Origin of the sequence: Mucilaginibacter lacusdianchii (genome assembly GCF_009770985.1) — a bacterium.
Lineage (GTDB): Bacteria > Bacteroidota > Bacteroidia > Sphingobacteriales > Sphingobacteriaceae > Mucilaginibacter > Mucilaginibacter lacusdianchii.
This window is the reverse complement of record NZ_WSRW01000005.1, coordinates 57672-114002: the sequence shown is the minus strand read 5'-3', so window position 1 is coordinate 114002 and position 56331 is coordinate 57672. Positions and strand designations below refer to the sequence as shown.

The 56331-nt window shown below is 51.6% G+C and carries 59 protein-coding genes and 2 pseudogenes; 22 read left to right on the top strand and 39 right to left on the bottom strand.

What is annotated here, in order from left to right; genetic code table 11:
* Window positions 1-601: 601 nt before the first annotated feature.
* From GPM24_RS20145 to GPM24_RS20135, 3 genes are all read right to left on the bottom strand, one after another.
* A complete protein-coding gene (locus GPM24_RS20145) occupies window positions 602-1489 on the bottom strand; it encodes an NAD(P)H-binding protein (RefSeq protein WP_158829174.1) in 888 nt (295 codons plus the stop codon).
* A 29-nt stretch (window positions 1490-1518) separates the two neighbouring features.
* Window positions 1519-2583 carry an alkene reductase gene (locus tag GPM24_RS20140; protein WP_158829172.1) on the bottom strand — a complete coding sequence of 355 codons (1065 nt, stop codon included), beginning with the start codon at window positions 2581-2583 and terminating at the stop codon, window positions 1519-1521.
* A gap of 79 nt (window positions 2584-2662) precedes the next feature.
* A complete protein-coding gene (locus tag GPM24_RS20135) occupies window positions 2663-3607 on the bottom strand; it encodes a helix-turn-helix transcriptional regulator (protein ID WP_233268914.1) in 945 nt (314 codons plus the stop codon).
* 357 nt (window positions 3608-3964) lie between these two features.
* Here GPM24_RS20135 and GPM24_RS20130 point away from each other — a divergent pair, with 357 nt between their 5' ends.
* From GPM24_RS20130 to GPM24_RS20120, 3 genes are all read left to right on the top strand, one after another.
* Window positions 3965-5986, top strand: coding sequence for a sensor histidine kinase (locus GPM24_RS20130; RefSeq protein ID WP_158829167.1), 2022 nt, complete (start codon window positions 3965-3967; stop codon window positions 5984-5986).
* Window positions 5987-6101: 115 nt separating this feature from the next.
* A complete protein-coding gene (locus GPM24_RS20125; RefSeq protein WP_158829165.1) occupies window positions 6102-7256 on the top strand; it encodes an acyl-CoA dehydrogenase family protein in 1155 nt (384 codons plus the stop codon).
* Between the two features lie 53 nt (window positions 7257-7309).
* Complete coding sequence (locus GPM24_RS20120) at window positions 7310-8770, top strand: sensor histidine kinase (protein ID WP_158829163.1); 1461 nt, start codon at window positions 7310-7312, stop codon at window positions 8768-8770.
* Window positions 8771-8868: 98 nt separating this feature from the next.
* Here GPM24_RS20120 and GPM24_RS20115 read toward each other — a convergent pair whose 3' ends face one another.
* The 3 genes from GPM24_RS20115 to GPM24_RS20105 are packed head-to-tail and all read right to left on the bottom strand — an operon-like array spanning window position 8869 to window position 11603.
* Window positions 8869-10065, bottom strand: coding sequence for a GAF domain-containing sensor histidine kinase (locus GPM24_RS20115; RefSeq protein ID WP_158829161.1), 1197 nt, complete (start codon window positions 10063-10065; stop codon window positions 8869-8871).
* Window positions 10066-10121: 56 nt separating this feature from the next.
* Entirely contained in the window at window positions 10122-10367 is a 246-nt protein-coding gene (locus tag GPM24_RS20110) for a sensor histidine kinase (RefSeq protein ID WP_158829159.1), read from the bottom strand.
* Between the two features lie 9 nt (window positions 10368-10376).
* Window positions 10377-11603, bottom strand: a complete 1227-nt coding sequence (locus GPM24_RS20105; RefSeq protein WP_158829157.1) for a PAS domain S-box protein — start codon at window positions 11601-11603, stop codon at window positions 10377-10379.
* A 283-nt stretch (window positions 11604-11886) separates the two neighbouring features.
* Here GPM24_RS20105 and GPM24_RS20100 point away from each other — a divergent pair, with 283 nt between their 5' ends.
* The 7 genes and pseudogenes from GPM24_RS20100 to GPM24_RS22245 all read left to right on the top strand — a co-directional run bounded on the left by GPM24_RS20100 (window position 11887) and on the right by GPM24_RS22245 (window position 16904).
* Window positions 11887-12135: a hypothetical protein gene (locus GPM24_RS20100; protein ID WP_158829155.1), complete on the top strand. Its 249-nt coding sequence runs from the start codon at window positions 11887-11889 to the stop codon at window positions 12133-12135.
* A gap of 267 nt (window positions 12136-12402) precedes the next feature.
* Window positions 12403-13722: a TonB-dependent receptor family protein gene (locus tag GPM24_RS20095; protein ID WP_158829153.1), complete on the top strand. Its 1320-nt coding sequence runs from the start codon at window positions 12403-12405 to the stop codon at window positions 13720-13722.
* Complete coding sequence (locus tag GPM24_RS20090; RefSeq protein WP_158829151.1) at window positions 13706-13930, top strand: hypothetical protein; 225 nt, start codon at window positions 13706-13708, stop codon at window positions 13928-13930. The genes GPM24_RS20095 and GPM24_RS20090 overlap by 17 nt, the downstream gene beginning before the upstream one ends.
* Before the next feature lie 56 nt (window positions 13931-13986).
* Window positions 13987-14226: pseudogene (locus tag GPM24_RS20085) on the top strand (sensor histidine kinase); the annotation flags it as partial.
* 422 nt (window positions 14227-14648) lie between these two features.
* Entirely contained in the window at window positions 14649-15773 is a 1125-nt protein-coding gene (locus tag GPM24_RS20080; protein WP_158829149.1) for a sensor histidine kinase, read from the top strand.
* Between the two features lie 306 nt (window positions 15774-16079).
* Window positions 16080-16346, top strand: coding sequence for an ATP-binding protein (locus GPM24_RS20075; protein WP_158829148.1), 267 nt, complete (start codon window positions 16080-16082; stop codon window positions 16344-16346).
* Window positions 16347-16547: 201 nt separating this feature from the next.
* Window positions 16548-16904 (top strand): annotated as a pseudogene (locus GPM24_RS22245) (BLUF domain-containing protein).
* A 228-nt stretch (window positions 16905-17132) separates the two neighbouring features.
* Here GPM24_RS22245 and GPM24_RS20060 read toward each other — a convergent pair.
* Entirely contained in the window at window positions 17133-17828 is a 696-nt protein-coding gene (locus tag GPM24_RS20060) for a sensor histidine kinase (RefSeq protein ID WP_369409715.1), read from the bottom strand.
* A gap of 24 nt (window positions 17829-17852) precedes the next feature.
* On the opposite strand from GPM24_RS20060, the gene GPM24_RS20055 reads away from it, so the two are divergent.
* The 6 genes from GPM24_RS20055 to GPM24_RS20030 all read left to right on the top strand — a co-directional run bounded on the left by GPM24_RS20055 (window position 17853) and on the right by GPM24_RS20030 (window position 24830).
* Window positions 17853-18077 (top strand): hypothetical protein, encoded by a 225-nt coding sequence (locus tag GPM24_RS20055; protein ID WP_158829140.1) that lies wholly within the window; start codon window positions 17853-17855, stop codon window positions 18075-18077.
* 76 nt (window positions 18078-18153) lie between these two features.
* Entirely contained in the window at window positions 18154-18498 is a 345-nt protein-coding gene (locus GPM24_RS20050) for an RNA recognition motif domain-containing protein (RefSeq protein ID WP_158829138.1), read from the top strand.
* 57 nt (window positions 18499-18555) lie between these two features.
* Window positions 18556-18978 (top strand): Imm63 family immunity protein, encoded by a 423-nt coding sequence (locus tag GPM24_RS20045; protein WP_158829135.1) that lies wholly within the window; start codon window positions 18556-18558, stop codon window positions 18976-18978.
* Window positions 18979-19385: 407 nt separating this feature from the next.
* Complete coding sequence (locus GPM24_RS20040) at window positions 19386-20117, top strand: ImuA family protein (protein WP_158829133.1); 732 nt, start codon at window positions 19386-19388, stop codon at window positions 20115-20117.
* A 19-nt stretch (window positions 20118-20136) separates the two neighbouring features.
* Window positions 20137-21621 (top strand): Y-family DNA polymerase, encoded by a 1485-nt coding sequence (locus GPM24_RS20035; RefSeq protein WP_233268913.1) that lies wholly within the window; start codon window positions 20137-20139, stop codon window positions 21619-21621.
* Window positions 21622-21626: 5 nt separating this feature from the next.
* Complete coding sequence (locus GPM24_RS20030; protein WP_158829129.1) at window positions 21627-24830, top strand: error-prone DNA polymerase; 3204 nt, start codon at window positions 21627-21629, stop codon at window positions 24828-24830.
* Between the two features lie 4 nt (window positions 24831-24834).
* On the opposite strand, the gene GPM24_RS20025 is transcribed toward GPM24_RS20030, so the two are convergent.
* Both GPM24_RS20025 and GPM24_RS20020 read right to left on the bottom strand, forming a co-directional pair.
* Window positions 24835-25242: a VOC family protein gene (locus tag GPM24_RS20025; protein ID WP_158829127.1), complete on the bottom strand. Its 408-nt coding sequence runs from the start codon at window positions 25240-25242 to the stop codon at window positions 24835-24837.
* 139 nt (window positions 25243-25381) lie between these two features.
* Window positions 25382-26083, bottom strand: coding sequence for an SOS response-associated peptidase (locus tag GPM24_RS20020; protein WP_158829125.1), 702 nt, complete (start codon window positions 26081-26083; stop codon window positions 25382-25384).
* A gap of 85 nt (window positions 26084-26168) precedes the next feature.
* On the opposite strand from GPM24_RS20020, the gene GPM24_RS20015 reads away from it, so the two are divergent.
* The 3 genes from GPM24_RS20015 to GPM24_RS20005 are packed head-to-tail and all read left to right on the top strand — an operon-like array spanning window position 26169 to window position 27723.
* Entirely contained in the window at window positions 26169-27272 is a 1104-nt protein-coding gene (locus tag GPM24_RS20015) for a S1/P1 nuclease (RefSeq protein WP_158829123.1), read from the top strand.
* Window positions 27272-27505: a hypothetical protein gene (locus GPM24_RS20010; RefSeq protein ID WP_158829121.1), complete on the top strand. Its 234-nt coding sequence runs from the start codon at window positions 27272-27274 to the stop codon at window positions 27503-27505. Before GPM24_RS20015 ends, GPM24_RS20010 begins: the two co-directional genes overlap by 1 nt.
* Window positions 27502-27723 (top strand): hypothetical protein, encoded by a 222-nt coding sequence (locus GPM24_RS20005; protein ID WP_158829119.1) that lies wholly within the window; start codon window positions 27502-27504, stop codon window positions 27721-27723. The genes GPM24_RS20010 and GPM24_RS20005 overlap by 4 nt, the downstream gene beginning before the upstream one ends.
* Window positions 27724-28152: 429 nt before the next feature.
* On the opposite strand, the gene GPM24_RS20000 is transcribed toward GPM24_RS20005, so the two are convergent.
* Entirely contained in the window at window positions 28153-28392 is a 240-nt protein-coding gene (locus tag GPM24_RS20000; protein ID WP_158829117.1) for a hypothetical protein, read from the bottom strand.
* 219 nt (window positions 28393-28611) lie between these two features.
* On the opposite strand from GPM24_RS20000, the gene GPM24_RS19995 reads away from it, so the two are divergent.
* Window positions 28612-29913, top strand: coding sequence for an AAA family ATPase (locus GPM24_RS19995; protein ID WP_158829115.1), 1302 nt, complete (start codon window positions 28612-28614; stop codon window positions 29911-29913).
* Window positions 29897-30553: an HNH endonuclease family protein gene (locus GPM24_RS19990; RefSeq protein ID WP_158829113.1), complete on the top strand. Its 657-nt coding sequence runs from the start codon at window positions 29897-29899 to the stop codon at window positions 30551-30553. The genes GPM24_RS19995 and GPM24_RS19990 overlap by 17 nt, the downstream gene beginning before the upstream one ends.
* Window positions 30554-30620: 67 nt before the next feature.
* On the opposite strand, the gene GPM24_RS19985 is transcribed toward GPM24_RS19990, so the two are convergent.
* The 29 genes from GPM24_RS19985 to GPM24_RS19845 all read right to left on the bottom strand — a co-directional run bounded on the left by GPM24_RS19985 (window position 30621) and on the right by GPM24_RS19845 (window position 56070).
* Window positions 30621-30959 carry a hypothetical protein gene (locus GPM24_RS19985; RefSeq protein WP_158829111.1) on the bottom strand — a complete coding sequence of 113 codons (339 nt, stop codon included), beginning with the start codon at window positions 30957-30959 and terminating at the stop codon, window positions 30621-30623.
* Window positions 30956-31225 carry a helix-turn-helix domain-containing protein gene (locus GPM24_RS19980; protein WP_158829109.1) on the bottom strand — a complete coding sequence of 90 codons (270 nt, stop codon included), beginning with the start codon at window positions 31223-31225 and terminating at the stop codon, window positions 30956-30958. The genes GPM24_RS19985 and GPM24_RS19980 overlap by 4 nt, the downstream gene beginning before the upstream one ends.
* A 264-nt stretch (window positions 31226-31489) precedes the next feature.
* Complete coding sequence (locus tag GPM24_RS19975; RefSeq protein WP_158829107.1) at window positions 31490-31723, bottom strand: hypothetical protein; 234 nt, start codon at window positions 31721-31723, stop codon at window positions 31490-31492.
* 182 nt (window positions 31724-31905) lie between these two features.
* Window positions 31906-32523 carry a hypothetical protein gene (locus tag GPM24_RS19970; protein ID WP_158829105.1) on the bottom strand — a complete coding sequence of 206 codons (618 nt, stop codon included), beginning with the start codon at window positions 32521-32523 and terminating at the stop codon, window positions 31906-31908.
* Window positions 32523-33299 (bottom strand): DUF4099 domain-containing protein, encoded by a 777-nt coding sequence (locus GPM24_RS19965; RefSeq protein ID WP_158829103.1) that lies wholly within the window; start codon window positions 33297-33299, stop codon window positions 32523-32525. Before GPM24_RS19965 ends, GPM24_RS19970 begins: the two co-directional genes overlap by 1 nt.
* 1 nt (window position 33300) lies before the next feature.
* Window positions 33301-34470, bottom strand: coding sequence for a zincin-like metallopeptidase domain-containing protein (locus tag GPM24_RS19960; protein ID WP_158829101.1), 1170 nt, complete (start codon window positions 34468-34470; stop codon window positions 33301-33303).
* A gap of 37 nt (window positions 34471-34507) precedes the next feature.
* Window positions 34508-34921, bottom strand: a complete 414-nt coding sequence (locus GPM24_RS19955; RefSeq protein ID WP_158829099.1) for a M23 family metallopeptidase — start codon at window positions 34919-34921, stop codon at window positions 34508-34510.
* Window positions 34918-35328 carry a hypothetical protein gene (locus tag GPM24_RS19950; RefSeq protein ID WP_158829097.1) on the bottom strand — a complete coding sequence of 137 codons (411 nt, stop codon included), beginning with the start codon at window positions 35326-35328 and terminating at the stop codon, window positions 34918-34920. Before GPM24_RS19950 ends, GPM24_RS19955 begins: the two co-directional genes overlap by 4 nt.
* A 19-nt stretch (window positions 35329-35347) precedes the next feature.
* Window positions 35348-35758, bottom strand: a complete 411-nt coding sequence (locus GPM24_RS19945) for a hypothetical protein (RefSeq protein ID WP_158829095.1) — start codon at window positions 35756-35758, stop codon at window positions 35348-35350.
* Between the two features lie 11 nt (window positions 35759-35769).
* On the bottom strand, window positions 35770-37773 hold the full coding sequence (locus GPM24_RS19940; protein WP_158829092.1) for a type IV secretion system DNA-binding domain-containing protein: 2004 nt from the start codon (window positions 37771-37773) through the stop codon (window positions 35770-35772).
* Window positions 37774-37783: 10 nt separating this feature from the next.
* A complete protein-coding gene (locus GPM24_RS19935; protein ID WP_158829090.1) occupies window positions 37784-43204 on the bottom strand; it encodes a helicase-like domain-containing protein in 5421 nt (1806 codons plus the stop codon).
* Complete coding sequence (locus GPM24_RS19930; protein WP_158829088.1) at window positions 43205-43420, bottom strand: hypothetical protein; 216 nt, start codon at window positions 43418-43420, stop codon at window positions 43205-43207.
* 9 nt (window positions 43421-43429) lie between these two features.
* The gene (locus GPM24_RS19925; protein WP_158829086.1) at window positions 43430-44221 is read right to left on the bottom strand and encodes a DUF4138 domain-containing protein; all 792 of its coding nucleotides are present in this window, start codon (window positions 44219-44221) and stop codon (window positions 43430-43432) included.
* A gap of 1 nt (window position 44222) precedes the next feature.
* On the bottom strand, window positions 44223-45380 hold the full coding sequence (locus GPM24_RS19920; protein WP_158829084.1) for a conjugative transposon protein TraM: 1158 nt from the start codon (window positions 45378-45380) through the stop codon (window positions 44223-44225).
* Complete coding sequence (locus tag GPM24_RS19915) at window positions 45370-45798, bottom strand: hypothetical protein (protein WP_158829082.1); 429 nt, start codon at window positions 45796-45798, stop codon at window positions 45370-45372. The genes GPM24_RS19920 and GPM24_RS19915 overlap by 11 nt, the downstream gene beginning before the upstream one ends.
* On the bottom strand, window positions 45776-46435 hold the full coding sequence (traK, locus tag GPM24_RS19910) for a conjugative transposon protein TraK (protein ID WP_439650798.1): 660 nt from the start codon (window positions 46433-46435) through the stop codon (window positions 45776-45778). Before traK ends, GPM24_RS19915 begins: the two co-directional genes overlap by 23 nt.
* A gap of 23 nt (window positions 46436-46458) precedes the next feature.
* Entirely contained in the window at window positions 46459-47610 is a 1152-nt protein-coding gene (locus GPM24_RS19905; RefSeq protein WP_158829080.1) for a TraJ family protein, read from the bottom strand.
* Window positions 47607-48386 carry a hypothetical protein gene (locus tag GPM24_RS19900; RefSeq protein WP_158829078.1) on the bottom strand — a complete coding sequence of 260 codons (780 nt, stop codon included), beginning with the start codon at window positions 48384-48386 and terminating at the stop codon, window positions 47607-47609. Before GPM24_RS19900 ends, GPM24_RS19905 begins: the two co-directional genes overlap by 4 nt.
* A complete protein-coding gene (locus GPM24_RS19895; RefSeq protein ID WP_158829076.1) occupies window positions 48383-49045 on the bottom strand; it encodes a hypothetical protein in 663 nt (220 codons plus the stop codon). Before GPM24_RS19895 ends, GPM24_RS19900 begins: the two co-directional genes overlap by 4 nt.
* The gene (locus tag GPM24_RS19890) at window positions 49042-49704 is read right to left on the bottom strand and encodes a hypothetical protein (protein WP_233268912.1); all 663 of its coding nucleotides are present in this window, start codon (window positions 49702-49704) and stop codon (window positions 49042-49044) included. Before GPM24_RS19890 ends, GPM24_RS19895 begins: the two co-directional genes overlap by 4 nt.
* Window positions 49701-50375, bottom strand: a complete 675-nt coding sequence (locus GPM24_RS19885; protein ID WP_158829072.1) for a hypothetical protein — start codon at window positions 50373-50375, stop codon at window positions 49701-49703. The genes GPM24_RS19890 and GPM24_RS19885 overlap by 4 nt, the downstream gene beginning before the upstream one ends.
* Window positions 50359-52791: a TraG family conjugative transposon ATPase gene (locus tag GPM24_RS19880; RefSeq protein ID WP_158829070.1), complete on the bottom strand. Its 2433-nt coding sequence runs from the start codon at window positions 52789-52791 to the stop codon at window positions 50359-50361. Before GPM24_RS19880 ends, GPM24_RS19885 begins: the two co-directional genes overlap by 17 nt.
* Window positions 52769-53056: a plasmid transfer protein gene (locus GPM24_RS19875; protein WP_158829068.1), complete on the bottom strand. Its 288-nt coding sequence runs from the start codon at window positions 53054-53056 to the stop codon at window positions 52769-52771. Before GPM24_RS19875 ends, GPM24_RS19880 begins: the two co-directional genes overlap by 23 nt.
* 1 nt (window position 53057) lies before the next feature.
* Window positions 53058-53363: a DUF4134 domain-containing protein gene (locus GPM24_RS19870; RefSeq protein ID WP_158829066.1), complete on the bottom strand. Its 306-nt coding sequence runs from the start codon at window positions 53361-53363 to the stop codon at window positions 53058-53060.
* A gap of 167 nt (window positions 53364-53530) precedes the next feature.
* The gene (locus GPM24_RS19865) at window positions 53531-53824 is read right to left on the bottom strand and encodes a DUF4134 family protein (RefSeq protein ID WP_158829064.1); all 294 of its coding nucleotides are present in this window, start codon (window positions 53822-53824) and stop codon (window positions 53531-53533) included.
* A 1-nt stretch (window position 53825) separates the two neighbouring features.
* Window positions 53826-54116 (bottom strand): hypothetical protein, encoded by a 291-nt coding sequence (locus GPM24_RS19860; protein WP_158829062.1) that lies wholly within the window; start codon window positions 54114-54116, stop codon window positions 53826-53828.
* Window positions 54113-54460 (bottom strand): hypothetical protein, encoded by a 348-nt coding sequence (locus GPM24_RS19855; RefSeq protein ID WP_158829060.1) that lies wholly within the window; start codon window positions 54458-54460, stop codon window positions 54113-54115. The genes GPM24_RS19860 and GPM24_RS19855 overlap by 4 nt, the downstream gene beginning before the upstream one ends.
* The gene (locus GPM24_RS19850) at window positions 54448-55071 is read right to left on the bottom strand and encodes a ParA family protein (protein WP_158829058.1); all 624 of its coding nucleotides are present in this window, start codon (window positions 55069-55071) and stop codon (window positions 54448-54450) included. Before GPM24_RS19850 ends, GPM24_RS19855 begins: the two co-directional genes overlap by 13 nt.
* Window positions 55072-55083: 12 nt before the next feature.
* Window positions 55084-56070 carry a relaxase/mobilization nuclease domain-containing protein gene (locus tag GPM24_RS19845; protein WP_158829056.1) on the bottom strand — a complete coding sequence of 329 codons (987 nt, stop codon included), beginning with the start codon at window positions 56068-56070 and terminating at the stop codon, window positions 55084-55086.
* 82 nt (window positions 56071-56152) lie between these two features.
* Between GPM24_RS19845 and GPM24_RS19840 the strand changes: the two genes are divergently transcribed.
* Window positions 56153-56308 carry a hypothetical protein gene (locus GPM24_RS19840; protein ID WP_158829054.1) on the top strand — a complete coding sequence of 52 codons (156 nt, stop codon included), beginning with the start codon at window positions 56153-56155 and terminating at the stop codon, window positions 56306-56308.
* Window positions 56309-56331: the final 23 nt, after the last annotated feature.

Genomic DNA, 56331 nt, shown 5'->3' with positions numbered 1-56331 from the left:
ATCAACAGTATGAGTGTCACCATCCGGACCATAACACCAGTATTAAAGTAAGTCGTTGATAAGGGAAAGGTTTTATTTTGAGCTCTGTAACTGATCTGGTTAGACCTTAACTGTTTGACGTATTTAATAAGAACGGATGGAAATTGATGGCCGGCTTGATTGTTTTTATCGTTAGCTTCTTTTTGCTTAAAGCATGCAGCCCTTGATTTAAGTGGTCAACATAAAGGGCGGTTAACTATCTATTCGGCGACGTATATTTTCTTTTTAGGAATATCGATAGCCAAAACTTTACCAACCAATCTATACTGGTTTTGTCTTCATAAATTAATCCATCAACAAATGCAACATCAATCCCTGCCAGTTGACGTAGGTTGTTCAACGTCTTTAATTTGGGTAGCTTACCGATATAATAGTTGTTTTGTCGGAGGTTTTCAAGAGGCGGCGGAAACGAGTATTTTTAATGTATAGCCATCAAGTTTATAGCGACGCTGCCTGAATGATAAGAATAACTATTATCAACACATCCTGCCATTTATTAAGCAGCAACTCTGTAAAAGCTTAATCTCAACACTTTTTTTAAGTTGCTGCCGGTAAAATGATATTAAACTTGTATGTACATGTTCTTGAACTCCTCCGCAAACTGTTCCAACTTAACCTTTCCGGTCACATTGCCGTCTGCGCTGAAGAAGTCGTTCATGATAAGGCCATTTTGCACACCTTGTCCCATTTCCACAATGAGGCCGACTAACTCCGCAGACATGCCTGCCGACAACATGCCTTGCTTCAACTGCTCATCTGGTATCGCTGTCCAGATCAATTCCGGTTTGCCTATAGCTGTGCCGAACAACGCGGCAAGCTGATCACCGGTTGCCACATCGCTCACTAAATATTTTACTTCAAAACCATCTCCTTTAGCCTGCAATTCTTCAGCTATTGCTAAAGCCAGATCATTTGGGTGCGTTAACGCCAGCCTGATATCTCCGCTGTAATTATTACCGAAGATGTTCCGGCTTTTGATCTGCATAATGTCCCTTAGAAAATTCACATAAAAAAATCCAGAGCGGATGACGGTTATATTAACACCATTAAGCTGGCGGTAGATATTTTCAACCCGGTGAACACCTTGTATCGGGCCGCTGCCCGACTCGGCATCTGCACCCACACTGCTTAGCAACACTACCCGGTTGATACCTGCTGCTTGGATGGCATCAGCATAAGCCTGACCGGCATCCGCTATATTTTGTATAAAGTTGCTGGTACCGATGGATGGCGGCATCATGGTGTAAACGGCATCAGCACCGCTGAATGCCCGGGTAAGAAACGCTGCGTCGCTGATGGAACCTACGGCAGCTTTAGCCCCTAATGCCTCAATGTCCCTCACTTTGTCATCTTTGGTGGTGATGACGGTAACATCATGACCGGCTGCGATCAGTTGTTTCACTAATGGCTGGGCTACATTTCCTAATGAGCCTGTGGTGGTAATTTTCATGGTTTTGTATGTTTTAAAAAGTTGAATGATTAATTGAGTTCCGGGTAATCGGTGTAGCCCTGTTCGCCGGGCGTATATAAAGTGTTATAGTCTGGGTCGTTTAAGGGCTCGTTTTTTTCTATCCTCCTCATGAAGTCCGGGTTAGACAAAAAACTTCTCCCGAAGGCCACCAGGTCGGCCGGTCCGTCATGCAACATTGCCTCAGCTGTTTCTGCGGTAAAGCCGTTACAATAAATAATGGTATTGGTAAAAGCTTCGCGAATAGCGTGGTGTGTCTTTTGCGGGATACCGGGGTTGTTAGAGATGTGCAGGTAAGCAATACCCAGTCGGTTCAGTTCCTGAGCCAAATAAACATAAGTGTCGTGAACTTCGTTTTCTTCATAGGCGAGCATACCATTAGTTGTTAGGTATGGCGACAGGCGAATAGCAACCTTATCAGCACCGATCATTTGCGAGGTCTTTTGCGCTATCTCCAGCATTAAACGGCTGCGGTTTTCTATAGAACCCCCATAGTTGTCCGTCCGGTTATTCACGTGTGGGTTCAGTGATTGCTCCAGCAGGTAACCATGGGCACCATGCAGTTCCACGCCGTCAAAACCGGCGGCAATGGCATTTTCTGCAGCGCGCACATGATCGTCAATGATGCGTTGTATACCATTAGCATCTAACGCTGTGGGCGCCGAATATTCAAACATACCCGTTTCGGTGTAGATCTCACCGGCACCTTGGATGTCCGACATACCAACCACCTCGTAACCTTCAGGCAAGTTGCTGCTGTGTGCCACACGACCAGTGTGCATCAGTTGCACAAATATTTTAGAACCACCCTCGTGTACGGCATTGGTCACCAGCTTCCAGCCTTCTATCTGTGCATCAGTGAAAATACCGGGAATACGCGGATAACCTAAGCCTTCCGGACTTGGCGAGGTACCTTCGGTAACAATAAGCCCTGCACCCGACCGCTGCTTATAGTAAGTGGCCATTAATGGATTGGGGATGTTATTGATGGCGCGGCTGCGGGTCATTGGTGCCATCACCACATGATTCTTTAATTGTAAGGTGCCTTTGTTATACGGCTGAAATAACTTTTTCATTTTGCAGTGTTTTTGATTACACTACAAAGTTGCCGCTAACTACCGCCTGATAATAGCAGTAAAAGACGGAAAAACAGTCCTATCCGGCAGACCCGTATTTTTTGGGCTTCAGGCCGTAATGCCTCTCAAACAAGCGGCTGAAGTGGCTAAGATTGGTGAAGCCTAACTCATAACCAACCTCGGCAACTGAGCGCTTGCCTTGTTTAAGCATAAAAGCCGCTTCTTCCATACGTGCCTGTTGAAAATAGTTATAGATGGTATCGCCAAAGGCTTGCTTAAAAAGTTGTTTCAGTTTGGTTTCGCTCATGGCGGCTATCCGGGCTAACTCATAAAGCACAGGTGGTGTGCTCAGGTCGCTCAAAACCTCGTCACGGATATGCAGCAACCTGGCCGCATCGGCGCTGTTGATATTTTGGTGTGGTATGCTTTCGCGTTTCGATAATTTTTCAAACAGCAGGTAGAGCAGCTCCTGAACCTTAAAGTGCATATAAAAACGGCTTAAGCCATTATTCATATCTACTGCCCCCAAGTTCCTTTGCAGCAGGCGTATCTCTGCCGTCATCTTTTCCAGGAAAAGAAACGAATTTCCAGTGCCGGTAATGGTTTCGATAGTAGTGTTCGGTTCATCTAAAGCGAGCAAACTTTTCAGGAATGTTGGAGAGATAGCGATGACCATGTAATGGATCATGTAACCTGCCGGGAAGCGGATGGTAGAATTCAGATCGTTGGAGGTCACCTGAATCGCCGATTCGTCCCGCTCGGAGAACTGGATATGCGGATCGGTACCGTAAGTAATTCCCAGCGGCTGTTCGTTGCTGTAAAAGAAAATAGTGATCAATTCATTTCCCTGGCCGGAGGCATTACGCTTGATGATCAGGTCTTCTTTCAGCACATAATGGTGCAGGGTTATCTTAAACTCCGGTCCAAACGAAAGCTTGCGGATAGATCCATTCCCTAATTGCTCTGGGATAAGCATCGAATCATTCGCTACTGTTACGCCGATGTGCCGCGCGAAGTAGGTCATGAAGTCGAAATCCGGTGTGGCGTCGAAGCTAAAGATCAATTCGGGTATAGTTTGCCTTAAAAATACAAAATATAACAGCTGTGCTCATCACTGTAAGCCTGGCTACGCTGTCAAAAGTGGAGTATACGGTAGCATTAACCACTTGGCTCGAAAAGTAGTGACCACCTATTACGAAACATTTTGACCATCTTAAGTACTTGGATATGATGCTTAAGTTAAACTCCACTGCACAAAATTAACGGCTTAAATGAGCCCGGAGCGATATAGTCAATGGCTTCTTATTATCCTCCCGCAAAACAAGTTGGTTAATAACTGTTATACTTAAACAAATCTCTTGCTTAGTCCTCATCGTTTACTATGCCTGATACCGCCACCTATCAAATCTTCACCGCCTGGAGGATTTCTCTTGTGTTTGCCTTAGTTTCATCGGTGATTGGTCTCACCGGTTTAAGTGGCTGGCTGTTTGGTAACGAATTTCTGAAAAGCTTTTTATCAGACGGCGCTACCATGAAGATCAACACTGCGCTGCTCATGATCATGGGCGGAGTAGGTCTTATTTCCTATATCAAAGGATACTTTGGACTAGCCCGTGTACTGTCAGTTCTGGTCATGCTTTTAAGCATAGCTGTTCTTATTGAACAACTTACCGGTTTCAATCTGCATATTGATGAATTCTGGATGAAAGATTTGGCAACAAATGCCAGGCTGGAAGCGCCCGGCAGGACCTCGCTGCTGACGGCGCTGAATGCCCTGCTGGCGGGATTGAGCTTGATGATGCTGACCGCAAAGCGCTACCAAACCGCACAGCTTTTTGCTACCTGTGTGTTCATCCTGGTTTACTTCTCTTTGATGGGCCACTTATTTCATATCAGCGGCTTTTACCGGTTGGGCAGGTTTTCAGGCATAGCCTTTCATACTGCGCTGGCATTGCTATTTCTTGCAGCCGGGCTGCTGATAGCTGAACCGCGCAGGGGATGGATAAGCACCATCTACGAGCGGCTTATCAGCCAGAACTTGCTGGTTTACGTGTTGAGCTATTTTTTAGGTGCTGCGCCGTTACTCGCAGCTTTGTATTTATTTGTTATCCAAAAAGGCGACCTATCCCCGGCATCGGGTATCGTGGTACTAATCACACTTTCGGCTATCGCCATTTTACCGGTCGCCTATTTCTTGCTCCGCCTTATTGACCGGATGGGAGGCGATCTGAGGGTGGCCAATCAGGAATTGGCTGCTGCCAATGAAGAACTGGCCGCCAGCATTGAAGAACTCCGGGTAACTAATGAAGACCTGGTAGAAACTAATGAGAAGCTCGTAGCCTCTCGGCAGGAAGCCCTGCAGTCGGAACAAATACTAAGAATCGCGATGGAAGCCGCAGATTTCGGCACCTGGCATATCGACACGCAAACCCGGGAGCTGATAGCCAATGCCCGTCTTAAAGAACTGTTTGGATTTTATCCCCAGGAGAATGTAACAGTTGCCGGCTGCATTGCACAGATCACCGATGATTATCGTGAAGCCGTCAGCACAGCTATTGAGCATGCCATTCAAGACGGCGGTAATTATGATATTACCTATACCATTGTGGGCTTCCATGATGGGCATACCCGGTGGGTACGGGCGATTGGAAATTTAAAGGTGGATCAGACTGGTGCTTACAGCGCCTTTACCGGTATCATGATGGACATTACCGAGCAGAAAGCAGATGAACTGCGTAAGAATGACTTCATCGGTATGGTCAGCCACGAGTTGAAAACACCGCTCACTTCCCTTACTTCGTTAGTGCAGGTACTACAAATGAAACTTAAAGCCTTCCCCGATAATTTTATCCCGGGCGCCATTCAGAAAGCAGATATTCAGGTCAGGAAGATGCGAACGATGATCAACGGCTTTTTGAACGTCTCACGTTTGGAATCAGGCAAAATCCTGATTGATAAACGCAGTTTTGACCTGGATCAATTGCTTGGCGAACTTAGTAAAGAAGCGGAATTAATTTCTCCTGGCAGTATAATTCGGTATTCACCCTGCGGCCCGATTATGCTCAAGGCGGACCGGGACAAAATGGAATCTGTCATCTCGAATCTGTTAAGTAACGCGATCAAATATTCACCCAAAGGGAGTCTGGTAGACGTGGAATGCCATGCAGGTGAACACGATGTCAAGGTAAGCATCCGGGATCAGGGAGTCGGGATTAGAATAGAAGACCAGGAACGGATTTTCAAACGTTATTTCCGGGTAGAAAGCAACGCGGCACATGTATCAGGGTTTGGCATTGGCCTTTACCTCAGCGCCGAGATCATTTACCGGCATCAGGGCAAGATTGGTGTCGACAGCGAAATCGGTAAAGGCAGCACCTTTTATTTCAGCTTGCCAATTCTATGACTTTTGCGCTGAGCTACCTAATCATAAAATCATATTTGGTACTTCAATCATTCAGGATGCTCCGGTAAATAATCCGATGGTGCTTTAATGAACTATAATTCAGATATTAGCGGCTATGGAAATGGAAAAGCTGGTGCGCCAGGCAGCCGTGATCGGCAGGGAAGTGGCAGCTGAAGAGGCGGTGCTGGCCGATAAGCAGGGTACCTGGGTGGAACAAACCATGAAGGCCCTGCAATTGTCAAAACTGACGGGCTTAGTTGTGCCGGAGATGTATGGCGGCTTGGGCCAGGGTTTACTGGCCCTGGTCAAAGTATCTGAGGAGTTGGGCAAATCGTATTCCTCGGCAGGCCTTTGTTTTGGCATGCACTGTGTCGGCACGGCGGTGATAGCTGCTAAGGCTACCCCCTTTCAGCAGGAACAATACCTGGTGCCTATTGCTGAAGGCAGTCATATCACTACGCTTGCCCTGAGTGAATCCGGTACGGGCGCGCACTTCTACTTTCCCCAAACGCCATTGATTGCTGTAACCGATGATGAGTTTCTGGTGACGGGCGACAAAAGCTTTGTGACCAACGGCGCCCACGCAGACTCGTATGTGGTATCCACGCTGGGTGCCAGCGCGGAGGCAGAGGCCGACCAGTTTTCCTGCATTTTGGTAGATGGCGGTACTTCCGGCCTTTCCTGGGGACAACAATGGGACGGTTTGGGTATGCGCGGCAACTCGTCAAGAACCATGCACCTGGAAAATGTCCATTTATCCGGCAGGCAGATCCTGGGTGAAAAAGGCGATCAACTCTGGTATGTCTTCAATGTGGTCGCGCCTTATTTCCTGATGGCGATGGCAGGCACTTATCTGGGCATTGCCGAGGCTGCCCTGCAGGAAGCCAGAACAGCGTTGAGCAAGCGCCACTACACTCATAACGGTGCCTCGCTGGCTGGGGTATCCTTGTTACAGCACCGGCTGGGCACACTCTGGTCTGAGGTGGAACGCACACGCCAGCTGGTTTACCATGCGGCTATGGCGGGTGACCGGAATGCGGCTGATGCCATGCTTTGTATCCTGAGCGCCAAAGCAGAAGTCGGCCATTGCGTCATCAATGTTGTGAACGAGGCCATGACCTTAACCGGAGGGCAAGGTTATCAAAACAATTCGCATCTTGGAATGCTGTTAAGAGATGCAAGAGCAGCGCACGTTATGTCACCTACCACCGATCTATTATATACCTGGATCGGCAGGGTATTGCTTGATCAGCCTTTGTTTTCTGACTAAATCCAAATATCGTAAAGCCGGTGCCTAAGATACTCTACATAGGATTTGGAGAGATGATGAAAAGCCTGCAAAGCAAGCTGACCTCCGATACCACCCTGGAATTTAAAGAGATCATGCAATTGGGTACAGAGGTGCAAAGCAAAGCCCTCAACGAGGCGGATACGTTTTTGATCGGCCCGTATACGCTCGAGCCTGTAACGCAGGTACAGCGCGCCTTCCAGCAGGACCCGATGGTCTCTATCGTGCTGCTTGTCTATCCTGACCGGTATCAGCAAATCAAGCAGCGGATTCAGTTCGCCTATAATGTAGGCAAGCACGTGGTTTTTGTGCCTTACACCGCCGGTAAAGATATCACCAGCGTGCTGGACAACGCCGTACTGCGAACGCAGCAGCGTAAAAGTTTTGCCCGGCTGCAACAGCAGCAAACCTATCCGGCTCCTTTAGCCCGCGAAACTACTTTTCAGAACCTGGGAGTGTTTCTGGAAAATGCCCCCATTGGTGCTATTGTATTTGATGAAAACAAAAAGGTCCTGTCCGCAAACTTCCGGGCCAAACAACAATTCCCCCTCATCGGTAGTCAACGTCACCGGGAAATCACCTGGGCAGATTTATTTCCGGAAGATACACAGCTACCCGACGTCCGGCTGAGCGAAGCGCAAACCGGCGAACCGCTGCATGACATTGTCAAGGTCAATAATCACTTCCTGGAAATCAATATTTCGCCGCTTCGGCTGGAGAAGGAAAAGCCACATTACTTACTGCTGATTAATGATGTGACCGATAAGATCAACGTCGAAAATCAGCTGAAAAGCAAAATAGATCAACTGGAGTTTCTAAACCAGGAACTGGACGAATTTGTCAACGTGGTGTCCCATGATTTTAAAACCCCGCTTACCTCGATCAGCCTTCTGGCAGAGATGGCCTTAAAAGAGAAATCGCCGGAAAAGCAGCTTCACTTTGTAAGCCAGATCAAGCAGTCTTCCACCAAACTGAGAGAACTGCTGAAAGGCCTGGCCACCCTGGTGGATACCAAAAAGGAACGGGCTGAAAAAATGGAGTATGTAAGTTTTAGTGAACGGCTGGATATGGTTCTGTCTGAATACCGGGCCTTACTGCAGGAAACAGGAGGTGAGTTTCACGCTGATTTTTCTCATGCTGCCGGAATGGTATACTTCAAGGCGCATATAGACAGTTTTTTAAGCAATCTGGTGACCAATGCCATCAAATACCGCAGACCAGATGTACCGCTTCGTATTGAGGTTAGCAGCCGGAAAGAAAAAGAATATCTGATCCTTAGCGTAAAAGATAATGGTACGGGCATTGACCTGACTAAAAACATGAACAAGCTCTTTCAGCCGTTCAAGCGGCTGACCAACCAGGGAACAGGCTCGGGCTTGGGCTTAAGCATCGTCAAACGGATGATTGAGAAAGATCAGGGGTACCTGGAAGTTTTCTCTGAACCCGGTCAAGGCACGGAGTTCAAGGCGTACCTGAAAGAGCAAGTGAAGTCGTAAACGCCCCGTTGGCTCCTCTTTCCACTTCAACTTAGGAGATAGAAGTGAGTATCAAAATGCGCCCAATTACTTTCTTTTTAGGGCACAGCCAGGCGGCCCTATCCTATTGTTTTCGGCAGGCGCAGGGTAAAACAAGTTGCCGTTTGATTACTGGTTACTTCAAGCGTTCCACCATGGGCACGCGCAATTTCAGCAGCGATGTACAGCCCCAAGCCCAAACCCTGCTGTCCCGGCTTAACCTCACCACGTGAGAACGGACGAAAAAGCCGTTCTCTGATCGTTTCCGGGATGGGTTCACCTTCGTTACTGACAGACAATAAAAATTCTTCTGCAGCGTGTCCCGCCCGGACCTGAACAGGCGCTTCCGGACTGCCATGTGAAAGTGCGTTACCTAACAGGTTAGAAAGCAACTGCGCAAGCCGGCTGCTGTCGCAATGGACGCAGCCTTGCAGGTTAAACGCCGTTTCGATGGCACGGTCTGGCCAGATGACTTCCAGTTCCGTAACCACATGGCTCAGCACCTCTTCCAGGTTCTCCTGCGCCTTGACGTCAAGCGTAATCCCTTCACCCAATCGTCCACGGGCAAAGTCCAGCAGGTTTTCAATAAGTCCGGTGATGCGGTAAGCTGCATCCTGAATTATCACCACAAATCGCTCGGCCTGCGGCGGGAGCTGCATGCGTTGCAGCACCCGGGCACTGTTGGCCACAGCGCCCACCGGGTTACGCAGGTCGTGCCCCAGGATGGCGATAAACTGCTCTCGCAGCGCTGCAATCTCCTGTTCCTCGGCTAAGCGGTCCTTTACGCTGTCGAGCTCCTGCAGATTATGCAGATGCTGGGCAATCAGGTTAGCATAGAGCTCAAACATACCCACGACCTCGGGCGAGTTCAGCCGGTTCGGCCTTGGGTCGATGGCGCACAGCGTGCCAAAGAAGCTGCCGTTGTTTAAAAAGATGGGGACAGATATATAGCTTTGAAACCCGTACATGGCCGGCGTATGATGGTTGCAGTAGGTCGTATCCTCGGCCACATGATCAATCACGACTGTTTCATGATGCTGCCTGATCTCATTGCAGATCGTGGACTCCAGCTTTAACTCCCCTCCCGGCTGCAGTCCGAAACCAATCTCGTCCTGAACCGCGCAGGCTATCCACTGTGAATCGGTTACCCGGGCAACGGCGGCAAAGCCCATGCCCGTTGAACGGCAGATTACCTTCAAAATAGAAGGAACAACCTCAATACGACTGATCAGGTTGATATCCCCGGACAGGGTATGATGTGTTAAGTTGGATGCCATCGTCGTGCTATAAGGTGACTAATATAGCAAAATGCGCTATAATCTTCCTGATTCGATTATGCCACCGGTAGGGTAAACCAGAAGATACTTCCCTTGCCAGGCTCGCTTTCGACGCCGATCTGTCCGTTATGCCGGCTGATAATCTCTTTACAGATATACAGGCCGATACCAAAGCCTGCGATGGACTGGGTTTGCTGTCCTTCTACGCGGTAGAACCGGTCAAACAATTTTGCCTGATCCTGGAGCGGTACGCCCATCCCTTCATCTCTCACGCTCACCATGGCGTATTTATCCTTTGTCACACAAGCGACCTATATTGTTGTAGAATGGGGTGAATCTTTAATCGCGTTACTGATAAAGTTGTTAACCACCTGCTCGATTTTGTCTTTATCCGCATGTACCCAGGTTTCCTCGACCGGCGCAAAAATAATTTGATGGGACCCGGCTTCTGCGATCAAACCCTCTTCTACATCTTTCACCAGTCCGGCCAGGTCAAACGGCCGTTTGTCAATGTGAATCTGCCCGGCTTCTAATCGTGACACGTTTAAAAACCCGTTGATCAGGGTCGTCATCTTCCCCAGTTGCTTACCCGCCCGCTCCAGCATGCTGGCCGTAATCGGATCTCCACAGGCCGCCAGTTTCTTCTGGGAAATCTGCACATAGCTGATGGTCGAAGTGAGCGGCGTTTTGAGCTCGTGACTGACCATCGAGATAAAATCATTTTTACGCTGTTCATTACGCTTTTGCTCGGTAATATCAGCTAAAGTGCCCGAGAAAATGGGCGTTTCGCCTTTTCGGGCAGCAAAGCGCATTCCCGTAGCACTGACCCACCTGAGTTTACCGTCATGAAACCCGATCACAGGATACTGAATCCTGTAGCTTTCCCCATACGCAATCGTTCTATTGATTGCCTCGAGCACCTTCAGGCGGTACTCGTCCGTAACCTGAGCCAAAGCATCATCCAAAGACATCTCTTCCTCCGGATAGTAACCGAACAACTCTTTCGACCGGGGGGAAGTTCGCAGCGCTCTTGTTTCGGTATCCAAAAACCAGGTGCCCAGCTCAGCCGATTCAATAGCCAGTTGCAGCTGCTCTTCACTCGCCTTTAATATCTCGTTTACCGCCTGGACGCTTTCGGCAGCCTCCTGTGCCCGCTTTTCCTGTATGATTTTTTCCGTATTGTCGATGGCTGTAATCAAGACGCCGATGATGTCATCTTCGGCACTTTTAAAGGGATTGAGCCAGTAATCAAAGTGAACTGGCTGCAATATGCCCTCTCGCAAGAGCATGGTTGTGATGGCTTTGGGACCATGGAAAGGCTGGCCGGTCCGGTAAATATCGCTAATCAGAACAGAAAAATCCTGATGTTGTACTTCGGATAGGACATCGTGAAAGTTTTTGCCGACAACAGCACCAGTCGTATGCCATATGGACAGCATCGCGGCATTAACTGCTTTAACCGTATGCTCAGGGCCGGAGATAATAGCTGCTCCGACAGGCAGGGCATCGACCAGACTTTGTTCGTAACTGTACGGCATGTTTTCTTATCTATGAAACCACAATGCTTTTTGTGATCAGGCTATTTAAGCGGAACAAAAATGTTGCCACCAGCCAATAGTTGAATTTGCTTCCGTTCATTTTATACGTTTAAGATTTGCATTCTCTGGTAATTGATTCATTAACACAAAAGGCAAGATTTTAAATTACTAATTTAATTAAACGGCCAATTGAAGTTTTTAGACTTGATATTTCCATGGTGGCAGAAGTTTACTCTATATTGGAATACATTTTGTGCTTGTCTTTACACTAACTTAAAATTACTTGACCACTGCTGAAATTCACGATAAAGTTACCCGGCTGAAAGCGCAATCCGAAGCCTACAAAAAGAACCTGCTGCAATTGCAGCGCAACTTGCATGCGCTCCATAAGGGTTTGGCAAGCTTTAAACAGGATATTGCGCATACAGAAAACAATTTCCTGGCTCTGGTTGAAGGAAATACCAATACGATGGCGCATGCCCCATCGCTTATGCACCTGCTCCCGGAAGATGCCCGGCTGCTTGCCGTTTAATACAACACTACATATGTAAACACCCCGTGAGCATTGCGTAGTTAATACGACACAGCCATTATTGACCAATTTGCCCGGTCGGATTCCCTGTACTTCATCGTTGCACATTTAAAACCGCCGTGTAGGACCTTGCTCTCCGGCGTTAATCAGTTCTCCATTCGTTTGATCATATCTGATAGGGGAATAAGCTACAAAGGATAGAAAATGATAAAAAACAAATAACGCACTTATAATTCCAAATTGCCTATCTTCCTGTTTTGGAACTCAATGAAGAATGCACTGTTAGTTATAACCTGCCTGCTGATTACCTATGACACACAAGCTCAAAAGCATCAATTAACCGATACGCTGCAACTGGACACTGTTCCTGTTCGGGATGCCCGGTTAAAACATCTGCCTGATGTAAACGGCACTTATCTGTTTGCAGGTAAACGTACATTTTTGGTAACGCCAAATTCAGGAAGCGCAAATTTAGCTGCCAATAATGCCCGGACCATATTTGCCCAGGTACCGGGCGTTAATGTATGGGACATGGATGGAGCCGGTTTGCAAATCAACATCAGTACCCGCGGAACGGATGCCCATCGTTCTATTGAAACCAACATGCGGCAAAATGGCTATCATATCAACTCTGATATGTTTGGCTATCCTGAGGCGCATTATACACCGGCATTTCAGGCCATTGAAGCGATCCAGCTGGTAAGAGGTTCAGCCGCCTTGCAGTTTGGTAGTCAGTTTGGCGGGATGGTAAATTATAAAATGAAAGATGCTGATACCAGTAAGCTTATCAGTATAGAAAGTGAACAAACAACAGGCTCTAATAAATTTTTCAATTCGTTTAATGCTATTGGCGGACGAAAGGGTAAGATCAGTTATTACGCTTATTTCGACAGCCGAACCGGTGATGGCTGGCGACCTAATGCGGCTTTTAGTTATCAATCTATGTATGCTAATCTCAAATACCAGTTCAATAGCAAGGGCAGTTTAGCACTACAGTTTTCAAGAATGAATTACAGGCAACAAATAGCAGGTGGGTTGACAGATGCGCAATTTGAGGCTAATAACCGGCAAGCGACACGTGCCCGTAATTTTTTCAATCCCGAGATTAACATTCCGGCCTTGCTGTTTAATTACAACTTTAGCAATCATACCAAATTAGAGGTTACCTCTCACCTACTTATTGGTCAGCGTAATAGTGTTCAGTACATCAACAACGCTAATGTGCCCGATACTGTTAACAGAACGTTAAACACTTATAACCCACGTCAGGTTGACCGTGATTATTACCATGGCTTTACAACCGAAGCCCGTTTATTGCACCGTTACCAAGCGGGTAGTTTAATCAGTACCTTTTCTGCAGGTGTCAGGCTTTTTGAAGAACATACCCAAAGGAAGCAAAAAGGGACGGGTACTGTCGGATCCGATTTCGACTTGTCTTTGGTTAAGCCCTATGGTATTGACCTAAGCTTGCATACCACCAACTATGCAGCCTTTGCAGAGAATATCTTTCAAATCACACCGCAGTTTTCCATCAAACCAAGGCTTCCGGTACGAAATCATACACACCCGGATGAATGGTGTCATTAACAATGCAAGTTTTCCGATTTCCTACAAAGGCAACCGCAACTTCCCCTTATTTGGCACCGGCTTGCAATATCAGCTAACGCACTACACACAATTGTATGGCAATGTATCACAAGCATACCGGCCTTATTTATATGCTAACGTAACGCCCGCCGATCAATTGGGTGTAATTGACCCTAATTTAAAAGATATCCGGGGCTACTCAGCCTAGCAAACGCACTTTCTCATGGCAGCCCGGAAGCGCCTGTTCAGGTCTGGGCGGGACACGCTGCAGAAGAATTTTTATTGTCTGTCAGTAACGAAGGTGAACCCATCCCGGAAACGATCAGAGAACGGCTTTTTCGTCCGTTCTCACGTGGTGAGGTTAAGCCGGGACAGCAGGGTTTGGGCTTGGGGCTGTACATCGCTGCTGAAATTGCGCGTGCCCATGGTGGAACGCTGGAGGTAACCAGCGATCAAAAGGAGACCTGTTTTACCCTGCGGCTACCTACTGTCGACATGTCGTAACTGATTCTCAATAATGCTAAGAGCGCCTTGGACAGGCGGGATAAGTCAGCTCGTTTCAGGGCGTATGTAAAGCATATCTGTAAACCGACTTAAAATACTTCTTTACCGTGAATGGGCAAATCCGTTAATTTTAGCTTTCACGGCATGTGTTTGAGTAAGTTCCAGTTAAATCATCAGCCCATGAAAACAGCTACCGAAACGATTGAATGACGGAAAATATCGAATTCTTATGAAAAGCCATAAAAGGATTTGGCGGCCATTTGGCCAAGAGAGCCAGTACACCGATCAAGCTAGCAGCTTCATCTACCAGGTATCACTTGTTTTTTTTTTAGTATAGAAATTAACAAGGACCGCCAATCAGTGCGCTTTTCTGTAATTATGAACAGTTACCGCAATTATTTGTAGTTCATTAAATTACTGATTTGGATCCGAACTTTACGCCAGACTTAGCAGCAGAAAATGAAAAATTGCGCCGGCAGCTTACTGAACTGCAAGCGGCTTACCAGCGCCAGAAGCGCTTTGAAACAATTTTCAATGACTCACAGGTAGCGCACAAAGTGATCAACAGCGACCTGAAAATTCTGGAAATCAACCAGGCTGTAAGTGCTCTGCTGGGTTATGCGCCCGAGGAAATTTTAGGTACGGTCATTATGGACTATACCCATCCTGATTTCAAACCGCACTGGCAAACCTTACAACATGCGCTGTGGCAACGGAAAATCCCCGTTTTTGATCTGGAAACCTGTCTCATCAGAAAAGACGGCTCACAGGTGTGGTGCATGATTCACACTTTTCTCTTTGAGAACATGGGCGAAACTTTCGGGTGTACGCTACTGGAAGATATTACCGGGCGTAAGCAACTGGAGCGGCACAAGGATGATTTTATCAGCACCGTAAGCCATGAACTCAAAACCCCCATGACCTCGCTTAAAAGTCAGAGCCAGCTGCTGCACCGGCGCTTAAAGCAAAAGGGAGATGAACAATCGGGCAGGTTGATTTCCGGTATGGAAAAACAGATCAACCGGCTGACACGCCTGATTCATAACCTCGTGCTGGTATCAAAAATTGAAAGCGGTCACTTGCAACCAACCGTACAAGATTATGATATAGCCGAACTGGTTAGGGAGTTGGCAGATGAATTCCAACTGACCATGCCTGACCGGCAGATTGATCTGGACCTGCCTGATACGTTGATGGTGAAGGGCGACCGCGATAAAGTGCACCAGGTACTGTATAACCTGATGACCAATGCAGTCACTTTTTCTGCGAAAGGCGCACGGATAGATCTATGCCTGCAACAAAAAGACAACCGGGCGGTGGTTTGTATACAGGATTATGGCAGAGGCATACCCAAAGAAGACCTGCAACTCATTTTTGAGCGTTTTTACAAGGTGAAAACGCCAACCAGCATGGTAGAAGCCGGCATGGGGCTGGGTCTGTACATCTCGGCAGATATTATCCGGTACCAGGAAGGTGAGCTTTGGGTAGAAAGCACACCTGGCAAGGGGTCAAAATTTTGTTTTAACCTGCCCCTGTCAAATCTTTAACACGCGCCATGCAGATGAGCGGATGTATGGGAAAGACAGGGCTGTAAATCCACATCATAGCGAATCCTGCCCCAGTGGTATCTCAATGTAAAAAGTGCTGCCTTTCTTGACTTTGCTACCAAACCAGATGCGCCCGCCATGTGCTTCGGTAAGTGCTTAAAATAACCACATACCGAAATCTACCGATTCTTCGCCTATGAGTGGCGGATACGGTAGCTTTGACCACGTAGCCCGCATGCATTCCGAAACACTTCGACCAATTTAAATCCTTGGATATGATGCTTAAGCTTAACCTGCCTTCACACAATGAGCTGCTCAAAAGAGCCCGGAACGATATGGTCGACGTCTCTGTATCCTCCGCCAAACAGCCACAAGATATACCTGCAAACGGACTTGAAAGAACTAATCCTGAACGGCGACAGCCTGCGCATTGAACAAATCATCCTGAATTTACTGACAAATGCCATTCGTTATGCACCGGGCTCATTTAAAATTGATGTTTTTATTTTGATAGAAAATGGCGTAATGAAAGTTGGTGTACGCGATCGTGGTATAGGTATCCCTGAGGGTTAATCGAACGAACCTTTTTCCTGGTTCGACCGTACCACCGAAAAGAAAATTATTTCTCAGTTGGGTCCTGGCCTGAACTTATTACAATAAATTATTGAGCGCCACTATGGCCGTATTTGGACAGAAAGCCAGCCCGGAGAAGGCTCGGTATTTTATTATACGTTACCCATTGCAACCAGCGAAACTATGGACCTTTATTAACTTATCTATACCAGTGTGCCGACAAGGATAATGAACGATGCTGAATTAGAGGAACTGCTTAGCATTGCGAGAAAAGCTAATAGCCGCTTTGCTGTAACCGGCATGCTGATTTGCCTTCCGGAATGCTTTATACAGCTGATTGAAGGACCCAACAGGCTTATTTAGCAACTCTATATGAATATTCGGCAAGACAGGCGCCATTTTAAGGTGACCACCTTGCGTGAGGAACCAATAGACCAGCGCTTTTTTCCAGATTGGGCAATGGCTTTTAAGAAACAGGATACCGGTGAAACGTATGCAGAAATTCTCAGCCTACACGATGAAAAAGTGTTACGGTTGTTTGATATTCTGGATTACTGACCCCGTGAAAATTACGTCAATATTTATAAAATACTTGAATGAAAGACAACCATTAAAATTTTCGAGCGATAAACGCACAACTCATAATCCTCCGGTTGAGTTGCAAGCATTTTTACAAATCACCCTTCGTTATATTATAAATTGTGCTCATCGATCGTTAGCAGTACCCGTATCATATGTACAACTTGCCGCCTTCACAGCACATACATCATTTAGGGTGAAAAATTGTTAAGATTGTACCAAGCCGCTTTTGCCAAAACTCGAGTTCCTTTCCACAGCTTTGTCGAGTTCACCGGTTGTGGTTACTGCGTGCTGAACGGACGGCAACACTACAAAGAAACTTGTGCCACTGACATCGTTACACTGAAAGCCAATGGTCCCATTTTGTGCCTCTGTATACTCTTTACATAAAACCAGTCCCAAACCAACGCCTTTTTCGCACGCCGTGCCTACCGAAGCAGGTCCGTTCAGGTAAAATATGTTCGACGATAATTTGGCAGGAGTTCCATTTCCGCTGTCTTTAATGGTAATGATACAGCTTCGCTGTTCTGCTTTAGCAGTGACTGATATTGTGCCCCCATACGCAGTAAACTTTATGGCGTTATTCATCAGGTTGCGGACAACCAGTTGCAGCATATCGCCATTACCTAATACCTCAATGGTGGGATCAATCGAGATTTCTACCTTGATTCTTTTATTTCCGGCTATATTGATAAACAACAGAAGCTGCGGCGATAATAGCTGATATACATTCAACGGCACTAATTTAAATTCCAGGCCATCCATCTGGCTTTTTGACCAATTCAACACATTGTTGAGCAAATCAAGCGTACTCCGGGTTGATTGCAGCAAGTCTTTCTTGATGGCCATTCCTTCCTCTTCGCTGATATCCACTTCGGTAAGCAGTTCCAGGTAGTTTTGGATATTTGAAAGCGGACTCCTTAAATCATGCGAAATTATCGAGAAAAGCTTGCTTATTCATCATTTATCGTGGCAAACAAATCAATAAGTTGGCAATTGCTCCGCATTCAGCAACTGGAAGACGAGCATGGCTTTGGCCTGGTGGGCACTTACTATCTAGACTACCGCACCAAAATGGTTTATGCAGATAGAACCCTGAGTGCCATGTGCGGGCTTCAATATAATGCCGATGGATTTCACAGACTAGTTTAACGCTTCCGTAATGCATTAAGGCAAAAGAGCAGTTGGAACTATCTACTGTTTAATTAATTTTCTTATATTTCTAGCCATGACGAAACTTTTTACCGTAGGTTTTTCCCGAGATACCGACGAAGTGCAACTTGATGAACTCTTTAGCCAGCATGGACTAGTCAAAACGCTGACCATTGTCCGTGACCAGCAAACAGGAGAAAGTAAGGGCTATGCCTTTGTACAAATGCTGGATGAGGCCGGCGGAGAACGGGCGATCAAAGGGCTCGATGGCCTGCGAATAAACGGGCGTACGCTCAGTGTGCGCTATGCGGCTCAACCACATCAAAGCGGTGCGCAATTTTCCAAACCAAGCACGCCGAACGCTAGCCCTAAGCAGGTTAACGCTCCACGCAGTAAACGGCCACGTGTGCGCCGGAAATAGGTTCTTAACCCCGCTTTCCAAGCTATCCGGCTGTACTTTAAAATCGCTCTCACGCTGATGCAAGTTCATTATACCCTCAAAGATGTTCAAACCGTGGTACAGCAACTGGCCGAAAAAATCCAGGCCCCGCCAGATCTTCTGCCGACTTATGGTTATTCCAGAGATTTCGCTTATCCGCATATTGAAACGGACAGGCATGGTCAGCTGCATTTTGTGGTGATCGAGAGAGGGCGGGAGATTGATCGCAGGACAACCCACGACCTGGATGAACTGCTGTTCTGGATTTTCAGCGGCATCACCTTTTCAATGGCGGGCGATTACGAACTGCATCACCGGCAAAAAGGTCAGGATTGCCGGCGAATCCTGTTCAGTAAGCAGGAAGAACTGCTCGGTATCTTAAATCAGCGCTGGATGCAGCGAGAGCAGGTTGAACATCAGCAATTACTCCGGGATTATCCTTTTGATGACCTTGCAGGTTGACGAGCAGCGTACAGCCGGGAGCTTCGTGAATAGGGCTGCTGCAAAAAGAGATCGAGCGATTATCCCGCCAAAGTTACCCGGGTTAAAATAAATTTTCTGCTGTCCTACCTATCTGGTAAGCATCCCTCTGCCCCTTCCAACCGGCGTCCTGCCGGCAGACAGCTGCGTATTCCCAAAAGAAGTGTTAGTAAAATGTGCAGAACAGCACTTGCAAATACTAACTTTTTTAGCATATTTTTGTTGTTCATTCGTAAACGATCACTTTTATGCGATACCAGACAGCTTTCAGGCACCAATACGACGCCTCCATTTCCACTTGCGAAATATTTCATTTTAAGCGACTTGCCATATCAGCAGGCCAACAATTAAAATCAATCAACGGATGATGACCGTCTTAAACGAAGGATATGCTGGAGGGAAGAAAAGACATCATCAAGAGATTACAACAAGACATCCTGCAGTGGCAGGGCATCCACAGACCGGCGGATGACAGCCTTATACAGACAGGCCTGGGCGATCTGGAGCAGGCTTTTCCTGGCGCCGTTTTCCCTACGGGAGCGATTCATGAATTTTTGAATATGAAGCCGGAGCATGCAGCAGCCTGCGGCGGTTTTCTGGCCGGCCTGCTAAGCAAGCTGATGCAAGAAGGGAGCCCGGGATTGTGGATCAGCCGCTCGCGGCAATTGTTCCCCCCTGCCCTGGCCCGCTTCGGTTTGCGCCCTGAGCAGATCGTATTTTTGGATGTACGCACGGAGAAGGAAGCCTTATGGGCCATGGAGGAAGCGCTGAAATGTGAAGGAGCCGCTGCCGTCGTTGCGGAGGTCAGCGAGTTGGATTTTGCGCAGTCACGCCGGTTGCAGCTGGCGGTGGAACGCAGCCGGGTAACAGGTTTTGTGCTGCGTCACGACCCCACGGCGCTCAGCGCAACGGCCTGCGCCGCCCGGTGGCGCATCACCCCACTGCTTAGCCAGCCGGAGCCGGGGATGCCTGGGTTTGGTTATCCCAGCTGGCGGGTCGAACTCTTGAAGGTGCGCAACGGGAACCCGGGCATCTGGGAACTGGAATGGCGAAGGCGGCAATTTGTCAGCAGAAGCAGGGCAGCCGGCACCTTGGACGACACCGTTAGAAAGGTAGGATGAGCAGATGGCAAAAAGATATATGGCCTTATGGTTCCGCAATCTAAAGACGGACTGGCTGGCCTTGCGTCGCCCGGAACTCACGGCGGTACCCGTTGTCTTCACAATTCCCGATCACAACCGGGTCATCCTGAGTGCCGTCAACGGCATCGCAGCTGGCTATGGATTATGCCCGGGCATGCGTCTGGCGGATGCCAAGGCAATGGTGCCGGAGCTGCAGGTCTTTGAGGATAAGCCGGGACGGGAAAATAAATTACTGACCGGTATCGGGCAGTGGTGCATTCGTTTTTCGCCCTGGGTGGCGCTGGATCTGCCGGACGGGCTGCTGCTGGATATCAGCGGCTGCGCGCACTTGTGGGGAGGTGAAAGGGCGTATTACCGGGAAGTGGTGAACCGGCTGCAAAGCAAAGGGTACCAGGCGCGCGCCGCGATAGCAGACACCTCCGGAGCCGCCTGGGCAATAGCCCGTTTTGCGGCCCGAAACCCGATCGTACCTGCTGCAGGCCAGGGGAACGCTTTGCTACGTTTGCCGCCGGCCGCCCTTCGGCTGGAAGGACCGGTTCTGGACCGGTTGGATAAACTCGGCTTTGTCACTGTGGAAAGCCTGCTGAAGATTCCGCGTTCCAATCTGCGGCGGCGCTTCGGAGAAGACCTGCTGCAGCGCCTGCGGCAGGCCACCGGGGAAACGACGGAGTACCTCACCTGGCTACAGCTGCCTGCGGATTGGCAGGAACGGCTGCCCTGCCTGGAACCGATCCGCGCGCGCGCCGGTATCGAAGTGGCGGTGCAGCGCCTGCTGGAAATGCTTTGCGTGCGGCTGGCCAGAGAAGGAAAAGGCATCCGGACGGCCGTACTCCGCACGCACCGGCTAGATGGTAAGGAACAAGCTGTACAGATCGGCACCAACCGGGCGACCCATGATATGTTCCACCTTTTTAAGCTCTTTGAGCTGCAGATCGGCCAACTCGCTCCCGGACTGGGTATCGAACTGTTTATCTTGGAAGCACCGCATGTAGAGGACGTGGAGCAGCGCCAGGAAGCTTTGTGGGCAGGTAAAAAGAGCCTGCAGGAACAAGCATTCGCAGAACTGCTGGACCGGCTCGCCGGCAAGATCGGCGCAAAGGCCATTCGCCGTTACCTGCCGCGCGAGCAGCACTGGCCGGAACGATCCATCCAGCCGGCACAGGCGCTCCAGGAAAAGCCCGGTACCAGCTGGCGGACGGATCTCCTGCGCCCAACACAGCTACTTGCCCGGCCGGAACCGATAGACGTTTCGGCACTGCTGCCTGATTCCCCGCCGATGGTTTTCCGCTACCGGGGCGAAACACATCACATCCGGCACGCCGAGGGACCAGAACGCATCGAGCGGGAATGGTGGCGTGAGGCGGGCGAGCACCGGGATTATTATGCCGTTGAAGACCAGCACGGCGGGCGCTACTGGCTATTCCGACTGGGCCACTATCACCGGGAAGGCGGACAATGGTTTATTCACGGCTTTTTTTCTTAGACGATATGCGATACACCGAACTGCAAACCACGAGCAATTTTAGTTTTCTGCGCGGCGCCTCGCATCCAGATGAGCTGATCCGTCAGGCAGCGGCGCTCGGTTATGAGGGCTTGGCCATCACCGACCGTAATTCACTGGCGGGTATTGTACGGGCCCATGTCGCCGCCAGGGCTGCGAATATCCGCCTGATCGTCGGGTGCAGGCTGGACCTCATCGACGGTCCCGGCCTGCTGGTTTATCCAGCGGACAAAGCAGCCTACGGAGAACTGTCGGCGCTGCTGACCACCGGGAACCAGCGGGCCGAGAAAGGTAAATGTTATCTGTATAAAGCAGATATTTTTGGGTGCCGGGAGAAGCTCATCCGGGTCATTGTGCCCCCGGACCGGCTGACGGAAGACTTTGAGTTCGAGGAATCCTTTCGCGTGGCGGTTGCCGAATACCGGAGCGCGTTTGCGGCTGACCTGTACCTGGCCGCTACGCGGACCTACCGGGGCAATGACCACCGGCGGCTGTTCCGGATCCGCCAGCTTTCCGAGCGCTACGGCATCCCGCTGGTCGCCACCAACGATGTTTACTACCATGACCTGCAGCGGCGTGAGCTGCAGGATGTCCTCACCTGTATCCGCGAGAAATGCACGATCTCGAACGCCGGTTTTCGCCTGCAGGAAAATGCCGAACGTTACCTGAAGCCGGTGAGTGAAATGCAGCGCCTGTTCCGCACCTACCCGGAGGCGCTGGAAAACGCGCAGCGGATTGCCCTTGCCTGCCAGTTTTCCCTGGATGAACTAAACTACATATATCCCGAAGAGATCAATCCTTCCGGCCGTTCGCCGCTCGATGAACTCAAGCGGTTGACCTGGGCAGGCGCCAAAGCCTTTTATGGGCCCAAGCCGCCCGAGAAGGTCATGAACAGCCTGCGGCACGAGATGAAGTTCATTGAAGAGATGGATTATGCCAACTACTTCCTCTTTGTGCATGATATTGTCCGGGAAGCGCGCACCCGCGGCATTTTATGCCAGGGCCGGGGATCTGCGGCCAACTCAGCCGTTTGCTTCTGCCTGGGCATCACCTCGGTAGACCCCACGAAATTTGACCTGCTCTTTGAGCGCTTTATCTCCTCGGCGCGTAATGAGCCGCCAGACATTGATGTGGACTTTGAGCATGAGCGGCGGGAAGAGATCATTCAATATATTTATGAAAAATATGGCAGGGACCGGGCGGCTATTGTGGCCACCGTTACACAGCTCCGCCAGAAAGGTGCGATCCGTGACGTGGGCAAAGCCATGGGACTCTCGCAGGATACCGTCGAAAAGCTCTCCGCCGCCATCTGGGAATTTACCGATGAATGGTTTGAGCCCCAGCGCCTGATCGAGCAGGGGCTGAACCCCGACGACCCGCATTTGCGCAAAGTGCTCCACCTGACCGCCCAATTGATGGGCTTTCCCCGGCAGCTGGGCCAGCATACCGGCGGCTTTGTGGTGACGCAAGGAAAACTCACCGATTTATGCCCAATCATCAATGCCCGGATGGAAGCCCGGACCAACATCGAATGGAACAAAGATGATATTGAGGCTTTAAAGTTTCTGAAGGTCGATGTGCTGGCCCTGGGTATGCTGACCTGCATCCGCAAGGCGTTTGATTTATGCTTGGAGCATTACGGGCTGGCGCTGACATTGGCCAGCGTGCCGCAGGACGATGACCTGGTCTACCAGATGGCGAGCCGGGCGGATACCGTTGGGGTCTTTCAGATCGAGAGCCGGGCGCAGCAATCCATGCTCCCGAGGCTCAAGCCCAAGGAATTTTATGACCTGGTCATTGAGGTGGCCATTGTCAGGCCCGGTCCCATCCAGGGAGACATGGTCCACCCCTACCTGCGCCGGCGGAACGGCGAGGAGCCGGTCAGCTATCCTTCCAAAGAACTGGAAGAAATTTTAGGACGTACACTTGGCGTACCGCTTTTCCAGGAGCAAGCCATGAAGATCGCTATCGTAGCAGCCGGCTTCACCCCTGCCGAGGCGGATGAACTGCGCCGGAGCATGGCGACCTTTAAATTCAAGGGACTGGTTAACAAGTTCGAGGAGAAGCTAATCAACGGCATGACCGAGCGTGGCTATACCAAGGAATTTGCCACCCGGGTGTTCAAGCAGTTGGAAGGCTTTGGGAGTTACGGCTTTCCGGAGAGCCACGCGGCGAGTTTTGCGCTGCTGGTTTACGTCTCGCTGTGGCTCAAATGCTATTACCCGGACGTGTTTGCGGCGGCCCTGCTGAACAGCCAGCCGATGGGCTTTTACCAGCCGGCCCAGATCGTCAGCGACGCCCGGCGCCATCAGGTGGAAGTGCGTGCGATTGATGTCAATTACTCGCAGTGGGACAACACGCTGGAAAAACGAACCGGCGAACTGGCGCCGCTTCGCTTAGGCTTCCGGCAGATCAAGGGGCTCCGGCAGGACGATATGCTGCTGCTGATCGCTGGCCGGAAAATGAAATATCAGACGATTTCAGAAATTTACCGGGCTGGTGTGCCGCAGGCCGCACTGGAACGTCTGGCGAACGCGGATGCCTTCCGGTCCCTGGGGCTGGACCGACGGCAAGCGCTTTGGGAAGTTTCCGCCCTCGCGGATATGCCGCAGGGCCTGTTCGCCGGGCAGCCTTCGCCCAGCGCCATGGAGGGTCAAACCGAGCTCCCGCTGATGAGCATGGCCGAACACGTGATCGCCGATTACGCCACGGCCTCTTTGTCCCTGAAAGCCCATCCGGTTAGTCTCATCCGCGATGCACTGACCAGGCTCTCCATCTGCTCGGCGGAAGAAATCAACAATATCAAGGCCGGTACCCGCGTTAAGGCGGCAGGTCTGGTGATTTCCCGGCAGCGCCCGGGTACAGCTGGCGGTGTCTGCTTTATCACCATCGAGGATGAAACAGGGTCTGTGAACCTAGTGGTATTTGAAAAGCTGTTTGAAACCTACCGCAAGGAAATTTTGGGCGCCAAACTGCTGATGGTCGAGGGCTGGGTGCAGCGCGAGGGCCAGGTACTTCATGTGGTAGTGAAAAGCTGCCATGACCTGACTTTATTGATCAACCAGGCAGTATCGCCGGACAGGCAGCGGGACACGGCGGGCGATACGCCCTTTACAGCAGCGAACAGGCGGACACAGGTCCGGCAGCAGGCAGACAGCGAGGCAATGCCCAAGGCAAGAAATTTTCATTAAAGCACTAATCGGCAGAAGGCAAACTGCCCGGCTGAAGCAGGTCCCACAAATTGCCATAAAGGTCTTCAAACACCGCGACCAAACCATAAGGTTCTCGCCTAGGCTCGCGAACGAACCGGATACCTTTGGCTGCCATCTTATGGTAGTCACGCCAAAAGTCATCCGTGTGCAGAAAAAGAAACACCCTTCCGCCGGTCTGCTTGCCTACACTGGCTCGCTGCGTGTCGTCCGCGGCCCTGGCCAGCAGCAAATGGCATTCCCGGGCGCCGGGCGGCAGCAGCAACACCCAGCGTTTGTTATCGCTGATGGGCGTATCCTCCACCAGCCGGAAATCCAGCTGCTGGGTATAAAAAGCGATAGCCTCATCATAATCGAGGACAGTTAAGGCAATATGGGCGATCTTTTGGTACATGAGAAACGATTTAAGCAAGCCAGCCCGTCCGCTATTGGTTTGGCAGGTCTCGCGTTCGGTGCAAGAAGCAAACCTGGCATCTTTTCAAAAAAAATAAGGCATGGGCTAAAATGTCAACAGGGTGAATAAGCATTCAACGCTAAAATAACAGATTATCGTTGTCTCGCTTAAGCTTTTTAGGGGCTTTGGGTTCTTTCAGCAGCTTACGGCTGTGTTCTTCGATGGTATACATCTCCGCTGCGCAAGGCTTGAGCAAAGCCAGCAATTGTTCCTTGGTCGCGTTCGGGTTCATCCACAATCGCCGCTCGGCTTTGTTCAGGATGATTGGCATCCGGTGATGCACCCGGCTCATGGCGGTATCCAGGGGATCACAGGTAATCATGGTAAAGCTTTCAATGAGCTGTCCGCCGGCGCCTCTCCAGGTAGTCCAAAGGCCTGCTTTGTAGAAGAACTCCTCTCCAACAGGCCTGATCTTCCAGGTCACCCGTTCATCCACCTGCTTTTCATGCTCATAAAAGCCCCGGTTCAAAATCAGGCAGCGATGGGTCATGATCAGATCCCGGAAAGAACGAAGCTCAGTAAGCGTCTCTGCCCGGGCATTGAACATGGCGGGTACGGAAGCGAGATCGACTGTCGTGGCCGGCACCAGACCCCAGCGCATATACTGGATCTCCCGCGGCCGGTGATGCGTAATCACCGGAGACAGATCAGTTGGGAGCACATCCCCATCTTCCCTGTTTTCCATACCGGTAGTTCTGCCCGTCGTTTGCGGAACCGCAACCGGGACCTGCAATTTTTCAGAAAGGGTCCGGACATTTACGCTGACTGCTTTCGTACACATCCTACAAATATAAATATCCGGTTGAAATACTAAGCAGTTTAGCAATATTTTTAAGTGAGACTGAATTTCGGCTTATATTTGCGGCATGAAAAGATACGCCTGGTTCATTTTACTACCGATCACTTTTTTACTGGTATCTTGGGGATTTAAAGGGCACCGCGCCGTGGCTACTATCGCCCAAAAACATTTGACTTCCAACACCGCGTATGTGGTATCCGCTTACCTCAAAGGGGAAAGCATGGCGGAGGTAAGCACCTGGGCGGACGAGAATAAGGACCGGAATACGGCGCCCTGGCACTTTTTAAATCTGCCTTTAGGCCTTTCCCACGCCGAATTTGTCAAAGCGGTACAGCAAAGCGACAACAACGTCTACACAGCGATCCTGAAAGTAGAAAACACGTTGAAAGATAAAAGCCTGCCGCTGGACCAGAAGAACGAAGCACTGAAATATCTGATCCATCTGGTGGGTGATGCCCACCAGCCCATGCATGTCAGCCGGAAAGAAGATAAAGGCGGCAACACCATCCAGCTCCGCTATGAGGATAAAGGTACGAACCTGCACAGTCTTTGGGACGGCAGACTGATCGATCACGAAAACCTAAGTCCCGAGGAAATGGTGTGCCAGTATGATGTGGCTTCCGCTGCGGACATTAAGAAATGGCAATCGGACAGCCCGCTGGAATGGATATGGGAAAGCTATCAAATCTCCAGTAAGCTGTATACGGAAGTAAAGCCAGGGCAGACCATTGACGAAGCTTACTATCAAAAATATTTACCGGTAATCCATCAGCGTGTCGCGCAGGCGGGTATCCGCCTTGCAGGTGAACTTAACCAGCTTTTTGGAAACGAACAGTTGAGCAGCAGCCAAGTCCGCGAGGCCGCACAAGCCGCCCCAACAGCAGCTTTTGTTCCGGCCACCACCGTCATCAAACTCGAGGATATCAAAAACGCTATCGGCAAAACAGTTACCGTGAGCGGAAAAGTATATGGCGCTAAAGACATCGGCAGCATGATCTTGGTGAACCTGGGGGCTCCCTATCCCAACCAGCTGCTTACGATGGCGATTAAAGGCAAAGCCAAGGATGCAGCAGGTAACCTGGAAGGAAAAACAGTTACCGTAACCGGGCAGGTCATTGAGTACAAGGGCAAACCGGAAATTATCGTTGCTGACCCGTCACAAATCAAGTAATGAACGAACCTTTTATTCTTGAAGTAGACCATGAGAATCAAGTGCTGGCATTGCAGTCGGCATTCCAGCGTTATGGTTTCACGTACCGGATTACGGTGCAGGTAGGTGAAGTCACTTACCTGTTTGAAAAGGATGAGAAAGGTGAATACCGTGCGTTTACTGAAAGCGGCGAAAGAGAACGGCCAGACAAGGCATTGCTTAAGGCAATTGCCGCAAAGCTGAAAATGCTATGACGCTGTATGAGTTTAATGCGCTCAATGAGAATGAGCGGGCCGAGGTACTATGGGAACAAACACCCTTAAGTCAGCGCTTCGAACAGCCCTCCTGCGTCATCCTGCTTTACAGCTTGCAGGACTTCTATGCAGAAGTGTTCTACGACCAAGAGGAAAACCGGATTACCCGGGTGCGAGGCTTCCGGGCACTTCATTTGCTGGCGCCCTACCTTCCCTGAAGGTGCCGCAGCACGAAACCGCTCGCTAAGATGTTCGGAATCTGTCGGGGATAAGCCTACCTGCGTTAAAAAAACGTTAAACCTGATGAATGTTCGGAATTTGTCGGGGATAAGCCCTGGCGTTGGTCAGCGCCACGCCGTCCCCTCTATCGGCCTGCCAGCCAGAAAAGGTGCGCCGGCGCTTCCTCGTTCAATTTAAAATTTCCCAATACGACTTGCAAAGGTTCTGCAAGGAGAGGATAATAGAAAAACCAGCGTTACCAAGGAGACTGAACGACAAATTCCGAACATTCGTTACAAAATATGTATAAAGCGCCGTCTGCGGGTGCAGGATAAGGCCGGATCGGTTACGACAAATTCCGAACTTTTGTATTTGAGCATCCGCGCGGCTTTCTCCTGGAATATCATGACGACAAAAACCGAACCTTGTCAAAAACCATCCTTCGAGGTATCTGATGCCGGCGAGCTTCCCCGCTGCTGCTTCTGCCAGTAATAATACCACCTTTGATAATCCCCGATGTAAGCACAATCTCCGTCATCATACTCATCCACACACGGCTGGGTCTGGCCGTTTATGGTAAGCCAGGCCTTGAAAGGCTCCTGCTGCTCGGCGGGCAGTTCAGGAATGGCCACGATGGCATGTCGGTTATGCGCAAGTGAAAGTTTCATGCTGTGAAATGACCGACAGCTGTTATTCATTACAGCCATCTGACAGGCTAAGATACGCAAATCCGCAAAGCTCCGCATCCTTGAAAACGAAATGCGCACAGAGCGGCATAATGGTATCCGGCCGGGGCACAAGTTCGGTTTTTGTCGTAACGGCCGAGCACGCCCTAGCGTTTTAAAAAATTAGTCTAATTTAGCAGGACAAAGCCGCCAGTATACATCATGGGAATTGAAAGAGTAGTTTTTGATCATTATCGGTGTTTCGATCACTTGGAACTGAACTTCCGCCGGAAGGTAAACCTGTTCATTGGTGATAATTCCAGTGGTAAATCCACGATCGTACAGGGACTTACGACCGTACTGAATTCCTTTTTCAGCGGGTTCAGTGACGACAATACCAGATTTTACGGCTTGCAGAAGGCAGACTTTACAGAGATCGGAACGGGCACTGGGCTGGCCAATGAAGCGCCGATCGCTATTGGCTTCCGCTTCCTGAACGTAGAAGCCAAGCTCGAATTGCATTCCAAAAAGGGCCGCACCTTGCAAAAGCCGCTTGACCCAATATACCATTTAGGCAAGGAACTTTATACTAAGCTCTTTGATGAAGATAAGACACAGGCCACCGAACTGCCGTTGCTGGCCAGCTTTTCGACCAGCGATATTCACGTGAACCGTAAGAACTCGATCCGACCATTCATGCGGTATGATCACAAACCGTCCTTCGGGTATTACGAATGCCTGCAGGGCGACGGCTTTCTGACTTTCTGGACCAAAAGGCTGTTGATTTTAAAAGAGGCGAGTAAAGGGGAAATGGAACTGGAAGGTGTTCGCCGGGCGCTGATTGATGCGCTGGGACCGGAGGGCTGTGGGGTAATCAGTGATATGAGCATCCGTCACAACCAGGGCAGGGTGTATTACTGGTTGACGGATGGCAGAGAGGTAGATACCGACTCGCTGTCCGATGGATACCGGAGGCTGGTCAATATCGTGATCGACATTGCTTTCCGCTGTATGATCCTTAATCAGGGCATTTTTGGCCAGGACGCCTGCCGGCGCACACAGGGCACGGTGCTGGTCGATGAAATCGACCTGCACCTGCATCCTTCTTTGCAGGCCCGCGTCATCAAAGGCCTGCGGATGGCATTTCCGCAGGTACAATGGATCATCACCACGCATGCACCAATGGTGATGACGGAAATCGAACTGAGCGAAGACAACGTTATCCATAAGCTGCGCTATTGCGGGCCAGATCATCGGCAAGGCAACTATGCAGCTGATGAAATCGAATTGTACGGGTTGGATGCGTCCAGCATTATCGACTCTGCGTTACATACCACGCCCCGCTCGGCGGCGGTGGATAAAGAACTGACCGAACTTTTCAATCTGATTGAGGAAGAAAAGACGCAGGAAGCCGGTAAACTGCTGGGCGAACTGCGCGCGCGCTTCGGTGACGGTCTACCGGATCTGACCAAGGCGGAGACCCTGTTGAACTTTTACATGGACGCGGATGATCAGGATCAATAAAGGAAACGAGCCGAAGGAATGGACGAAGAAACGCGAGACTGCCGGCGCGGTTTATGAAGCTATTCCCGAACTTAAAGACGCCCTGCTAGCCGAACAGGGACACATCTGCGCATATTGCATGCGCCGTGTACCTGTCGCAAAAAAAGATCCGGGCAATGTAGAACTGGCCCGGATCGAACATATCAAATGCCGGACCGATTATCCCCAGCACAGCATGGATTATGACAACATGGTCATTTGCTGTCCGGGTTACATCAACGGTTCCGAGCATTGTGATAAGGCAAAGCATGACAAAGCGATCCGTTTCTCTCCGTTCGACCCGCGTGTGGAAGAAAGCATATCCTATAGCACAAAAGACGGCATGATTAAATCCGCCGAGAAAGCTTGGAATGAAGATTTCGATACGGTTTTGGTGCTGAATGACGCCATGCTGCGGCTGAACCGTAAAAACGCGATCGATGGTGCGAGAGCCTACCTGGAGAGGAAAAAGTGGAAAGAAGCTGAACTGAAACAGCTGCTGGATGGCTGGTCAGCCAAAGATAAAGAAGGAAAGTACCGGCCATATTGCGGCGCGGTCATCTGGTATATCAAAAGAGCCATCCGGGCCGGGCAGAATCCCAAAGCCGGCAAAGCAAAATGAGCCGATCGTAAGCCACCTAACCGGTCCCGCTTGCATCCGCGGAAACTTTGCCGGCAAACTGCTCCCTTCAGGGGAGGCAACTGTGCGGAGGGGAGGCTTTCAGCGTATGGAACAAGTGAACCTGGCTGGCGAGCGTCGGATGAAAAGAAGGGTGGTACTGGATATACCCATAGGTATGAAGTTCGCTGATGCATTTATGATAGGTTGCCAGAGAGGCAATCCGGCTTAGCGCCATCAGCGTTCTTCTCGATGCCCGGAAGGGACTGTTAAAACCGTTGCGCTGCCACTGGATGAACAGCGCCGCGAACAGACTGATGTGTGACGGTTTCAGCCGGCTATCGGCCGCCATCTTGGTAAGCAGAATGCTGAACGCGGCGAACTGCGGCGCCAGGTTCGGAGCGGTCATGAGGTGCCTCCTTTCAGCAGCTTTTCGATATCCTCCAGCTTATAATACATCAGGCTCCCGATCCGGGTATAGCTTAAGGAGCCATTGACCCGGAGGTTCTGTAACGTACCGGGAGAAATCTGCAATAGCTTTCTAACTTCGCTGCTTTTCAGCCATCTGGCCTGCTGTAAAGGGGCATTGCGGTCCAGCAGCTTCTTAATTTCCAGCAACAAGTCGGTTTTAAACGCCTGCAGGTCTTCCTGGGTGATCAATTCATTGGTCTTCATAATGTTATTTAATTAATGAGATGGCCCGGCCGGCGGGTATGGAGTGGGTGCGCATTTTCCTGGCAGGCACCCTGCGCCGGAATGTATCCTGATGCCCCCCGTCTGGTCGGAAGCCGCGCCTGCTACCTGGGAGGTCCGAGTTCAGCGCTGCGCAGGATGCATAAATGAAAAGGTCCGGTGGAATCGCTCCCCCGGACCTTTAACCTAAACCTTATCACAAAGCGGCGAAAGTCGCCGCAGATTTGGCAATATACAACTATATATTTAACTACGCTCGCGGTAAGCTCTCCAGCGCATGTACTCGCGGAACTGGTATTCTTCAAATTGCCGTTTCATCGCCGCCCGTTTGCTGCGCGCCTGATAGCGCCACAGAAATATGGCCCAAACGCCAAAGGCAATCGCATAGCAGGGCCAGGGATCCTTTCTAGTGGCAAGCGCGCCCCAGAAAGCAATCGTCGAAATGAAAAAGGTAAAAATGAGATGAACAAAATTTTTCATATTGCGGGTCATAAGGTTGCTCTAATATACTAAAAAAGTTAGTTCTGCGCAAGCATGCTGAACAAATTATTGTCATCATTGCTTTGATCAGGCGTGCAACAGATACGTGTTACCGGGGTCAGTCTTTTGCTCCCCGGGAATATACACCGGCGATCAGCAGAAACGCTTTACCGGCGGCAGCGCTAAGGAGCGGCCGGAGAAGCACGGCTAGCCGAAGCGTCATGCTGTAATTGTGCTAAATAAGTGGCGTGAACCCTAGGCTTACAGGTACGGATACCGCTGCGCAGCCCAAAGGCCTTCTCTACCTGGTGCAAACTGCAATGCGCTTCTTCCAGCCAGGTCTGCCGCGGGCCCAGGCTAATCTCAACCTTCTCTTTCTGCCAGCGCAGGCGCAGGTTTTTCCCCTGAAGCCAGCCCGCCACCCGGATGTCAGTCAGTGCACCCAGCAGATGATTGCCAAATACCAGGGTGATTCTGCGCCGCGGAAAGGTGCGGCGTACCCAGTCCAGCTGTTCGGGGGATGGCAGGTTTCCCAAAGACACCAGGGCCAGTCCGCTTCCGGCCTGATAAGCGTTTTTTTTAAGGGCAAACCAGGCCACGGCTTCCATGGCAGACGAAGTAATGATCACCTCCCGGGCATAGCGGTCACCGGCCTGCCATACGTGAGCGGTGGTGGGTACATAATGAAATCCTTCATCGTATATCTCCCGTGTGCCGCCATAATCAAAGGACAACTCATCCGCATGGAAAAAGGCCTGCACCTGATGAGAGAGGCCAAGCCTTTTTAGAAGGGCATTCATCAGCGCGCGCTGCCGTTCCGGTTATGGGAACGGTGCGGCCGTTCGGGCATGCCGCGGAACTGTTCTGCGGCCTCCTGCTCCGCATGGCGGTAGCCGGGGCTGAGGTGCACGGCTTCTTTTTCGTCCCTCGGCTGGTTGAACAGCGCATTCAGCCCTTTATAGACCATATACGAAAGCCCCCCGTCGATCAGAATGGAGGCGATGAGGGCAATTTTGTTGGAACGAACGCCGATGGCATCCACCCCGGAATAGGTAAAGCGGGTACGGTCTGCCAGTTCTACCTCCTGCCCTTTCCGGTAACGCTCTTTTTGCGCCGGAGTCAGGAATTCGTTGTTGACCATATCCGGCACCAGGATCTTTTCCGTATCCGAAACAATGAACTCGCGGGTATCGGCGTCAAATTCGACGAGGCGCTCAGTCTTGTTGCCTTTGGTGTCGCTGGTGATCTTCAGCAGACTGGCAACTTCCCCTTTCTGGAGCTGCGCCGATTCAGCATCACTTAGAAAATCTGGTGTTGCTGCTTTGCGGTAAACGGGATGAATGAGCAAATCCACTTTGCCGTCCGGGCCGTTCACCAAGGAAATCTTTGCCTGCAGCGATTTGATTCTGATGTTTTCGGCTTCCAGGTCGTGCAATTCCAGCAGACCGGTTCTGCGGCCCGACAGCAGGGCCTTCAGGTCATCGACGTTCAGCAGCAGCTGGCCGCCGGCGGCGAGCCCTATGGTTTCCAGGTCCCGCAAGGGAAGTTTTTGTTCGTTAAAGCTGATCAGGTTCATTTTAGCGCGTCATTTTATAGGTTTGTTGCAATTCAGGCTCTGCTCCTACTGCGCGGTCTTCTCCGCGGGGGTTTGTCTTGGCTTCCAGCAGGGACTGAAACAGACCGTCGCTGGGCTTGACGGTTCGCTTGGTGCCTTGGGTATCCTCAACCTTGATGCTCTTGTTCTTGTATACTTCCAGCACCTTGTAGGCCGTATCGAGATAAGCGATCTCATCCCCTTTGGCAAATCCGGGGGGCTTGGCAGCTGCTTGCTTCTGGATTCGCTCGCGGCCCGTACCCAGCAGCAGGCCGGTAATACGCTGCGCATCCCGGGCGGCTTTGGCGACCTCAAAGGGCTCGTCCTTCAATATTTTGGCGAAAGCGCCCATGTAAGACTTCTGCTGACCGAAATCATGGCCCAGTTTCAGTTGTCCGCCAATGAGAATGGCGGCGATGGCCGCGCGAAGTTCCTCGCGCGCATACTCCAGCGAACCAAATTTGCCCTCCATCGGCCGGTTCAGACGGCTCTCATGCCCGGACCAGTGCGCCAGTTGGTGGATGGCCGTCTGGTAATATTTGGTTTCATTCTCAAAAGCGCTTTTCTCCGGCAGGAAGATAACATCACGCTTTTGATCATAGTAAGCTTCCTGGCCGCCCTCAATAATCGTGGCGCCGCTGGATTCGAGTAAGTTGGCCGCTTTCTCAACCGGATTCAGGGTTTCTGCCGCGCCCATTTTACTGAGGTATTCCTCCAGCGGCTCAATGCCATTCAGCTGACTGCCGTTGAAGAGAAAACTTTTGGTGGGTTGCGGCTTATCGAAGGTGACCGTACGCGTCTGCGTGACGCCTTCCTCATTTTTGATCGGCTTATCATCCGGCGTACGCATTTTTTGGATCTCGGTTCTTTTGGAGAATTCGATCATCGTCGCCGCAGCATCCTTCTTGACCGGTGTGCCGGCAAAGCGAGCGGCATCGAAGGAGAGCCAGCGTGGATCTTCATGCCGCTGCATGCCCAGGATCAGCGCATTCATGGCGCTGTAACCTTTACCGGTTACCGGGTTAACCGGCGTAACAAAAGCCGGACGACCGTTTTCTTGGACGGGCTGCTGGAAAAGCGAAGTTCCGTCCTTGATTTCCTGGACCAGCTTCTCTGAAAGCTGGACCGGAAGTGCCTTAAAGTTTTTGGCCATATTGTTAAATTATTGATTTACTATGCACTGCTTCCGATCACCGGAGCAGCGCCTGAAGGAATTTGATAGGATTAATAAAGCTTTGACGGTAGCGCACCGCGAAATGCAGGTGCTCGCCGGTTACCCGGCCAGTCGCTCCCGTCATACCGATGGGTTCGCCCGCCGTGACCGTATCTGAAGCGGTGACCCAAACCTGGCTGAGGTGGCCGTAAACGGTTTCCACGGCGCCGTGCCGCAGAACGATATACCAGCCTAAAGCAGGGTCAGCGGCGATGCGGTGCACATCGCCCTCGAGTACGGCAAACACTGTGTCATGACGGGCATGCAGGTCAACGCCTTCGTGAAACCGGGCACTTCCGGTAAGCGGATGTAATCGGTATCCAAAAGCCGAATTGACCTGCAGATGCCGCAGCGGCAGGCAGACGAGCAGGGCTAAGAGGCAGCCCTTCACCGGCTGTAGGATTTGCTGATTTCCAATTCCCTGACCGGCGCGGCAGTCATCAGCGCTTTATCCCAGATACCGGGATTTTCAGCGGCCAGCTGCAGCGCGCCCACCATAGCCGTGGATGTGCCTTTTTCCTGGAGAAGCATGATCTTGTAAAGTGCCTTAAAATCATCCAGCTTCATGGAGGAGCCCTTATCATTCAATTCCTGCAGGATTTCGACCTTATGCTTCAGCAGCATCAGGTCTTGGCTACTGTAGATGCCCTGCGCACCGTTGAGCAGGCCTACATAGATCTCATCGCCCTCGCGGGCATAGTTGACGACACCGACCTTACCCTGCTGGCGGACCGGGTCGTCATGAAAATCGGGACGCACTATTACCAGCGACCCGTTCAGGTTTTCAAAATTTTTCATAGTTCATTCAAATTGAAGGTTAGCGGCCGATATGATGACGGCGGTCCTGCGCGAGGGCTTCATCCAGGCCAAGCACCGCATAGCCTTGCAGCTGTTCGTTTTGCTGCACCAGCTCCAATGCGGTCCGCCGCTGCTTAACAGAACCATAAGTCTGCAGCAAAGCCACGCTGTGCAGGTCTTTTCGCATGGCCGGCGATATGGAGGAGGCCCGGTTTTCCATCAGCTCGTAAAGCCTCTCGGGAGGCTGGAGCACCTGTAGCGCGCCGGCGCTGTAATGCGCCCGCAACTTATCGTCGAAACGGACCAGGTAGTCATCGCCATCGCTGTCAGCGTCTATGATGGTACCGATCTGTCCGGCTCTGCCGGCCGGGTCATCCCAAAGCAGCGGGTGCACCATTACCGTCAGCCCGGTCAGTTCATCTGCGTTCATGATACATGGAATTAATTGTTCTTAAATGATCCTTTAGGGGGCACAGGCGATTCCACCGGTTTGAAGCGGGCCACCAGCAGCTGCACTTCCTGGCTGATGCGGTGAAAGTTCTCGCGCAGCTTTTCATCCTGCCTGCCACCGAAATCGTAGTACTCCGGCAGCTGCCGGTAAGCTGCCGCTTCCCGTTTGATGGCAGCCATGTCTAAATTGATCCGGCAGTTGACGGCAGAGGTTTTGAACTCGCCGGTGTAGCGTTCATCGGCATCCGCAGCAATCACCCCCACCATCTCGCCGCTGCCCAAGGAGGCAATCTTGCCTGCCGGAATGAGCACTTCCAGCTTCTCGTTCAGCGAGGTCGAAGTTTTGTTGCGGTCAATTGACAGGCCTTCACCGATCTGCTTGGATTTGCCCAGCAGCCGTTCCAGCCATTCCAAGGTTTCTTTATTCCGTACCGCGCCGGAAAGCACCGTCCCGACCACGGAGGTAATCGTGGCTGCCGTATCCTTCCCGTATTGCTGGTTAAACTGCGGTAGTTCCTGCAGCCCCATCAGCACGGCTACCTTGTTCGAGCGAGCCGTGGCGATCAGGTTCTCGATCTTATGCACAAAAAGCGTCGGTACCTCGTCCACGATCAGCGCAGAAGGCAGGTTACCCTTGGAGTTGATCAGCTTGACCAGGCGGTTGATGATGATGGAATAGCAGGCCGAGTTGATGTTCTGCGTATTCGGGTCGTTGGCCAGCACCAGTATGCCCGGGCTTTCCTTTGCGGAGATCTTCAAGTTAAAATCATCCCCGGAAAAGACCCAAAAGGTTTCTTTTGTTGCCAGGCGGCTGATAAAGATTTTGAGCGTGCCGACCTGGCCCTCCAGCTGATCGAAAGCCCGCGCATGGTAGGCGGTCATGAACGGAGACAAAAGCGATTTGAGCTCCGGCTCCGACATCAGCGCATTAAAGATCTCCTCATAGCTCCGGTTCAGCAGCGCCAGCACATGTGGAAAGCTCGAATATCTTCCCCCCTCATGCTTGCTGAGGAAATAAATGCAGGAAGCCAAAAAATTGATCGCGGATTGGGTAAAGAACTGGTCGCTGCCGCCGGAGCGATCGCCTTTCTTTAAGGCTTCAACCAGCGCCTCCGCGGTTTCCGCGGCATCGGCCAGCGTCCGGATATAGTCTGCCCGCCAGGGATTGATCCGCCGGCTCCTGGCCACATTATCCAGGTTGATGACATGGAAAGCAAAGCTTTTCAGCTTTCCGCGCTGCTTGGCCAGCAGATAGTGGTAATAAGCGATCTCGCCCAGATCGGGGAACTTAAAGTCGTACAGGCAGACGGCAAACTCTTTGGCAATGAGCTGGCGGATAAACGGGTTCACAACAGAAAAGCTCTTCCCCGAACCCGGCGTACCAATAACCATCGTGCCGCGAAAAACATTGCAGATGTTGATCCAGCCGGACCTTACCTTTTTTTCGTAGTAAAAAAGCATCGGGATGTTGACTGAATACGGCGTTTCCAACTTTTGCTGCGGCTGCAGAAAACTCTCCGCATCGGTATTCCATTTATCCTTGCCCAGGCCCGAGCGGATGATCTTCGAAATGTTATCCATAGCGAAGCTCACCAGCAGCGCACCCATGAAGGAACACACCACATAAACCATATCATAGAGTTTCGTATGCGCAAACACCCACGGCGACGCCCGGCCGAAATATACCAGGCTGCCAAAAAACAAGGCAAGCCCCAGCGCCAGCGGGTAAACAATATCCTGCGCAGGCTCGAGGTCCACTTTTTTCTTGGAGAGCGTACCTACGCTGACCAGGCAGATCAGCGCAAAGGTGGCGAGCTTGCTGTAAATCAGGTCATGATAAACAGGCAGGCGGGAAAGCCGGCTGATCACGGATATGAAAAAGCCCCAGAAAGGGGCTTTCGGATAAATAAAGACAATAGCTTCCAGGAATATGGACACGTAGATGCCGCATTGCAGGAAACCATGCAGCTTCTGCTGCTCACGGGTTTCTTCCATAAAATTTGATTTAGCGTTTTACAGATGATCTGACGGTCTGTTCAGGAACTTGGCCTTCCGTGTTATCGGCTTCAGCCAGCGCCTGCTGCTCCTGCTGTTCGCGTGCCTGGATATTACGTGTGATTTCGTCCTCCAGCAAGGTAAGGCTGTCCTTTAATTCCCAGAGTTCGGCCTCGTTTTCAAACGGCCTCAGCGTCAGCTCCCGCACTTGCGGTATTTTCTCGTTCAGTTCCAGGAGCTCCTGACGGTACTTTTCCACGATGCTGCCGACCCGGTCGATGCTGTTAAGAAAATAACGCGCCGCAAGTTTTGGATTATCTACATTCGGCGCGCCGTCATTCTGCAGGTAGCGGATGCCAGTTTCCCGGCTTTGAGCATAAAGGCGCCGAATTTTTTCGTCACCTTCCTCCGAATAATTGACTTTCAGGCTGATGTACAGATCGAAGCCATAGAGCTCACCGATCCGCTGCTCTGGAAGCTTATCTTTCGGTTCCCACCGGTGATAGAGCTGGATCAGCCGCTTGCCCGCGGCCACCGCATCGGCATCGGGCAGGTCAAATAGCCGTAATGCGTTGCGTTTTAGGCCCTCATCGTCATAGCGCAACAATTTTCGGTAAGCACTTTCATCTGTTACAGCCAGATCCAGTCTTTGGGAAGTGGTTATCTTTCGATTTTCCAGGTCCTCCAGGAGATAACGGCTGCGGGCTACCTCCTTGAAGTGGGCGGACTTGTAACTTTCCAGTTCCGCGACCTTCTTTTCCAGGCGAGTCTTTTCCAGCAATGATGTATCCCCGGAAAGAATGGCAATGTATTCCGAAAAGTTCATGCCGCTTTGCTCATCCATCGCGCCCTCGTCCAGTGTCCGGACCACGAGCTGATCGCTTTTCATCTGGCTGATGAAGGTCTGCTTGTTCTTAAGCAGGTTGAACTTGTAATTATCCAGCGACTGCTCTACGGCATAGATAAAGTTTCGGACCTTATTGTCATAATGCGCTTTGGCCAGCCAGTTGCCCTGCCGGGCACCGCGTCCGTTCCGCTGCTCCAATTCTGAAGGCTTCCAGGGTATGTCCAGGTGATGCATGGCGACGATCCGCTTTTGCACGTTCAGGCCGGTCCCGGCTTTTTCGGTGCTACCGAGCAGGATCCGGATGCGCCCGTCGTTCATCAGCGAGAACAGCTCTTTTTTCTTCCGGTCGGTCCAGTCATGGATGAACGTGATCTGTGCAGCGGGCACACCAAAATCTTCCACCAGCTTGCTGCGCAAGGCATTATAAACATCAAAACCATCCGGACGCGGCGTGCCGATATCACTGAAAATGATCTGCGTACCGCGATGGCGCGTGCTCTCATGGTAGATCTCTGCGACCTGGCGCGCGCAGACGCTGACTTTACTCTGCGGGTGATCATCAAAGGCATGTTCATTGACCAGGCGCATATCCACCGCCATTTTCTTGGCATAGTTGGTGGCAATCAGCATGCGGCCTTTGTCTTCCTCCGGCGAAAGCGGCTGCCGGCCCAGCCGCTTGCCGTCACCGGTTTTGGCAAACTGCATGAGGCGTTTAATGAAATCCTGCTGATCGGGCGTCGGTTTGATATTGACCAGCACCTCCTCCAGTTCCGGCTTGTCGAGCTGAATATGTTTGGCATTCTTATAGTCCGTAATCTGGTTATAGAAGATGGCCAGCTCCGGCACCTTGATGAAATGACGGAAACGTTCCTTGGCCCGGATCTCGTTGGTCACAGAGAATTCAAAGTCCACCGTCTTGCGCGCATACACCGCAGCCCAGGCGTCAAAGTTGGAAATGGCCTGCCGGTCCATTTCGTTTGGCCGGAGATATTTAAAGATCAGGTACATCTCGGTGAGACTATTGGAGATGGGCGTACCGGACAAAAAGGTGGCACATAGGTCGGATTGCTGCTTTTCCTGCAGGGTGCGAATGGCAAAGAGCATATTGAGCGCCTTCTGGCTGCCCTGTATATTGCCCAGGCCCGCTACCCGGTTATGACGCGTGGTGAAAGTCAGGTTCTTGAACTTGTGTGACTCATCGATGAAAAGGTGATCGACGTGCATCTCCTGAAAGTTGATACCCTTATCCTTCCGAGTCTCTATAGCGTTCAGTACCTCTGCCAGCTTGTTTTCGAGGTTCGACTTCCGTATCTCCAGGCCCTTGAGCATTTTCCGGCTGATCTCACCGCCCAGGTCACGCAGGGTTTCCAGATCCCGCTCCACATGATCGAGCTCGGTTTCAAAAATCTGCTGCTGGATCTCGGGTGACTGCGGAATTTTGCCGAACTGGTCATGCGTCAGGATGATGCAGTCCCAGTTATTGTTCTTGATCTCGTGAAAAAGACGCTGCCGTTTGGCCAGCTCAAAGTCACTTTCGCCGGGAGCCAGCACGCGTGCTTTCGGGTAAGCTTTGCGGAACGTTTCCGTGATCTGTGCGACGTTGGCTTTCAGCGCCAGAATCATGGGCTTGTGAATAAGCCCCAGGCGCTTCATTTCTGCTGCCGCGACGATCATCGTGAGTGTTTTACCCAGGCCCACCTCGTGGTCGATCAGGGCGCCGCGGTTCTGGATCACCCGCCAGGCCGCATCCTTCTGGGAACTGTACAGGTCCGTGATGCCAAGCGCCTGAAAATCCAGTCCCGGAAACCTGAGGTGACTACCGTCAAACTGCCGGAGCACATAACAATTAAACGTCTCGTTATAAATCGTTTCCAGCAGCAGCTTATCTTCCGGTGACAGTTCCTGCAGCCAGGCATTGTACTTCGAGCGGATCGACTCGATCTTGCGGTGTGCATTTTGAATCGCCTCCGTGTCCGGCATCCGGACCGTTTTGCCGTCCCGCTCTACCGGATAGGTGATGTAAGGGCTGGTGTTTTCCAAGGCATGCTCCAGCAGCGTATGGGCTGTCATCCGGTCACTGGCCCTGGGCACCACGGCATACTCCTCATTGGTAATGGTGTTGCCCCGTCCGTAACTTACCTTGAACGTATCCAAAGAGGGGAAATAACCGACCTGGGTCTCGGTTTGGAACAGCTGGCTCGCAAAACGTTCATAGAAGTCGAGGGGCACCCAGCGTTCACCCAGATTGAAGTCCAGGAGCTCAAAAGGGATCTTCTCGGGCTGCACCCGGCGAATGGCAGCCAGGCTGCGGGCGACCTGGAGGTCTCCGGGCTGACGAACATCGGCTTGTTCCGCCGCTTTGAGCTTATTTACTACATTGCCGGAGAGATAACTGTCCGCGGTCTCCCATTGTCCGGACTCCGGATTCAGCAAAATCTGCTTTTCGAGTGAACTGATGACCTGCGCTGCCGCAAGGCCTGTTGCGGCTGCGATCCTATCCAGATCTACACGGCCAACGTCGTTGAGGCAGATGGCCAGGGCTTCGGCCGGATCCTCCGTCTTCAGCACCTTGCGCTGGGGAAAGATTGGGCTGTGGAAGATATCCGAGCGAATAAATCCCTCACCGTCCCGGACTTCCAGGGAAGAAAGCATCCGGAAGCCGAATGCCGGATCAAGCAGCAGCCGGGAAGGGTTTTGCCCTTTATTGAGCTCCCCATATTTCACGAGAAAGGCCTCGTAACAAATGTTCAAGGCCTTTCTGATATCGGGAAACGAGATCAACTGCTGCGATTCAAGGTCCATAAGTTCCAGGTAGGTATCCCGCAGCTGGACATAGTCACTGTAGAAAGCCAGATCAGGAGGCGGCTCCAAGGGTTTGAATATCGCACCTGAAGCCTCCACTTCGCCCAGCAGTCCAACCTGGTTCTCTAAAATCACCAGGGTATCCTTGCTGTAGAAAGGCCGCAGATCCTTCACTTGTTTCGGGCGCTGGCCGCCCAGATCAAATTGCCCGGCCAGCGTCGCATCGCCTTCGTACCGGAAATCATGGGCAAAGCGGCGTAAAGAAGCGGTGATCGCCTGCAAATGCTGACCGACGGAATGCCCCGACAGCCATTGTGCCGGCGGGTTTACCTCTGCTACATTCGAATACAGCCGGTACAGGTAACGGTTGCTCGATTTGGCACGTGCTGTAATTAACAACAGACTGTCATGGGCAGGCTTATCTGTTGTACGGAGCACGCTGACCAGCCGCGCCGTTTCTGCGGCCACCGTTGCCCGGTCCAGGTCATCGAGGTAGGCGCTGGTAATATTGATTTCCGGTCGCTGGTCAAACAGGCCCAGCTGCCCGCTCATGGTTTGCTGTTTAACTTCCGGCACAGGCAAGAAGGTTAAGCGCATCTCCTGTGCCTGGCCCGCAAGGGAGATATCCTGCCACTTGCGGCGATCGATTCTTTGGAGGTCTTTCCCGAGGAGAGCTGCAAGCTGATCGCCGACAACCTCCATTTCACCGGACTGCCAGAGCACGCCTGCTGCCTGACCATAAGCGTTCGTGCTTTCCCGCAGTTCATTTCCCATCCAGCGCGAAGGCTCCGAGGCCAGGTAGCTGTTCACCGAATATTCGCCATACTGATTCTGCCGGGATACGGTGGCGATCAGCTCAAGCTCCTCGACACTCAGCGAATCCTTATGATTATTCTTCTGCACCATCAGCAGATGCGTGCCCACTTCCACATTCGCGGTATCCAGCATCAGGTTGGCCGGCAGTGCCGCCACGCTGATAAAGTCGGCTGAGGTGAACAGAAATTTTCTTGCCGTCTCGTTGGACGGGCTGTTCAAGAAGGCATCGGTAACCAGGTAGGTCAGTATGCCGCCGTCCTGCAATTTGTCCAGCCCCTTGGCAAAGAAGTAGTTGTGAATTTTGGAACTGATTCCCGCCCGGCTATAAGCCGGATCGTAGACGGAAAAGTTTCCGAAAGGAATATTGCTGATCACCAGATCGGACCTTTCCCGTTCCGAAGGCGAGGTTTCTTCCAGTCCCGAAATCTGAACGCGTCCCGGAATGTCCGCGCATTTAAAAATGGCAGACAGGATCCTGCCAGTGAGCACATCCTTTTCCACCGCGTCCACATGTTGCAGCTCAGGAAAGATGCGGAGTGCCGGCAGAATAAAGGCGCCTGCACCTGCGCTGGGCTCGTAAAGTCGTTTGGGCCGGATGCCGGCATCCGCCATCGCAGCGTAGATGGCGCGGGGTAGAAACTTGGGTGTGTAATAAGACGTCAGCACACTGCTTTTCAGGGATTCGACAGCCCTTTTATAATCATTCGCAGGTAACTTCCCTTTCAACAATTCATGAAGCGCAACGATCTGCGGATGCAGTTTCAAATCTGCAGCAGAAGCGTTCATTTGCTGCCAGGAAGCCAGATCCCCGGCACCGTAGAGAATTGCTTTGATGCCGCCGAAACCCGCATACGGCAGCAATTTTCCGATGGCATCACCTGCAGTACTTAAACCCGCTGTAAAGTTGAGTGCAGCCTGAATAGCCGCGATATTGTCCGCTAGTTTTTTCTCGGTGTGAAATGCCATCTAAACCTCCTGTAAATAGTCCGCTATCGTGCCGATCACTTCATAGCGAAGAAACCGGTCATCATCATTCAGGCCCTCAAGCAGCGGAGCGCAGAGCTCCTGGATATTAGTCAGCTCGTAATGCAGAATGCCCAGGTTAGAGAAGCGCAGGTATACCGGCAGAAATTCCTCCTCCAGTACGAGCCTGAGGTAATCGTAAGCAATGGAATCGGTCATGATGTAAGATTAAAACGATATGACGTCTGCATCCAAAACGTCCTGGTAAGCAATACGCAGGGTTAACGTGCGCCCGGAGAGCGGCTTTTCGCTCAGCTCGATCGTCAGCCGCTTATGCCCGGGATAGGAGATTTTTTTAAACACAAAGATGTTGCGGTACCCCCTGCTGAACTGGGGGATGTCAAATAAGGTAAAGACCGGCTTGATCTCAACCGACTGGTTGTTGGCAGCCTTCGTCACTTTCTGATCTTCGACCCGAAAACGCAGGGCGTCAACGCTGTACTGCAGACGGGTCTTGTTGTCGAAGCCCAGATCCAGAAAGAGGTAATCACCGGCAGCGTAGATGTGATTGAGCCGGCCTTTCAAACCGAACGCCTGCGCGTTTCCGATTTTTCGGTCCGGCTTTCTGGCAAACAGGCGCAGCGACAAAGCGTGCAGCTGCGGTTCAGAAAAAGTCACGCCGGAAATATTCAGCGGCCGCATGTCCTCGGGGCCAATTTCGATGGTCTGCGGGCCGCCCCTGCCCTGAACCACGCGGTATTGCGCCATGTACTTCTCACCGGCAATGGTAACCGTCGCATCGGGAAAAGTTCTGGCACTGTCCTTCCATTTCAAGCGGAAGACGTTTTTGAGGGGCAGGTCGCCGGTCAGAGTCTTGGTAGAGATGTCCACATAACGGATGGGTTCCGGCGAAAGAAAATGCACAGTGGCATCGGCCGCAAGGCTTACGGTGTCATTGGGCTGCGCCATAGCCGCGGCGGAAAGCAGCATCAACAAGAAGTACATTGTAGGTTTTTTCATGTCAGTAAGTTTTTTGCGCTTTCTGTAGCGCATCGGGATCAATGAGGTAGATGAAAGAGTTGAATTTGAGCTTGGCTTTGTTTTTTCGGATGATACCGGCGATGGCTGATGAGGTAGACTGAAAGAACTTATCCAGCGTACTCATCATGAACTGGCTGGTTCCGGAACCGCCGTCCAGCGTGATTCCTTGAACGGAACTGCCGCCAAGGTCTTTGCTAAAGTCACGAAAGGCAGACGCCGGCACATACAGGCCCGGCAGGCCGTCCTGATCGTAGATATCCAGTCTGACGGGCAAAATCTTTCCGGCAATCAGGATGGAAGTTACGGCCAGCGTCACCCGCTGCCCGGAAAAACCGGTCACCTGCGCATACAGGTAGGTGTCTTTGGGAATGATCTGGCCTCCGGCCTGAATATCGTCGAGCAGTTTCAACCTGATTCGCGAGCCTGCATACCCAGTGACATTTTCATCGATCACCGCGCCAATAAAGGAAAGGCGTTCTTCGGGGATGATGGTATTAAAATCAGAACCGGCACCGCCGGCTTTGCTCACGTTCAGCTTCGGTGCGCTTAAACGGGCTTTCGTCAATTGGTCTGCAAACTGCTTCTTACGCTGCTCCTCCTTCCAGGCAGGGTCATTCTGCCGCGTGAGGCTGTCCATGATACTCATCTGCTGGCGGAAGACGTCCATCGGATCTGCTGAACGGGTTGTGGGGACGGATCTTTCCGTAGACCGCTGCCGGATAGCGGCGACCGCTGCAGACACGTCAGGATGGTTCATGCGGGCGACATTGCCGGCAGGCAGATGAAGTGCAGCAGGGATACGCATCAACTGCTGCATAGAGTCGATTCTTCGCTGCTGAGCACCTGCAGCCAGATCGTTATCGCCCGGGCCGCCGGACTTTTCGGCAGGAATGGCCGCTACCGCACTCAAGCCGTCAGCTTCCTTGTAAGCATTCCGGTAAGCGTCCAGCTTATCGGCCAGCTGCCTGCGGCGTACAGCTCCCGAGACGCTACCCATGTTCGGATTAAGGCTATCCTGCGCCTGCGCTGCTGTCTGCGGCTTTCCTTTAGAACTGTGCCAGACGTAGAAGAACAGGCAGAAGAAAGGAAGCAGGATCAGCGGCAGCACGAATTTGGGCTGTTTAAAGTTAATGTTCATATCGAGGATGGATTAATATTTTTTGAAGAGCAGCCAAGCTGTCCAGCGCCCGGTTCAACCTAACACTATCCGCACCGGTCAACCGCGGTTTTTTCGCAAGGCTGTCGATAAGTCCTTTCAGTTCGATGGTCTTCCGTAGCCTGGCCGTGGTATGCATCAGCTGCCTAAATCCGTCACTGACTTCCACGGCCCTGGCCGCCTGCTGCCCGCGGCCGGCAGGCGGCCGGGGCCTGGTAAAGGAAAGCACGGCGGAAAGGGCAAGCAGTACCGCCATGAATGCGAAGGTCCATTTTGGTTTTTTGCTGACCAAAGCCTTGAGGCCTGTTCCGGCAGCGCCGAAGTAGCGTCCAAATTCCCTGCGCAGTTCCCGCTGGAGGGTATCCTTCGGGTCTCGGTTAGAATGTATTCTTTTCCACATTGGAGATATCTTTATTTTCCAAGGTTTTCCAGCCGGTGATAATGACCCCGTGAGGATTATTATCGCTCCTGGGGATATCTTTAAGGCTGCCTTCCGTAATGAGGGAGCGGACGACGGTCGAGCTTCGCCGGTCAATCTTCAGGCGGCCGTAATAGCGGAAAATTTTCCGGATCGGATCTATGTGAATGGAGTCTGTTTCCAAAGTCAAAACAGAGCTGGACGACAGAATGGAATTGAAAAAGCCGTTTTCCTTTAAATTGTTGTACTGCTTCATCCCGGACTCGTCAATGAGATACATAGCTTTTTTCATCTGGTATTCCATGTAGTTATCATCAGGCGTCAGGGAGAAAAACAGCGAGTGGAAAAGATCGATATGTGCCCGGTATTCCGCCGGGCGGTTCATCTGCATATCAGTCTGGCGCGCCAGGATAGGCACATTGTTATCGAGGATGTAAATGTTTTTTTGCGCATTAGACACGAGGCGGTAAGTGCACACGGCGTTGATGGCGACAATCGCCAGCGCTGCCAGCAAACTGCCGGCAGAAAGAAAAGTAGCCAGGCGGATCTTGGATTCGATATTTCGGATAATCATAATAGCATCTAAAAGAAAGGCCGGCACGAGATCATGCCGGCCCATTGGCGTGGTTAAAAAAACAGGGATTAAAAGAAAGAACCGGTGATCTTGCGTGCACTTGCCCACACCGTGCCGGCACTGCGGCCAAAGGTGGAGGAGGCGCTACTGATGCCGGAAGTGGAGATGATCCAGGTGGAAATGCTGGGCACGGTAAACATACAGATGGCGCCGATCATAAACACGATGATGACCGTTCCAAAGGAAAGGATGCCGTTGCCGGCAAACAGGGCCATTTTTTCAATGTTGGCACTGAGCCCGTCCTCCCCGACCAGTTCCTTGTATTTACTGATCTCTGAATTCAAAGCATATTCCTGCATCAGCCCGCAGAGGTACATGATGAGGTACGCAATACCCGAGTACAGGTTTACTGAAATGAAACGCGCGATCCAGGTGCTGAAGCTATCGCGAAAGGCAGGCAGAATGCTCACTGCAACCGCAAAGGGTCCGAGGATAATGAGGATGGTCGAATAAATGATTTGGATCAGGAACACGATGTACACGGCCAGCCGCAGAATCCAGATGCCCAGCAGCTCCAGGAGCTGCGTAAAAAGGAGCTGCATACCGACGGTGAGGCGGTTTTTGAGTTCAAGCAGCGGCGACACCACCGTGCTAATGCCTTCCTTGACCGTGCTGGTGACGGTGTCCCATGCCTGACCGTACCAGGTATCGCTTTCCTTTTCGGCGACCTCAGTCTGCGCCTGAAAGGTATACAACGAATTGGCCACGGCCAGCATGAGAGTAGAGCGGGTGTAGCGCAGATTGTTCACAATAGTCTGCTCACTTTGAAACATCTGCTCGGTTTGATTAGCGACCAGGTCTGTCGGGAAGGCCAGCATCTTCACGAAGACGCCCCACCAGAGAATGATCATGGCCAGGCCAAACGGCCTGAGGAGCGGCATCACTTCCAATTGTTTGTCACCCACCATCATCTCATAGGAGCGGATCGCAAAAAAAATGATCATAAAAATAGCGGCGAGCGCTTTGGCATCGGTGATAAAAAAATCAAAGTGGCTCCAGACGGAATCTTTGAGCCCTTTTAAGAACACCATCATGCCTGTCTCATACACGCCATCACCCTGAAGGAACTCCAAGGTTTTGTGATCGCCGGAAGTACTTTGTCCGAAGGCTACACCGACCAGCGCAACCAGCAGAAACGATAAAATAATTTTCTTTTTCATTGAACATGTTGTAAGACTTGGTTGGCAATCTCAATATCTGTCTGCGGTGTCCAGCGGGAGACGGTAACCGATCCCGCCTTCAGTCGCTGCTGGTTAACGGTCATTTGGAGCGTTCTTGCCGCAGCGGATGTACGAATGGCCCAGACGCCGGCGAGTTTCCGGTACTCCATCAGGTAGCGGTGGTAAGCAAGTATCCGGCTTCCCCGGTCAAGATTGGTGGCATGTGCCGCTGTGATCCGCTCACCCAGCATATCCAGCTCGTTTTTGTACCAGGCATACAGGCCATCGCTCAGCAGCTCCTGGGTTACCGCCGGCGAAAGTCCGGCGAGTATGCGTGCCGCAGAATGGTTAATGACCGGGTCCAGTTCGCTTTTATAGTAGAGCTGCCAGAGCGGATCAGCATCCGTAATCAGCCCTGACTGACCAGCGATCTCGGACAACGCCGTGCTCCGGACCGTGTCAGACTGCAGTCTATAACTGTTGTCGGTAGCGTTCAGCGCGGCTATCAGGGCCAGCCGCTGGGTTTGTGGCCCGGTGGCGCTGAGCGGACGGCGGTCTGTCTTGTGATAGCTTGGGTGAAACAGGCCCCAGACCAGCCAGTAGTAAGGGTTCAAACTGAGAAAACCTGCTTTGGGCGTGAACTTGTTCTGGTCCCACTGCAGGCTCACCATTCGTTCCTGCTGGTAGCGGACACTTTCGTCCCGTATGGCGGACTGCGCTAGACAGTGCTGCCCGGGCAGCAAAAACCCCAGGGTAACAATTAAAAATATTTTCATGGTTTTAAATATTTAGCTTGCTGAATGATGCGGTTGACGACGGCCTGATCCTGAGCGAGATAAGCCGCAAAAGGTGTGGCCGAGGCCATCAGCCCACGCTGGCGGGCCCAATAAATGCTTTTCCAGGCGCCGTAGGCCAGACCGTCCAGGATCTGCAGCTGCTGCGTGACCTTTCGCAATAGCTGATCGCGTGCATTGTAGTCGGCCAGGACATTATCGCCTTCTTTCAAAATGAAACTGGAAACGTCCGTCACCAAAGCTGTCGCACGGGTGCGCATCTGCGCGGCGATGCTTCCGGCAAAAAGCAGCAAATAGGGCTGGTCCCTGGCGATGTCCAGCGCCTGATTCACATAACGGCTCATATCGGCGATGATCACCCCCATGTTCCTGACGGCTAATCCGTCTTTCAATGCGGAGTTGACGTTGGATAAGCTTTCATAAATGATGGTCTGTGCCAGCACTACCGAGCTCATATTCGTGTTCAGGTCATCAATGTTCCCGGAGATTTTGGACAAATACTGCTCATGGGTACTTTCGGCCGCGCTCCGGACCGTGCCGTTCTGCAGCACGGTAGCCAGATGCTGCCGGTCGACGACGACGCGCTGTGCCCGGCAGCAAAGGGACAGCAGCAGCAGAATAATGACATCAAGATATTTCATTTAAGATATTTGGCATTTTGTAAAATCTGACCGGCCAGCTGCTTGTCGGCATCAATAAAATTTTGAAAGGGATTAGCGGCCCGGAGCAGTGAGGCCAGGCTGGCGTACTGCATCATATTCAGCATATTCCCGGAGAGCTCCTGCACGGTGCTGAGCTCGGACAACACATAATCGAATAAGATCTTGCGGTCTGACGCTTTCATCTGATTAATGTCGCCGTAGGAAAGGGTCAGGCCCGTGACGAACCGCAAAAGGCTTTCTGCCCGGGCCGCAAAGGTGAGTGCTGATTCGTAGCCAATGGCGATCAGTGCCGGATTCCGGCGCACCAGCGTGATGATCTGCGCCTGGTAACTGACGATCCGGCTGACCATGGGGCCGGCGTTAAGGCCGATCTGCGCCACATTGATGGCCGTCCCGAGCGTCGAATACCTTTGCTGCAGCTCCCGGTAAGTCTTTTTGATCCGGGCCAGCACGGTCAAGTTAGCCTGCTCGTTCACATTTACGCCCGCCTGTTTTGTACGGGCCTGCTGCTGGAGGTCATACTCATTTTCGGAAGCGCCGATAAGCTGATGCATGGCGGCTATATCCAATACTTTCTGCTGGGCGAAGGCATGCTGCAACCATAACGTCAGCAACGTGATGAATAGTAATCGAATCATGGTTTGAGGTATTTTGCGTTGGTGAGCACGTCGTTCGCAATCCGGACATCCTGGCTTTGCCATGCTGCCCAGGGATTGAGCGAGCGCAGAACGCCGTTCATCCTGGCCCAGTACATCGACCGGTTCATGCCGTAGGCAATTCCCCGCAAGATCCGCATTTCCTGAGCGATATGATTGAGGAGCTTTCCACGCTCTCCGGAGTCCATCAGATTTGCGGAACCGCCTTTCAGCACAAAGGCGCTGACATCCGCCGCCAGCAAAGTCGCCCGGGTCTCAAAGTCCCTGGCACCCTGCTGGGCAAACAGCAGCAGGACCGGATCGGATGCTGCCAACTTAACGGCGCCTTCCACATCCTTTAGGATATCGGACCCGCAGTCGGCAATCTCCTTGATGGTCGTGAGATTATTGAGGACGGCAGCAACCTGGCTTAAGCCGTTATAAATCCGGTTTTGGAGATTGCTGACGACAGCCAGCTGGCTGCCCACCGCCAGCTGGCCCCTTTGGATCAGATCCAGCTTATTGTTGGTCGTATTGAGCTGGCCGTTGATCACGCCGGCATGTGCCGCAATCGCGCCGGAGACGGTCGGATCCACCACCAGTTCCTGGGCCAAAGCAGGAAAGGACAAGTGCAGGAAACAGAGCAGAACGATAGTTTTAAAGAGGATTTTCATAAGCAATTTGATTGACATGGGTAATGAATGCAGACAGGGATTGGCCACTGTTTTTCAAATCCCTGACAAACGCATCCAGACCAGCGGGATAGGAGTCATAAACAGCAGCGTAGAATTCCACAGCAGATTTTTCAGGCTTTTCGGTCGTGTAGGTCAGATACTGTTTCAGCGACACCTCCACGCCGTAAACCTCCCCGGTTGCGCCCCGGCGGATGTAGACTTCCTTGAAGCGGCCCCGCCCTTCGGCATTATCCAGCTGGTTGATCGTGAAAATCTTGCGACGTTCTGTCTCGTTGATTGACAGCAAGGCTGCAATCTGCTGATAGTTATCCTTGAACTTGGTCTGGTCCAAAAGGCAGATCGTGTCCGAATTGTTGATGATGCTGTCCTTCACCACGGCGTTGCCGATGATATCACCCAGTTCCTGGGTCACGACAATGGCTTCTCCCCAGAACTTGCGCACCGTCTTGTATAGGTATAGCAGGTACCCTGCCATCAGCGGACTGGCAATAGCCTTCCAGGCTTCCTCCACGACCAGCGTCTTCCGGCGGTCCGAGCGGTAGCGCATTTTCTGGATGAATACATCCATAATGATGAGCGTGACTATGGGGAAGAGGATCTTGTGTTCTTTGATAGAATCGATCTCGAAGACAATAAATCTTTCACTGAACAATGAGCGGTCAGCGTCCTTGTTCAAAATCGTCTCAAATTCGCCTTCTCGATAAAATTTCTTGAGCACATACCGGAACTCATCGAAATCGAAGCTGATATTTTCAGCCTGTTTGATCTCAGGTATTTTGTCCAGTGCGAATTCGTAGAAGGTATTGAAGCTCAGCTCAGTATTTTGGGCGAAAGCCCGTTGGTAATAAGCGGAAATGACTTGCGCCACCACATCGCGCTCCACCGGCGAAAATACGCCCTCTGCCCCTTTCCAGGCTACGCCGATCAGCGTACACAAAAAATCCTTCTTTTCGATATTGTATTCGGCTTCGGAAATCTGGAACGGGTTCATGGTGATCGGCGACCGGTCTGAATAGGTGATGTACTTTCCGCCATAATAACTGCACAAGCCGGAGTACGAGTGGCCGGTATCGACAATTACCATGTCCATATTGTAAAGCATGTACTGCTCCATGAGGGCATTCATAAAAAAGCTTTTGCCCGAGCCGCTCGGACCGAGCACGAACTTGTTACGGTTGTTGATCCTGCCGGTCCGCATGGGCAGGTCCGCCGGATCGATACCTACCGGAATGCCCTGACGGTCGGTAAACCGCAGGAGAAAATCTGATGGTTCGTCCCGGGGAAGCGACTCCTTGAAGAAAAAGCAGGCGGCCGCATCACAGGTGGTCAAAAACCAGTCATATTCTTTCATCTCCACGCCGTTGCCGGGCAACAGGGTCCGGAAGAGCTCCAGCTGATTGTAAGCATTCCGGCTCGGGATAACGCCCAGTTGAAACAACGAACTCTCCACGAAATTTGTCGCCTTCTGAATCTCAGATGTGGCCGCTGTCACCACAATATTAAAGTGGCAGTTGACCAGCAGCTGGTTGTCGCGGGCGACATCGGTCAGCAGCGCATCAATGTCCTCTACGCACAACTGATTCGCCGGGTCCGGCATACCCGAGTGTCTTTTCTTTTTCTGTTCCAGTTTGCGGAGCACGACTGCTTGGTTTGGGATCTCGATGAGCTGATGAAAAACAATCGCCTGGGCAGCTGGTACCCGAAACAAAAAAGACAACATGTCCACCGGAAAGCCGCGCAAACTTTCCTTATCATGGAGCTCGATATGGGCACCCACTTCCGGCGGAAGGTCTATGCTGTCGATGTTGACCAGGGATATGGACCTGACCGCTTTGTCGCCGATGGTAAGCTGCGTATCTCCGGGCAGAATGTTATTGAGCACTAGGTTAGAGCTGCCGAATTCCATGCCGAGCAGCTCCAGCACCAACAGATTGATCTCCGCTTCCTGCAGCGTTCTGGCGGAAGGCAGCAGGTCCAGCACTTTGGTTACCGCCTGCGTAAACAGGATAACCGATTTCGGATCATAGACGTAAAACGCCCCTTTTTTGATCTGCCGGGTAATGGTAAGATAGGTTTGCAGCCGGACGCATTCCCGGCCCTCGAAATGCTCATCGTAGGCCTGCTGGAGGTATTCCGGACTCGGTGTCCGCCGGTAAGCCTGCCGGCTGATAATATCATGTTTCTGCAGCAGATATCCGTCACCTAGTACCTTGACCAGATTGATCAGCAGATAGTGAAATTCCTCGTAAGCGCCGGGATGCGCAGAAAAACGCAGGACCGGGTTGGTCAGGGTAAGGACAGCCGACAATTCTCCGTTCTGGCCAATCAGCAGATCATAACCGCCGATATGGTCGACGCCGGCATAAGGAATATTAAACAATGTTTTTTGGGCCATAATGATGAAGAATAAAAATGGTCATACTGCGGCTCTTGGCATGCAGGCCGCCTTTCTGACGGGTGGCGGTGTAAAGCAGGCCACCGGTTACCGCGCCGACCAGGACGACTGCACCCAGCCACATGTTGACCAGCGACATCGTCAGCGCACCCAGGATGAGGCCGGTCAGCAAAAAGCCAATGCCCCAGTAGATAAACTTGCCTTTGAAACCTTTGAAAATAAGGGGCTTTTGGAGCCCCTTATAAATCGCATACTTCCGGATCATCTTACAAGCCGAAGAATGCTTTGACCACCAGTGCGGAAACCACTAGGAAAACGCAGGAGCCGCCCCAGCCCATCAGCTCCTTGTTGATGTCCTGATCGCCGCTGTTCCATTTAGAATAGACCCGAATGGCACCGACAATACCAACAATGCCGCCGATGACCAGCGTAATGTTGCTGACAGGGTCCACATAGGTTTTCAGTGTTGAAGTTGCGGTGTTCAGGCCGTTGACACCACTTTGCGCGAAGGCTGGAACAGTAAAAGCCAACAGCAGCGCTGCGGCCAGTAATTTTTTTATTTTGTTAAACATGAAAGAAAAAAAAGAGAATCAGGCGGTGACCTTTTAAGGCTGCCGGAGCGGCAGCCGGGTATGATAGAACGGCGTTCAGGTCACGAAACGCTTGTCAGAGCACCCAAAATGGAATGTGAGGTTTTGTTGAAGTAAGAGCGGGAATCCTTTAAAAGGTAAACAGGCGATCAGATTCCGAACAGAGCCTGCAGGAACGTCCCGGAGAGGACGACAAAGATGGCGGCAAAAAGCCAGGCTGCGACCTCCGCATCCATGCGGGGCTTGCCCATCTGCCAGTTGTGATAGATCCTGACTGCGCCGAAGCTCCCCAGCAGGGTGGCCAAGACCAGGGCGAGATCAAAAGCCGAGAAAAACGATGAGGCCAACTGCTGTCGGGCCTGCTGCATTTCGGCAATGCCGGGCTGTGCCTGCAGTTGCAGACTCAGCAGGCAGATAGCAGTAAGGGTGAGGTATCGCTTCATGTCAGAAACTTACCGGGCGGATGTACTCAATGGCCTCTTCCTGAGCCAGTCTGAAAATGTCTTTCAGTTTCACACCGCCGGAGGAAACCACGGAAGACACATCAGCTGATGCAGCCGGCCCATGGTCTTGGGATTCGGCTGGCAGCGGAACAAACTCCTCTACGAAGGTGAGTTCATGAGGATCATCTCCGAAAGGCCGCCTTTTGGCTTGCAGCAGTTCCCAGATGATCAGCCCGCCATAATACAGGATGTAGATTGCAGCGAGCCAGATGATAAATTGAAACCAAGTCATAATTCTAAGTTTTGAAGGTAATGTTTAATGGTTTGTTTCAGTTCAGGATGCGTGTCAAAGAGGTGATGGACAGCAAAGGCGACCAGCTTGGTCACGTCAACGCCGGCAGCCAGCTTGAAGCGATTCATCAGGTCGACAGTTTTCGTATCGAAGCGCACATGTACCATCGCTTTGTAGTTGCTGTTGTCAAAAGACTGAACGGCCTGAACGATTTCTGCAGGGCCAGCTGCTGCTTTTTTAGAAACGCGGGATTTTTCTTTTGCAGCCTCCGCCTTCGGTTTGGACGCTCCAGGTTTAGTCAGCTCCTCCCGCAGCTGATCGGCCAGGCTTTTCAGGTTTTCCATAAGCTTTGAAAGATGGGGTCGAATACAGGTGTTACCAGTGGCAACAGGGACAAGGGCGTATGAAAGGTGCTGATGCGCTGGAAGTCGATGCGGTCAGGTATGACCGGTGTAATGGGCCCAAACTTGGCCAGTTGCTCATTCACATCCTGCATGATCTCGAATTTCACATTAGCCTTTATCCGGTTGGGAATAAAGAATATCTTCGCTTTCGGGTTAATCCGCTTGAAGACCACGGTGAAAAGTACCGTAGATTCATACGTAAACTCGTCGTAGGAGAACGGACAGATCATGATATCCGCAGACTGAAAAACCGGGATCAGGCCGTCATCGTCAAGCTTGCCGGGCAGGTCGATGAGTACCGCATGGCCTTTGTTTTTGCTCAGTACATTGTGCAGGACGGGATACGTTTCCAGCGTAGATGGCAGCACCTCATAAGGCTCTGCGTTTTCCAGCACCTTGGCCTTGTCAAATTTCTGGGCAATGGACTGCTGGTAATCCATATCAATGATCGTGGCCTCCCGGTCCCTGGCCAGCGTCAGGAAATTGGCAGATAGTACGGTGAGGGTGCTCTTTCCGACGCCGCCCTTTTGGTTTCCGAATAAATAGTTCATAATTAATTTGTATTAGCGGGTATTGGTTCTGGCTTTTCGTTTACGGCGCCGGTTGCGGCCCAGGATCGCCTCATCATCAATGTCGGCAGCAATGGAAACCGGACGAACATAAACCGGTGCGGGCGTTTCAGGCGCTGTCGCAGCTGGTGCTGTTGCATTCCAGACCAAGGGTACCAGGCTTTCCCCAACAAGCGATTGCCTTACGGTCAGACCGGCGGACAGCAGATGTTTTAAATTCAGGATTTCGCTGCCTTTAAACACCTGACGCGTTTGATGATCAATGACCGTATAGCCGTACGGCTGCCTGCCCTCTGCTGAATGAAAAATGATATCCAGCTGAAAATGCTGCCGCATCAAATTCGCGAAATCCGGTTGCTGCCGGTACGCTTCAAACCAGCTGCGGATCTGCGCTGCCCGCGCCTTGTCGGGCAGGTGTTTGTTCACCAAAGCCTGCAATTTCTGCTCATCAAAGTCTTTCCCGGCATATCCGGCTCGCTCGAGTAATAAATAGAATTGCGCTTTGGTGCTGATCTGGTAGCTTTGCGCAAATTCAAAGCCCAGCACCCGGGCCAGCATCTGCTGCGCCCGGACCTTCTCAAAGGCGCTATTGATCTTCTTACCCCCTTTGTCCACCCTGGAGGTGACGGCATGCGCATGATTATGCGCCGTATCCTGATGAAAGATAATGAGGTAAGGCTGCTCACCGTAACCCATTTCGCCGAGCCATTTAACCGCCGTACCGGCCAGCTCCTCTTTGGTGTACAAGTCTCCTTTTGAGGAAAATACTACATGGAATTGCGGCTGGGTGACGCGTTTGTTCTGTGAGGAAATCAGCTGCAGGTAGTTGATGTAATCCTGCGGCCGCAGCCGACCTAATCCCTCAAGCGCACCAAAATTAGCCGCCTGCATCAGCTCGCCTTGGTTACGGTCGATCTTATCCGTGTTATAGGTCACTCCGGCAAACCCGGCCGAGGACTTAGGCAAAATTTTGACGATCATAAAGCTATAAGGCATATAGAGCCTGGGGTGGCCCACTAATATTTAAATAGAGGAATTTCGCCCAAATGTTGTAACAGCGGGAATGATGCGCGTTGACGTGCAAACCGCAGACAACGGTATATCAGGATATCTGTATACCGGCGGAGCTGGACCGCGGCGCAGCCGGGCAGCAACAGAGCCGATCACCAAGCTATCGGAAGATCCACGTAAAGAAATAACAGTTGTGCTGTGTACCTGAATGACTTTATTGCAATAGTGCGT

Coding starts and splice junctions, on each gene's coding strand:
- GPM24_RS19865 (WP_158829064.1), bottom strand. CDS start 53,824: ATGAAGCGATACCTCACCCTTACTGCTATCTGCCTGCTGAGTCTGCAA.
- GPM24_RS19990 (WP_158829113.1), top strand. CDS start 29,897: ATGATCAGGATCAATAAAGGAAACGAGCCGAAGGAATGGACGAAGAAA.
- GPM24_RS20025 (WP_158829127.1), bottom strand. CDS start 25,242: ATGTACCAAAAGATCGCCCATATTGCCTTAACTGTCCTCGATTATGAT.
- GPM24_RS19950 (WP_158829097.1), bottom strand. CDS start 35,328: ATGAAAAATTTTGAAAACCTGAACGGGTCGCTGGTAATAGTGCGTCCC.
- GPM24_RS20115 (WP_158829161.1), bottom strand. CDS start 10,065: ATGGCATCCAACTTAACACATCATACCCTGTCCGGGGATATCAACCTG.
- GPM24_RS20055 (WP_158829140.1), top strand. CDS start 17,853: ATGCGAAATTATCGAGAAAAGCTTGCTTATTCATCATTTATCGTGGCA.
- GPM24_RS19845 (WP_158829056.1), bottom strand. CDS start 56,070: ATGATCGTCAAAATTTTGCCTAAGTCCTCGGCCGGGTTTGCCGGAGTG.
- GPM24_RS19880 (WP_158829070.1), bottom strand. CDS start 52,791: ATGGCCCAAAAAACATTGTTTAATATTCCTTATGCCGGCGTCGACCAT.
- GPM24_RS20040 (WP_158829133.1), top strand. CDS start 19,386: ATGCTGGAGGGAAGAAAAGACATCATCAAGAGATTACAACAAGACATC.
- GPM24_RS19945 (WP_158829095.1), bottom strand. CDS start 35,758: ATGAACGCAGATGAACTGACCGGGCTGACGGTAATGGTGCACCCGCTG.
- GPM24_RS19900 (WP_158829078.1), bottom strand. CDS start 48,386: ATGAAAATATTTTTAATTGTTACCCTGGGGTTTTTGCTGCCCGGGCAG.
- GPM24_RS19925 (WP_158829086.1), bottom strand. CDS start 44,221: ATGAAAAAACCTACAATGTACTTCTTGTTGATGCTGCTTTCCGCCGCG.
- GPM24_RS19965 (WP_158829103.1), bottom strand. CDS start 33,299: ATGAACCTGATCAGCTTTAACGAACAAAAACTTCCCTTGCGGGACCTG.
- GPM24_RS19940 (WP_158829092.1), bottom strand. CDS start 37,773: ATGGAAGAAACCCGTGAGCAGCAGAAGCTGCATGGTTTCCTGCAATGC.
- GPM24_RS19915 (WP_158829082.1), bottom strand. CDS start 45,798: ATGTGGAAAAGAATACATTCTAACCGAGACCCGAAGGATACCCTCCAG.
- GPM24_RS19855 (WP_158829060.1), bottom strand. CDS start 54,460: ATGGAAAACCTGAAAAGCCTGGCCGATCAGCTGCGGGAGGAGCTGACT.
- GPM24_RS19875 (WP_158829068.1), bottom strand. CDS start 53,056: ATGATCCGGAAGTATGCGATTTATAAGGGGCTCCAAAAGCCCCTTATT.
- GPM24_RS19970 (WP_158829105.1), bottom strand. CDS start 32,523: ATGAATGCCCTTCTAAAAAGGCTTGGCCTCTCTCATCAGGTGCAGGCC.
- GPM24_RS19935 (WP_158829090.1), bottom strand. CDS start 43,204: ATGGCATTTCACACCGAGAAAAAACTAGCGGACAATATCGCGGCTATT.
- GPM24_RS20075 (WP_158829148.1), top strand. CDS start 16,080: ATGAGCTGCTCAAAAGAGCCCGGAACGATATGGTCGACGTCTCTGTAT.
- GPM24_RS19995 (WP_158829115.1), top strand. CDS start 28,612: ATGGGAATTGAAAGAGTAGTTTTTGATCATTATCGGTGTTTCGATCAC.
- GPM24_RS19885 (WP_158829072.1), bottom strand. CDS start 50,375: ATGAAAATCCTCTTTAAAACTATCGTTCTGCTCTGTTTCCTGCACTTG.
- GPM24_RS20005 (WP_158829119.1), top strand. CDS start 27,502: ATGACGCTGTATGAGTTTAATGCGCTCAATGAGAATGAGCGGGCCGAG.
- GPM24_RS20095 (WP_158829153.1), top strand. CDS start 12,403: ATGAAGAATGCACTGTTAGTTATAACCTGCCTGCTGATTACCTATGAC.
- GPM24_RS19890 (WP_233268912.1), bottom strand. CDS start 49,704: ATGATTCGATTACTATTCATCACGTTGCTGACGTTATGGTTGCAGCAT.
- GPM24_RS20050 (WP_158829138.1), top strand. CDS start 18,154: ATGACGAAACTTTTTACCGTAGGTTTTTCCCGAGATACCGACGAAGTG.
- GPM24_RS19975 (WP_158829107.1), bottom strand. CDS start 31,723: ATGAAAAATTTTGTTCATCTCATTTTTACCTTTTTCATTTCGACGATT.
- GPM24_RS20020 (WP_158829125.1), bottom strand. CDS start 26,083: ATGTGTACGAAAGCAGTCAGCGTAAATGTCCGGACCCTTTCTGAAAAA.
- GPM24_RS20130 (WP_158829167.1), top strand. CDS start 3,965: ATGCCTGATACCGCCACCTATCAAATCTTCACCGCCTGGAGGATTTCT.
- GPM24_RS19850 (WP_158829058.1), bottom strand. CDS start 55,071: ATGAACTATTTATTCGGAAACCAAAAGGGCGGCGTCGGAAAGAGCACC.
- GPM24_RS20090 (WP_158829151.1), top strand. CDS start 13,706: ATGAATGGTGTCATTAACAATGCAAGTTTTCCGATTTCCTACAAAGGC.
- GPM24_RS19960 (WP_158829101.1), bottom strand. CDS start 34,470: ATGGCCAAAAACTTTAAGGCACTTCCGGTCCAGCTTTCAGAGAAGCTG.
- GPM24_RS19920 (WP_158829084.1), bottom strand. CDS start 45,380: ATGAACATTAACTTTAAACAGCCCAAATTCGTGCTGCCGCTGATCCTG.
- GPM24_RS19860 (WP_158829062.1), bottom strand. CDS start 54,116: ATGACTTGGTTTCAATTTATCATCTGGCTCGCTGCAATCTACATCCTG.
- GPM24_RS20000 (WP_158829117.1), bottom strand. CDS start 28,392: ATGAAACTTTCACTTGCGCATAACCGACATGCCATCGTGGCCATTCCT.
- traK (WP_439650798.1), bottom strand. CDS start 46,435: ATGGGCCGGCATGATCTCGTGCCGGCCTTTCTTTTAGATGCTATTATG.
- GPM24_RS20120 (WP_158829163.1), top strand. CDS start 7,310: ATGATGAAAAGCCTGCAAAGCAAGCTGACCTCCGATACCACCCTGGAA.
- GPM24_RS19870 (WP_158829066.1), bottom strand. CDS start 53,363: ATGTTTAACAAAATAAAAAAATTACTGGCCGCAGCGCTGCTGTTGGCT.
- GPM24_RS20030 (WP_158829129.1), top strand. CDS start 21,627: ATGCGATACACCGAACTGCAAACCACGAGCAATTTTAGTTTTCTGCGC.
- GPM24_RS20140 (WP_158829172.1), bottom strand. CDS start 2,583: ATGAAAAAGTTATTTCAGCCGTATAACAAAGGCACCTTACAATTAAAG.
- GPM24_RS19905 (WP_158829080.1), bottom strand. CDS start 47,610: ATGAAAAAGAAAATTATTTTATCGTTTCTGCTGGTTGCGCTGGTCGGT.
- GPM24_RS20105 (WP_158829157.1), bottom strand. CDS start 11,603: ATGCCGTACAGTTACGAACAAAGTCTGGTCGATGCCCTGCCTGTCGGA.
- GPM24_RS20015 (WP_158829123.1), top strand. CDS start 26,169: ATGAAAAGATACGCCTGGTTCATTTTACTACCGATCACTTTTTTACTG.
- GPM24_RS19840 (WP_158829054.1), top strand. CDS start 56,153: ATGATGCGCGTTGACGTGCAAACCGCAGACAACGGTATATCAGGATAT.
- GPM24_RS19985 (WP_158829111.1), bottom strand. CDS start 30,959: ATGACCGCTCCGAACCTGGCGCCGCAGTTCGCCGCGTTCAGCATTCTG.
- GPM24_RS20010 (WP_158829121.1), top strand. CDS start 27,272: ATGAACGAACCTTTTATTCTTGAAGTAGACCATGAGAATCAAGTGCTG.
- GPM24_RS20045 (WP_158829135.1), top strand. CDS start 18,556: ATGCAAGTTCATTATACCCTCAAAGATGTTCAAACCGTGGTACAGCAA.
- GPM24_RS19895 (WP_158829076.1), bottom strand. CDS start 49,045: ATGAAATATCTTGATGTCATTATTCTGCTGCTGCTGTCCCTTTGCTGC.
- GPM24_RS20035 (WP_233268913.1), top strand. CDS start 20,137: ATGGCCTTATGGTTCCGCAATCTAAAGACGGACTGGCTGGCCTTGCGT.
- GPM24_RS20135 (WP_233268914.1), bottom strand. CDS start 3,607: ATGACCTACTTCGCGCGGCACATCGGCGTAACAGTAGCGAATGATTCG.
- GPM24_RS20125 (WP_158829165.1), top strand. CDS start 6,102: ATGGAAATGGAAAAGCTGGTGCGCCAGGCAGCCGTGATCGGCAGGGAA.
- GPM24_RS19930 (WP_158829088.1), bottom strand. CDS start 43,420: ATGACCGATTCCATTGCTTACGATTACCTCAGGCTCGTACTGGAGGAG.
- GPM24_RS19980 (WP_158829109.1), bottom strand. CDS start 31,225: ATGAAGACCAATGAATTGATCACCCAGGAAGACCTGCAGGCGTTTAAA.
- GPM24_RS20145 (WP_158829174.1), bottom strand. CDS start 1,489: ATGAAAATTACCACCACAGGCTCATTAGGAAATGTAGCCCAGCCATTA.